The sequence below is a fragment of the Shewanella sp. 1CM18E genome (assembly GCF_023161665.1).
In the GTDB taxonomy this organism is placed as follows: domain Bacteria; phylum Pseudomonadota; class Gammaproteobacteria; order Enterobacterales; family Shewanellaceae; genus Shewanella.
On sequence record NZ_JALNTW010000019.1, the window covers coordinates 1 to 57,671 of the forward strand.

Below are 57,671 nucleotides of genomic sequence, written 5' to 3' on the forward strand. Positions count from 1 at the left end.
CATTAAACGTACTTCAGGCAAAGCCTAATTGATGATAACCACCTACTGAAGTAGGTGGTTTAGGGCTGAAAATTAAATGCATAAATAACAATTAGATAAAAATATGACAGCCTTGCTGTCATATGACTTTTTAATGCCTGTCATATCCATGACGCAGAGAAAACCATCTATTCATGCTGAACTTGCTCTCGTCAACTTCTACTGTCAACATAGCAAGGAGCAAGTATGGAACACTCAATCAATCGCCACAAAATGGATAGCCAAATGCAACAAGTAACAATCAGCAATGGATACTGGTATTACTTCAACGATCAAGATGTGCGCATCACAGCTCATGGATCGGGATATTCAGGTAAAGAAACCATTTACGTCAACGATGAAGTTATCACTGAAAAGCGCAGTTTCGGTATGCGTAGTTCACATGAATTTTGTCATTTAGGTAACGACTATGAAGTCAGGTTTAAAGTCACTAATCTACTCAAAGGCACGATTGAATGTAGCCTGTATCGCAACGGTGAACACCTAGCCACCGAAACCAAAGCCTTTCTCGACAAAGATAATAAATCCGCTCGTAAGCAAATATTTATGTGCTTTATCGCTGGATTGATTTTTGGCGGTTTTTTTGCCTTATTTATGCACCACTTTATCGGATAAGCACACACATGTTGCCACTTTTCAAGGAAGCTAGCGGAGTCAGACATGGAGATTAACCCAGTCGCAATCAGGACATTACGGCAAGAAAAAGGCTGGACGCAACAACACTTAGCAGATGCATGCGCCATTAGCCTCCGGACTGTACAGCGAGTCGAAAAAGAAGGTAGTGCATCGAATGACACACTATTGGGTTTATGTGCAGTTTTTGAAGTGGAACAAAAGCAATTACTTGTGCTCCCCAAGCCAACTCATGAACAGATGCAACAGGTGTCTTTATACCAACAACGAATATTGCTCACTGTTACCACTTTAATTGGTGGCTGTATTGGTGCATTAATTATGTATCTAGTCATAAAATAACAGCTAGCAATAAACTAAAACTGATGTACAGCGACTCGGCCGTTATGTCCTGCGGCCACTAAAGTATTACCATCAATGGCTAAGGTGAAGAAGCCTTGTGACTCACCGTTTATCAGCAGCGGCTGCCAGCTATAACCATGATCATGGGAAATATCCGTCGATAGCTTACCTGTCGCAATACAGGTTTCCTGGTAACAGGCCATTGCGGTGCGCAGTCCAGGGGTGGTTCCTGGCGGTTTATGCCATACATAACCTTTTAGATACACCATATTGGCATCATGTTTATCCCGCTGTTGATAATCGCCACCAAGTACAAACAGATCGCCTAAGGTATTAAAAGCTAAGCCATAACCACCCGCCGTTTGGGTATCGTCATAAAGTGCCACAGGTCTGCGACGCCAGTGCTCTCCTGAGTCAGCGCTACTGTAAACGGAGCTACTAAAGCCGCCAGAGGTAAACCAAGCTCTACTGCGCTTATCGACAATTAACGTATTCCCGCTAGCAGCAAAAGCCACCTCTTTATCGAGCACTTCAGGCAACTCACGTTGCGCAATACGCCGCCAAGTTTTACCGCCATCAGTGGTACGTAATATTACGTAGCTGCCGCCAACCGGATCGCCCAATAGCAAACCGTTATTTCGGTCCCAAAAAGCAATCGAATTGAAAAAGCCAAGTTCATCAGGGTTATCGAATAATAGCTCCCAGCTAAGGCCCTGATTCTTGGTGATGTAGAGCTTTGATAAACCGCCGGCTCCCGCGCCCATCACTATCGCAGTATTGGCATCAAATACTTCAATGTCGCGAAAATCCATTAGCAACTCAGACTTAACTGACACATCTTGCCAAGATTTACCGGCATCTTTAGAAATATAAACCTGATTTTTACTACCAGTAACCCAAACAACGCCATCAGATACCGCGCTGCCCCTAAATGAAGCATTAGCAGCCAACGATTGAATTTGCCAGTCCATAGCTGAAACGCTAAAGGAAAACAGGCTAATTAACAGCATGAATATCTTCATTAAAATCCTTTAAATGAACAACTGCGTTCTACCATTACTATCGACCAAAGAGCTAGGTTAAGCAAGCTAACCCAATGAGCTCTCTAGCAAATGATATATGCCTTCCTGAGTACGCGACTAAATTAGCACAAACTAAATAAAATACTATTAAACAACAACTTAATAACAAAAAGTTCTGGACTCTGCCTAAAATATAAACTAGATTAAAAGTGTGACAAAGATCACTATTTTATAAAAAGGATACCACTATGACAAAATCACTTAGCCAAGCAGCCTTGTTGACCGCCGGATTATTACTTTCGACCGCGAGTGTTGCGGCAATGGGTCCGATTGCTAAATGTAATGACTGTTCTAGCCAAGCTGCGCAGCAAACCGCAACTGAAATTGAAAACAGCAGTGTCTACGTAGTTGACTTTGTTAACCGTACTGCACAGAAGTTTGTAACTGATGAGAAAGGCGATACTTTATTAACTAAGCTTTCAATCGGTGAGTTAAACCATATTAATCAAAAATATGACTACCGCAAAACTCATCTAAGAGCGGTTCAGCCTTAATTTAGCCTATACAAAACAGTTAACGGTACTGTTTGTAAACTAGATGATTTGGCTACGGAACCGATCCCGTAGCCATGGACCTTAACAACTCTCCACAACCTTAATCAGTCTGTTAATGTCACTAATATCGTTGTAGATGTGTGGCGACACGCGGATCCCTTGACTGCGCACATCTACACTTATTTTAGCCCGCTTTAACGCTGTTAAAACCTGTTGCTGTTTGCTCCCGAAATCCAATATTGCTGTAGCGCTGCGCTTATTTTCAAGCTTAGGTGATACCACAGCATCGCCCAAACTATCATGCAGTAAATTCAACAAACTCTGATTGTGCTCACGTAGATGATGACTACCAATGTTGGCAAAGTATTCAATGCTGTGCGCAGCAATCACATACGGTGCAATCGATGGCGTACCGCCCCAAAACTTTAAGGCACTGGCATGATAGCGAAAGTCGTGAATATCAAATTCAAATGGATTTTCATGGCTAAACCAACCGACATCCTTAGGTTGGCAGGTCTCGATATGCTTTGAGTTAATCCACAAATAGGCCGCTCCGGGGCCGCCACATAACCATTTCACACTCGAGCCTATTAAAAAGTCTGCTTGCAACTGAGTTAAATCTAACGGAACGATACCTGCCGATTGCGCCACATCAATTAACGTCAATGTCCCTTGTGATTTAGCAGCACTGACAATCGCTTGTAGCGGCGCTTGCTGCCCGGTATTTGAATACACATGACTAACAAAAACCAAGTCGATATCAGCAGTCAAATAAGACTGCCAAACCGCTGCGTCAGTTATATCTAAGTCTTTAGCAATAAAGCGCAGCTCACAGCTATCTGGCAGCGCTTTTTGTAATGCAAAACCCATACTAGGGAAATCTATTTCACACATCAGCACTACAGCATTGGGGCGCTCTAAGCGCTCAAGCGACATAACCAGCTTAGTTAGCCCGCTAGAAAGGTTAACCTGCGGACAAAACTCACTCGCCTTAGCGTTAAACAAACGCCCTAAGCTGGTATTAAAAGACTCTATAACCTGCAACCACTCTTGCCAGGGCTCACTGTTTGAATTCTGCCAAGGAGAGAAAAACAGCGTCTCAAAGTGTTGTCGAGCAGTTTTTAAAGGTCGCCCAACCGAATGATTAAGCAAATAGCTATCTGTGGTTAACACAAAGTCCTGTTTAAAAGCGTTCATATTACAAAACCTCCAGACTAGCTTTTAAGGTAACTACATCAGCAAAACGCGTAGTGATATCATCGCGCTTTCTCGCCGCTCGCCTATCCCTTAATTGCTCCAGCGAATTGAGTAATACCGGCAAAGGTGGGCCACTGGCGGTGACTTTAGCAAGGTGTTGCTGCTCCAGCTTGATTGAAGGCTGCGCGATATACTTAGTCACCAGTTGATTATGATGCTGAATCGCGGTCTCACCGTGGAGTTTGCACACTTCAAGAAACAGTTTTACATTTTGCTGATACCAAGCTTGATGATTAAGATGAGTCATATTCAGCAGATCATCCATAAAGCTAGTGCGGCGCATACAGTCTCGCAATATGCTTTGATCTTCAGGCATCATATACAGAAACTTATCCACCAGCATTTGCGAATAACCAGGCTCATTCGCCGCGCATAAGCCTAGCAACATATCAATCACGTTAATCCCTGCAAAGTCGCCGGCATTGGCGCCACGATACACCTGACTTCCCACTCGATAAGGCTTGTAATATGGGCGCACACAATAGAAAAAGTCATCAGCATCGAGCTCTTGAAACAACACCTTGTTTGAATCAATCACATCACGCAAAGCCCGCTTGGCAACCAACAACAAGTCGTAGGCAATAGGATGGTCAATACCCAATGGTTGGATCTTGAGTAATGCGTCTGCAGCACGCTTATACGCCAAAATTCCCTTAGTGTTGTAATCAACAAATAGCTTTTCAGCATCCAAATTGGTAAAACGCTTATATACGCCTTGCTTAGCACGGTTATGAGTCGTCAGATGCGCCGTGGCAAACCTTGGCGTCACGCCAATAGATGCACCAATATGCATGGCTAATGTCGATGCTTCAACTAATGGCGAAGTCGTCTCTCGAGAGGGCTCGGTAATTTCATGTCGACGACAAGCCGCCATATACAAGCCCACATTACCGAGCAAATCAAAAGCATGATCAAAACCTTCATCGGTATTACCCTCAACCAATAAGCTGGCAATCAGCTCTCGACCTTCAGCTTCAAGCTGCAGCTTTAAGTCTTCACCTATGCCTTCAACATTGGCTCTATCTTCTTGCTCGGCGTACAAAACTTCTAATTGGCTATTGAGTTCAACAAAGCGGGTGCGGATCCAATGATCGAATGCTTGGGTGTTGCGCGTCATTTTCTGGTCCTTATTATTCAAGTACAACAATCACTCAAATTAGCCTAACAGTATCTTCTCGGTTTAAATCGGCAATCTAGCCCTAAAAACTTTCATTTAAGATCGAAATCCACTATAAAAAGAATTATTAATATTGATTATCACCAACCCAGAAAAAAGGCTTCATCGATGGACAATAAAGATCGCAACATACTGGCTATTCTCCAGCGCCAAGGCCGAATCGCGATTAGTGAATTAGCTACAAAACTCAATATGTCAGACACCCCTTGCCTACGCCGAGTGAGAAAACTTGAGCAATCAGGGGTGATCAGTGGTTACGCAGCGCAAATCGACCCAAAAGAAGTGGGTTTAAATGTGGTGGTATATGCCTTTGTAAGGCTAAAAGAAAACTCAGATCAGCATGCTATTTTATTTGAAGAAAGCATGGAAAACTTAGAGCAAGTCATGGAGTGTTCAGTTGTAACCGGCGCTCACGACTACCTACTTAAAATCGTTGCAAGTGACCTACTCAGCTACGAAAGCTTTGTAAAAAAGTCACTCGGCAGCTTAAATTGCATCGCTGGTATTGAGTCGACAGTTGTACTTAAACAGAACTTTTCACGCAACATTCTGCCACTACAGCCTTTATAAAACATAGAGATAAGCTTAAATATAGCCGCTTATTCCATTTAGAACTAAGGATGTAACCACACAAACTAGACGACCGGTCTAATTGTGTTAGGCTAGAAACATGAAAACAGCACCTCAACAAACTCGCCAACATATCATCGACTCAGGTTATCGCCTGATCTCGAGGAAAGGGTTTACCCATGTTGGCCTAGCGCAAATTCTAAAGTTTGCTGACGTACCCAAAGGTTCTTTTTACCACTATTTCAAATCGAAAGAGCAATTTGGCGAAGAGATCATTAACAGCTTCTTTGACAGCTATCTGAGCAGTATTGATGACTTGTTTGCTACAGGTAAAGGCAGCGGCCTAGATAGACTAATGAGCTATTGGCTGCACTGGCAAAGCACCCAAGATGGTAAGAGCGACGACCAAAAGTGTTTAGTGGTAAAACTAAGCGCAGAGGTGGCCGACTTGTCTGAAGCCATGCGTAAAGCCCTAAACACTGGCTCAACAGCAGTAATAGCACGCCTTACAGGCGCAATCGAAGCGGGTATTGCCGATGGTTCAATTCCAGCAATGCACGCTGAACATACAGCAGAGGCCCTTTATCAACTGTGGCTAGGTGCCAGTTTAAGAAACAAATTAGCTCGCGATCCACAAGTTATCGAACGCGCATTACTAATGACCAAAGCGTTATTAGCGCAACCTATTTCAGCAATGAAATAAGCGCAAAAATATAGGTTTATCTCCCCCGTCTAAGCCACTACCGTTTAGGCGGGTATTTTTTAACTATTTACTAGACGACTGGTCTACTCAATTTTAGGCTAGAGTTTGATTCAACATATTTAGATAGGAAAGATTATGCAGAGCTTTGACTTCTACAACCCAACCCACATTAGCTTTGGCGAAGGTAAAATTGCTGAACTAGATAAACTAGTACCACAAGACGCTAAAGTGTTAGTGCTATTTGGTGGTAACAGCGCCAAAAGTACTGGCACACTCGACGAAGTTAAAACTGCGCTAAAACAGCGTGAAGTTGTTGAGTTTGGTGGTATTGAAGCTAACCCAACTTACGAAACCTTAATGCAAGCCGTTGATGTGATTAAACAGCAAAACATCGACTTCTTACTTGCAGTGGGTGGCGGCTCAGTTATCGACGGCACTAAGTTTGTTGCAGCTGCAGCACTATTTGAAGGCGAGCCTTGGGACATCCTATTAAACTGGGGAGCCAATGTTACTCAAGCCATGCCATTTGGTAGCGTATTGACGCTTCCAGCTACAGGTTCAGAGATGAACAGTGGTAGCGTTATTACTCGCAAAGAGCTTAAAGCAAAACTAGCCTTTATGAGTGACCACGTATTCCCGCGTTTTTCAGTATTAGACCCAAGCAAAACCTTTACTCTGCCTGAGCGCCAAGTGGCAAACGGTGTGGTTGATGCTTTTGTGCATATCACTGAGCAATACCTTACTTTCCCAGTCAATGCTCCGGTACAAGACCGCTTTGCCGAAGGTTTATTGCAAACTTTAGTCGAGCTCGGCCCTAAAGCACTGAGCGAGCCACAAGACTATGATGTACGCGCTAACCTAATGTGGGTAGCAACAATGGCATTAAACGGTCTTATCGGTAAAGGTGTGCCTCACGACTGGGCAACGCATATGATTGGCCATGAAATCACCGCGCTTTACGATGTCGACCACGCACGCACCTTAGCTATGATATTGCCTGGATTATTAGATGTTCGCCGCCAAGGTAAGCAAGAAAAATTACTGCAATACGCCAGCCGAGTATGGGGTATTACCCAAGGTTCTGACGATGAAATCATCGACCAAGTGATTGAGAAAACTCGCCAATTCTTCGAACAAATGGGTATACAGACTCGCCTGTCAGATTACGGCTTAGACAACAGCAGCATAGACACTATTGTCGCCCAGCTTGAAGCTCACGGCATGACTGCATTAGGTGAAAAGCAAGATGTGGATCTAGCGATGAGCCGTAAGATCTTAGAACGTAACCTTTAGAGTTATAGAGCTACTAAAAAATAGACCTACCGATAAAACCTAGTATGAGACCTCAGCTGACTAACAGTTCTAAATAACTGTTAGTTGGCACACCAACAGATAAAAAAGGACGACCACATGAACGTATTAATGATACTGACTTCACACGACAAACTTGGCGACACCGGCCTGAAAACCGGGTTTTGGTTAGAAGAGTTTGCCAGTCCTTTTTACTGTTTCAAAGACCAAGGTTTTAACCTGACCTTAGCCTCACCAACAGGCGGACAACCACCACTTGATCCAAACAGTGAGCAGCCAGATTTTCAAACCGCTGCAACAGAACGCTTTAATCAAGACCCACAAGCTAAACAACAACTCGCTACAACTTTGGTGCTTGCCGATATTAACCCAGCTGATTACGACGCTATCTTTTATCCAGGTGGCCATGGTCCGTTATGGGATCTCACTAACGATGCCAACTCCATTGCATTGATAGAGGCTTTCCACCAAGCAAATAAGCCGGTTGGATTAGTGTGCCACGCTCCCGGCGCCCTTAAAAATGTCAAAGCTGCAGATGGCAGCCCTTTAGTCGCAGGCAAAAAAGTCACCGGCTTTACCAATAGCGAAGAAGCCGCGGTACAGCTTACCGATATCGTGCCATTTCTAGTTGAAGATATACTGCAGCAACATGGCGCTGATTACAGCAAAGGCGATGATTGGAGTAGCTACCTTGCGGTAGATGGCAACCTTATTACAGGTCAAAACCCAGCATCGTCAGAAGCCGTAGCTAACGAAATCATCAAGCAGCTTAAGTAAACACGCTCCCTGAAAACAGGGCGTGTCATGCGCTCTGGCTATCTTAGAATCAGCAAGGAATAAGTAATGATCACACTGCACCATCTTAATAAATCACGTTCTAAACGTATTATCTGGCTTTTAGAGGAATTAGGGCTAGAGTACCAAATCAAGGCGTATCAACGTGACAGCCAAACCTTTTTGGCGCCACCTGAGCTCAAAGCGATTCATCCGCTGGGTAAGTCGCCGGTAATTGAGTATAACCAGCAAGTCATCGCCGAATCAGGCGCAATTACTGAATACTTAATTGATACTCATGCTGCAGGCATTTTAGCGCCAGAAAAAGGCAGCCCTGAATATGTTGAGTATCTGCAGTGGCTGCACTTTGCTGAAAGCTCAGCAATCTTGCCATTATTACTAAGAATGTTTGTCGCTAAAGATGGCTGCCAAACCAACTTTTTAGAAGGTTATGCCGCTGTTGAAACAGAAAAAATCCTTAGTTACGTTAATCAATCACTTGCAGGCAAGCGTTATCTAGTTGCCGATAAACTCACAGGCGCAGATATTATGATGTCGTTTATCGTTGAGTTACTCAGTCAAAGCGGTGAAGTGCAAAAGTACCCACATATTGCCGCGTATGCACAGCAGCTGAGTCAACATGACAATATCGCCAAGGCGACACAATTGGAGCAAGAGTACGACAAGAGCTAAAGCTCGATATCGATACAATAAAAAAGCAGCTAACAAGCTGCTTTTTTTTATATAATCCCACTTTGCCGCGACAGAGTATTTACCGATGTAACTTACATTGATAGCTGTCACCTAAGTACTGCACATTCGCCTCACCTTGGTGCTCCCAAAACTCAAAGTTACGCCCTTGATATTTTGCGCCGCTGCCGCTGCGAACATTACTCGCAAGCAATTGTTGATCAGCAAAAGTAAATACGCCTGTCACCGGATCTAACTGAGTGTAAAAAGCTGCTGTGATTGACGGATGTTGGCCACAATCAAAAACCGCTGTCGTTGATGCTTCAATTAGGCCACCTGTAATTTGTAATTCAATAATCCGGCTTTGATAATTATCTAGCGTACATTGGCGTACATCGTGAGATTTCCAGCAATCATTACGGCCTTTTATCCAACCTCGTTGCATCGCTTTAGGTTGCTCTGACGCCGGAATATTCACTAAGGCCTGTTGATATACCTGAGTCATTTTTCTATCTAATGCAGCCAGTTCTGCATCGTTGCAAATTAACGCTTCAACTTGGCCTGTAGCCTTGCTGCAGTCAAAACTTGGTGACTCAACAACTGCTTGCGACTCAGCTTTAGTGGTGGTGTCAGCCTCAGTACTCGACTCTGTCGACTGACAAGCCGCGAGTAATATCAAGCAACTACCCAGAATAGTTTTTTGCATCAAATCCCCCAATAACCCCATCCGTTAAATATCGTTACTCACCACACTCTGACAAATCAACACCGACAATGGGTAGCACGCCCTTTTGAGTAACATTATTGCCGTTCGGGGTGAAATAATACAAATAGCATTGATCACGATTAAGATTATTTCCGCGCGGAAAAATAACAAAGCCTCTTCCAACAGTGGCAGTAGTTAAGCCTCGACGGGTAAACCAGCGTAAGTTGGTATTTCGGGCGCACCAAACTGTATCAGAGTTTGCCTCTGTACATTGATTAGAGGTGATATAAGTCACTGAGTCAATATCGACTAAATAAGCGAAAGTGTTGTTCCAGCGCCCATCAGGATAATGCGCTCGCACCCTAATACTTTGGCCATCCTCTAAGGTAAATCGGTTTTGCGCATTATTGAGGTTTTCAGGCCTTAGCTCTATTTGCGCCGCCACTAAATCCCGCGCCGAAGCAATACTCGCTTTCATACCTTTAAGCACAGCGGTGTCGGCGTCTGTTCTAAAATCCAAGAACTTAGGTAACGCCACCACAGCTAAAATACCCAGCACGATAATCACCACGACGAGTTCAATTAAGGTAAATCCCTTAAATTTTCCATGTTGTGTCATTGATTTATATCCCGCCTCTTTCTCACTGTTAATTTCATAATACTTATAGCTAGTTAATTGATAGCTATTTTACCACTTAAAGATAGCAAGTTTTTTTGTCTGTTACTTTTTCTCTAACTTATCAGGATAAACTCCATGATTTTTTCGACAAAAAACGCTAATCTCTGATGATTACAACTCTGTAACATAGGATGTCACAATGCGTGTAGCTTTAATACTGCTCATATTACTGAGTGCAACGTTTGCTCATGCAACCGTGTATAAGTGGGTTGATGAAAACGGCAAGGTGCACTTCTCTGACGAACCGATTAAAAATGCTGAGGTGGTCGAGTTTAAAGAGAACACTCAAAACAACATCAAGCTTCCCGAAGTCACAGTGATACCTAGCGCCCCTAGCGAGCCAGAAGAAAAAGCTATCGACTATAAGATGAGCATCGTCTCGCCGACAGAAGAGGAGTCAGTTCGTAATAATGAAGGTGATGTTACTATTATCACCAATATCACCCCACAACTTGCTTCAACCCATCAACTCGGCCTATTTATGGACGGCAAACAAATGGGCAGCAAGCAAACCATAGGTTTATTCAAACTCACCAATATTGATCGCGGCGAACATAACTTTGTGGTTAAAGCCTTTGATAAGAACGGCAAAAAACTTGCATCCACTCCATCAAGAAAGATATTTGTTCACCGGACAAGTGTAAATCAACCTAGGTTTATTAGGCCACAGCCAAGAAATAACTAATAAAACCCTATAAATAGATAAACTTAGGATTAGCTTGATTTAGTCTACATTCCGATGATGTCTAGTTGCAGCTTGCACCAACTTGGTGCACCATAGCAGTGCAAGCAACTTAACTGCCCAAACTGGTGCAAACGCATATTTCGGAGTAACTGATGGATACAAATTTATTGCTCAATCATCTTGTAACGGCTGTGCTCGTTATCAATGAAGAGCTTGAGTTACTCTATGTCAATGCTGCCACTGAGCAGCTACTCGGTGTTGGCAGTAGTCGTCTAACCGAGCAAGCTCTACCTGAGTATTACCAACTGCTTGGGGTTGAGCCACAAGTGCTCAAAGTTGCTATTCGCGACGGACAAGGCCTAAGTATCAATACCGTGCCATTAGTCACCATTGATGGCCAACAACACACGGTTGATGTCACCCTAACTCCGCTTGAGAACGAGAAAAACCTCGCCCTAATTGAACTACGCCAAGTGGATCAACAGCGCCGTATTCATCAGCAATTAACTCAAGATGCACAGCAACAAGCAGCGCAATATTTAGTGCGTAACCTTGCTCACGAGATCAAAAATCCGTTAGGTGGTTTACGTGGCGCAGCGCAGTTGTTATCTCGGGAATTAAAAGAGCCTGAGCTAAACGAATTTACCGACTTAATTATCGAGCAAGCCGACCGCTTACGCAGCCTAGTTGACCGTTTACTTGGGCCACAAAAGCCGACACAACATAGCTTGTACAATATTCACGAAGTGATCCAAAAGGTCGTAAAGCTGGTAAATGTCACTTTGCCTGCCAATATCTTGTTAACCCAAGACTACGACCCATCAATACCCGATATTGAAATGGATCCTGATCAGCTACAACAAGCTATTTTAAATATCGTGCAAAATGCCATACAGGCGCTTGAGCCGCTAGGCGGCAATATTCGCTTAAAAACCCGCACTCAACACCAGATCACTATAGGCACTAAGCGCCACAAATTAGTGTTGATGTTGTCGGTGATTGACGACGGCCCCGGCATTCAACCTGAGCTAATGGACACACTTTTCTACCCTATGGTTACTGGGCGTGAACAAGGCTCAGGCTTAGGCTTATCCATTGCGCATAACTTTGCTCGATTACATGGCGGCCGCATAGATTGCGACTCAACGGTCGGTCATACCGAATTTACCATCACCTTACCCATCAATAGTTAATAAGAGGAATACACTCAATGACTGAACAAGTTTGGATCCTCGACGACGATAGCTCGATTCGCTGGGTATTAGAAAGAGCGCTGCAAAGTGCCAAGTTTAGTAGCGCAAGTTTTGCCGCTGCCGAGTCACTCTGGGAAGCGTTAGAAATGGCGCAGCCGCAAGTGATTGTATCTGACATCCGTATGCCGGGCACAGATGGACTCACCCTGCTTGAGCGCCTACAAAATCATTATCCGCACATTCCGGTAATTATCATGACTGCACATTCAGATCTTGATAGTGCCGTTAGTGCTTACCAAGCCGGTGCATTTGAATATTTGCCCAAACCATTTGATATTGACGAAGCTATCTCTCTGGTCGATCGCGCACTGACTCATGCTAAAGAGCAATCATCGAGCGCAACGGTTAGCGAGCCTTTAATCGCCACTCCCGAAATCATTGGTGAAGCGCCAGCAATGCAAGAAGTGTTTCGCGCCATTGGTCGCCTTTCGCGCTCATCAATTAGCGTATTGATTAATGGCCAATCTGGTACCGGTAAAGAGCTGGTCGCTAGCGCACTGCACAAGCACAGCCCACGTAAGGATAAGCCCTTTATTGCCATCAATATGGCAGCAATCCCTAAAGATCTGATTGAATCTGAGCTTTTTGGCCATGAAAAAGGCGCCTTTACTGGTGCAGGCAGTGTGCGTCAAGGTCGCTTTGAGCAAGCCAATGGCGGCACGCTATTTTTAGATGAAATCGGTGATATGCCACTCGATGTGCAAACTCGCCTATTACGAGTACTGGCTGATGGTCAATTTTACCGGGTGGGCGGTCACTCGCCAGTGCAAGTTGATGTACGTATTATTGCCGCGACTCACCAAGATCTAGAGCAACTGGTGCATCAAGGCGATTTTCGTGAAGATCTGTTCCATCGTTTAAACGTTATTCGCGTGCATTTACCGCCGCTATCTCAGCGCCGTGAAGATATTCCCCAGCTTGCACGTCACTTTTTGATGATTGCTGCAAAAGAGATTGCCGTTGAACCTAAAGTGCTCACTAAAGAGACTGCAACTAAGCTCTCGCAGCTACCTTGGCCTGGTAATGTCAGACAACTCGAAAACACCTGCCGTTGGTTAACCGTGATGGCGTCGGGGCAAGAGATTTTACCGCTCGACCTGCCACCAGAGTTATTACAAGAACCTAAGGTAAACGCTAAAGCGACCGATAGAAACGACTGGCAAGACGCGCTTAAGCTATTTATCGACCAGCGACTAAGTGAAGGTGACAGTGATTTATTAACTGAAGTGCAGCCCGCTTTTGAGCGCATTTTATTAGAAACCGCCCTTAAGCATACTCACGGCCACAAACAAGAAGCCGCGAAACGTTTAGGCTGGGGACGTAATACCCTAACCCGTAAGCTCAAAGAGCTTGAGATGGATTAACCCTATCTAAAGTAAAAGATCCACCTACTGAAGTAGGTGGTTTAGGGCTGAAAACAAAAAAGGATATCCACTGGATATCCTTTTTTATTGGCCCAATTACACTGGGTCTTGGTGAATAATCACCTCTGATTCAACAAACTCTGCCCGTACTCGTTCAGAGGTTGCGACCGCAATTTTGTGGGCTTGATGCAAGCTCAAATCACCGTCTAACTCTAGGTGAAACTGAATAAACATGGTCTTGCCTGACTCACGAGTACGTAAGTCATGGATGCCTTTCACCTGCGGATCTTGCTCAGCAATCTCGGTGATTTTAGCGCGAGTTTCATCATCAAGCTCTCTATCAAGCAGTGATTGCACCGAACGATAAGCCAAACCAATAGCTTGCTGACCGATAAACAACGCAATTAATAACGCAAATAAGCCATCAGCCCACCACCAGCCATATTGTGATAACACTAAAGCCAATAGCACAGCAGCATTTAAAAATAGATCTGACTTATAGTGCAGTGAGTCGGCTTCGACCACAGTACTAGAGGTGGCTGCTAACGCTCTTTTTTGCAGCATAACTAACGCGAATGTCAGTGCAATTGCGATAACAGAGACCACTACACCTAAGGTTGCGTGCTTAACCTCAACCGGGTTAATTAAGCGCTCACCACCATGGAAAAACAGCAAAAATGCCGAGCCGAGAATAAAGGCAGATTGTGCTAATGCAGCTAATGGCTCAGCTTTACCATGACCATATCTATGATCTTGATCGGCAGGCACAATGGCGTAGCGGATAGCGATAAAATTAACGATAGATGCTAACGCATCAGCAAACGAGTCGGTTAGCGATGCCAACATACTGGCTGAGCCAGAATACATCCAAGCGCCAAGCTTGATGATAATAAGGGTTAAGGCAGTCGCAACCGCAGCGCGGCTCGCCAGCTTAACCCAGAAATCGTATTGGGAAGTGTCATTCATAAAATCTGTTTACTGATAAAGTAAGGGAAGCACAGATCTTAAGTTTATAACAACTAGAGTAAAAATCGGGTGATTTCCCTCAAGTTAATATCAATCACCACAATAGAAAAAAGCTATTGTGGTGATGGATAAAAAGCAGCTAATTATCTTTTATGATGCTTAGCAAAACGCTTTTGGAATTTTTCTTGCTGCTCAGGCGTTAGCAATTGGTACGCTTGGTTTTGCAGCTTCAACATATCAACTGCTTTTTGCTGACGTGCTTCTTGCTTAGCAGCCAATGCTTGTCTTACCGCATCTTCACTGAAGTTAGTTGTAGTGATGAACTCTAGCATTTGCGCTTTTTGCGCAGCACGCTCTTCTTTAGAAGGACGGTTTTGCTTCATTTCATCACGGTGTGCACTAAATAGCGCTTTCATTTCAGTTTTTTGCTGATCTGTAAGATCTAAACCGCGGAACATTTTACGTAAATCATGGTGACCACCATGCTTACCTTTCATTTGGTGATAACCTTGCTTACCATCACGTGAGCCGTGGTGTTCATCAGCTGCGCTAACGCCAGCAGTTAATAATGCAGTACTGGCAACAACGGCAAGCAAGCCTGCTTTAAATGTGTTCTTTTTCATCTTGGTAGCCTCAATTAAATGTGCCTAGCCCTGCTAAGCTTGATTTGACGCTTACAAGTGTAGCCAGCCCAATGTAAGGTAGGGTTTATTTAGCGTAAAGCTCTGTAAAGCAGTTTAAATAATGTCATTGCATGCTAGAGAATCGCAATCTTTACGTAGCATTACACTCCTTAACTGCAATTGACATCAAACAAGGTATACTCGCCATAGTAAAGGTAGAGTAAAAGGGTACATATGAGCCGTATATTATTGATAGATGATGACTTAGGTCTATCTGAGCTGCTTGCGCAGCTACTAGAGTTAGAAGGTTTTGAACTAACATTAGCCCATGATGGCCAATCAGGATTAGATCTGGCTCTAGAGCAATCTTTCGACCTTATTTTACTCGACGTTATGCTGCCGAAATTAAACGGTTTTGAAGTTCTGCGCGCACTACGCAGCAAAAAGCAGACGCCAGTATTAATGCTAACTGCTCGCGGTGATGAAATTGATCGCGTTGTAGGCTTAGAAATTGGTGCTGATGACTACCTACCTAAACCATTTAACGACCGTGAGCTAGTTGCGCGTATTCGCGCTATCATTCGCCGTACTCATGTGCAGTCTAATGAAGCTCCACAGCCGACCCATCAATATGGCGACATCAATTTAGATCCAGGCCGCCAAGAAGTTCACTGCCAAGATCAGTTGATTATTCTTACTGGCACTGAATTTAGCTTACTGTTTGAGCTGGTTAAAAACGCTGGCGAACTGGCGACCAAAGAAGACCTAAGCGAAAAAGTGCTAGGTAAAAAATTGATGCCGTTTGACCGCAGCCTAGACATGCATTTATCTAATTTACGCAAGAAGATGCCTGAGCGTAGCGACGGTCGTCCGCGAGTCAAAACCATACGCGGCAAAGGTTATATCTGGTTACCTTAGATGCAGCTAAGACAAAACCCCAACAACATATTCGTTAAGTTGCTACTTGGCTTTTGGCTATGTAGCTCACTTATCATTGCCCTAATTGGCTTGCTGCCACTGATGCAGCAAAACCATGATCAGTCTTCGATCCCGCCAGCACTTGAGCGTTTATTGGAAAAAAGCGCCAATCGCATCAGCCAAAATCCGCAAATACTCACTTCAGAAAAGCTCAAACATTGGAGCCGCTTTAAAGAGTTTAAAGGTCGCCCTGCGCGTATTTATCTGGTTGATGAGTATGGAAAAGTACTCAATAGCCATAAGTCTTCACGCTCCTTAAGACGCTTTATGCTATTGGCTGACGAAGCTGGCGAACCCATTAAACACCAATTTAGAGACGAGCTGATTTTTGGGCCATACAACTTTAAAGCTGGCGGTAAACCTTACAGCTTATATGGTCGTCTGCCCGAGCATCATCCTCGACCTTGGTTCTTCTTCTTTATCGACAATAAAATCCTCACGTTGAGCATTGCCATTTTACTTTCTGGCCTATTGTGCGGTTTATTTGCTTGGCATTTAGGTAAGCCGCTGCGCTCGTTAAAACGCAGCGCAGACGCGTTAGCAGATGGCGATCTAAGTAGCCGAGTCGATATGGCAACAGTAAAGCGTAACGATGAAATAGGCCAACTGGCACAAGCCTTTAATAGCATGGCCGATTCAGTAGAAGATATGGTGAAAAGCCAACAACGGCTGATTAGCGATATTTCTCACGAGCTGCGCACTCCGCTCACGCGATTGAAATTGTCATTGGCGCTCAGTCGTAAAAAAGGCCAAGAAACACCTGAAACTGAACGTATCGAATATGAAGCCGATCAGCTAGAGCAGATGATTGCAGAGTTATTGGAGCTGTCACGAGTCAAGCTAAATGCTAATGACAACAAGCCAAGCCTTGAGCTGTCTGAAACCTTAAGCCAAGTGCTCGACGATGCGGAGTTTGAAGCCCAGCAACAGCAAAAGCAGCTACATATTGATATCGACGAGTCAATTGTATTGCCCTTGTATCCACGACCTTTATGCCGTGCGGTGGAAAACTTACTGCGTAATGCTATTCGCTACGCCAGCACCCAAGTATCAATTCAAGCTGTCACCTTAAAACAAGGTGTGCAGATAGAAATTATTGATGATGGTCCCGGCATTGAAAACGAAGCAGATCTCGACGCGATCTTTAAACCTTTTTATCGGCCACAGTCGGCACGAGAGAGAGAGTCAGGCGGTTGGGGATTAGGGCTGGCAATAGCCAAAGCTGCCGTGCAAGCCCATCAGGGGCGGATAACAGCGGAAAACAACCCAACAAAAGGCTTAAAAATTACCATTATGTTACCGCTGCAATAAACCTAATTGCAGCAGAGTTAAGCTGCGTTTGCCGTGTCTTCTAGGCCGGCAAGCCAGCTTACGTAAGCAAGTTGATTAGGGATACGTTTATCTGAATGGCCCATAAGCTGTGATAATGCGTAGCTAAACTGATAGTACATGCTGGCATCGTTATAATGCTTACCGCTATCGTCACAATTTATTTGCGCGCCGCGCAGATAGTTAGCCACTAACTCGGCACGGTCAAAGCCCTCAACCATGCCAACCGCCCTAATTAAATCATTATTCCACTGAATATAAGCGCCGTAAGCTTGCTCAAAAGCAATACGGTTGTCATCGGTTACCTGTTCCAGCAACTCAGGGTTAGGCATAATCCGCGAAATAACAAAGCGGTCATATAACAAATCGTCGCGCAAGCCCCAGCAGTGGTGCATTAAAAAACGAGTGAGGTTGTCGTTATACAAGGTTTGATCAAAGTAAGCTCGCTCTAAGCGCCGCTTAAAATGGGCTGTTGCCACAGCAACAACTAGATCCGCTTCGGTAGGAAAATGATTGTAGATTGTGCCTTTGGAAATCTGACTGGCTTCGACTAAATGCGAGCGACGTAAATCAAAACTTTTATGGCCACGCAAACAACGCTCAGCAACTTCAGTTAAGTAACTCTCTCTACTCTGCCAATTACTCATGTCGACCTCTTCACAAATATAACAATCAATCGAAATTCAGTTCACATTGATAAAATAGCAGCCTAGGAAGCGAGCAGGTATTGAGTAATACTGATACCACTATGAATAAATTCGATATCTCATGCTAAAAATTGAACTATTAGAAAGCTTTATTGCGGTAGTTGAATGCGGAAACCTTTCCAAAGCCGCTGAGAAACTGTGCCGAACTCAGTCAACTATAAGCTTACAAATCAAGAAGCTAGAAGAAAGTGTTGGCCAACCTTTGCTGTTAAGAGATAACAAGGGTGTGACTTTAACTGAGTCTGGCAAGACGCTGCTGAACTACGCCTATAAGATGTTACAGCTCAGTTCGCAGGCAATTGACGAACTTAAAGATTGTCAAAACCGTGAAGTCATACGACTTGGGGTACCGACTGATTATATCAATCGTTATCTTGGTAGCTGCTTATTAGAGTTTATTCGTGAATTTACCCGCATTGAATTAGTTATCGATACCGATGTTAGCGGTAATCTGTATAAGCGTTTACATAATGGCGAATTCGACGTGATTGTTGCCACTCATTGGCAGCCACCAGCGGCTGGCCACGGTGAGCTATTATTTGAGCGTCGTTTTCACTGGGTAGCCGCTAAAAACGGTACCGCCCATAAGCGGGAAACAGTGCCTATGGCACTTTATCCAGAAAACTGTCCTATTCGCGCCCAAGTATTTGCCAATCACCAGATCTCAATGCGCCCAATGAGCGTGTTGTTATCGACACCGTCACCAACGGCTATGTGTATGGCAGTTGAGAATGACTTAGTGATAGCGCCGATTGCCGAGTTTCGTATCAGCGATAAAATGCAGATAATTGATCCAATCGAGCACAACATTCCGCCACTGCCGACATTCAATGAGTCTTTATATCTCAATCCGAATACGCAAACAGATGCGACTTACCAACTGATTAACTTGATCAAGGCCAACGTGTCCGAGCTAGGCGAAGTAAACCAAGCTCAAATGCTAAGCTAAACGCTTAAGTTTACAAATAAAAATGCCAACGTTATCGTTGGCATTTTGTTATTTGGGTAAAAACCAGCTCGCTAGAAGTAGTAAGCAAGGTTGATATTAAAACGATGATCCCAGTCATTATGGGTTTCAGCCAAGCCTAAGCTATTACCACCTAACCAAAGCACGTTCTTCGCCATGTAGTAATCGACATACACAAACACAGGTCCGTAAGCGAGCGAAACACCAGTGCTGTTTAAGATTGAATCATCAAACTCTTCAACATCTGGCTGCACCATGCTGAAATCATTGTATATAGTTAGATTACCCCATGAGGTAGCAATACTTTTTGATAGGTTAGCCGTGTAGATATTACCTTTGCTAGCCACCTCATAAAATCCGCCTAACATGCCCATACCAATTTTATCGGGATCGATTTGACCGTCATCATATTGGTCAAAATCAAAGGCGAGATACTGGGCTTGAAAGCCCCAACCATCATAGTTCATATCAAGGTGAACAGCGTAATTGAGGGTGTCGCCATTTTCACCAAAATCTGAGTTATATAGCTGTCCATACTCAACTGATGCGCCCAATACCGTTGTTAAATCGCCACTGGTTAAGGTAAAGCTTTGGCGAGCAGCAAGCGTATTGGTTTCTTCGTTATTGTAAGTCGTACCATCGACAGTACCTTTAGCGACTGTACCGGCAAAATCACGGTGATCTGTACCACCGTAAACTGCATTCTTAATAAAGGCGAACTCTGATAATGAAATTCCTTTTTGGTACTGAGCGCTAACACCTACGCCATAGTCATCTTCAAAACCCATATAGTAGTTTAGGCTGTACCACCAGTTATGAGATGCGTAACCTTTATTACCAAATGGCTTACTAATGACACCACCATTAATAGTCAGGTCATCATTCACATCCCAAAATGCATAACCATATTTTAAATGATCATAGCCATCGTAAAATCGGTATTCAGCTTTAACACCAATATCATTCCATTTATCAGAAAAGGTAACTGATAATAGGTTAAAGTCAAAATCACCCAATTTGTCCTGTGATGAGTCAGAGTAATCACTATAACTATAATTAGCTCTAACAGAACCTCCAATATTCAAATCATCAGCCAATGCAGTTTGGCTAGCTAGCGCCATTAATATTGAAGCAGACAGTGTTATATTTATTTTTTTCATGAGACATCCATTTATTTAAAATTAAATATAAATTGAGTTAATACGTACAACTAATCATATTAATACAATTTATATTCCTAGAAGTGGAGTAAGTGGTGGCAAGGTTATTGCCACCAAAGTGATTACCATTTAACTTTTGTTAAATCGCACTGAATAACTTCACCGCGTTTAGCCGGAGTACCAGGGTTTGCTGCAGACTCACATAATAAAGTTGTGCCATAGTCATTACGCTTATCATTGGCATTACTACGTGCCCAAACAGACACAATTGCACGCTCTTCTGGCTTAGCTTCACAGCTACCATCTACATCAAATGCATGAATAGTGTTTTGGTGGAAATAGATCAATGAATCTTGCTCTGCACTGCCAGACAACCACATTGTTTGCGAGTTATGTTGACCTTCATCAAACTGCACCCGGCGCACTTTATCGTCTTCTTTTACCGTTTTAACCAGTGGTGAATCTTCACGAACAGCCATGGTTTTAAATTGGTTAGTACACGCAGGAATACGCATGTTGTAGTACATTTCAGAAATCGCATGGTTGTGGAATGGGTATAAGGTATCCACTGCTTGCACTGTCATGCCGACTTCAGCACCGACTTTTTCACCGTTGATTTCATCAATACGTAACAAGCCCCAGTGACCAAAGATTTCAGCGTAGGCATAACCACCACGGATATTGTTAAAGTTCTTATCGTTACGCTTACTTTCTTCTGCATACATAGGGAACCAACCTGCGGAAGCCCATAGGTTTGGTAGCGAGTTAGCACTGATGTCATATGGGAAAACTGCTGGCATTTTCACTTCATCGCCAGTCACCATCTTGTAGAAGTTATTAGTAAAACTCTTGCCGTACTCTTTAACTTGTTTATCTGTTACTTTCTCATCGAAAAATTCAGTAAATGTGGTGCGCTTAAAGTGCTGTGCTACAGGCGAGTTTTTAGTTAGCTCTCCACCTGGGTTATAGATCCAACTAACATCTTCACGGGCGCCAAAACATTTCTTGGCTTCATCAGCGTTATTAATCACTTGGTAGATGTTTTTAACCATCAGTTTCATATCACGGCGATCCATCACACACATGTGCTGGCCACCTTCAGTAGAATCTACCATTGCAGTATCAGAGTTTAAGCAACCGCTGCTTTGATCATTGGTTAATGCTTCGGCATAGGCGCGTAAATAAGTCAGTGTTTCATCCCACAAAATATCAATATACTTTTGATCTTTTGCGCTATAAGTTGGTGATTCACCTAAACACTGAAATTGCGCACCATTAATATCATTTTTATCTAGGAAGTCTGGGATCTCTCCAGCTACCAGACCATTTGATAATAATAAGCTACTTAGTAATATTGTATATTTCATATTTAAAACCCACTTCTGTTATATTTAAAACTCATCATCGAGTTAAATAATATATATGGAATGAGTTCCAAAAATATAACCAAACCATGTTTATCGATTGATAACAACGAACCGATCACAGTTACATGAAAAACCACCTTAATTAACAATTGTAAATTTTAACTCACTTTATTTAGCAAGAATTTAAGTACTCACCCCTAAGTCACAGTTAATATATAAATGCCAGTTGCATCACACTCAGGTTGTAACAACAAAGCCGCCATCGACGATAGATATCGAATAGAAAGTACATTCCACAATTGCTTTTACTTTGAGACAAGCATCAAAAATTATATATTGAAATAAAAACACATTTTAAATAGAAAATAAAAAAGACCACCGAGGTGATCTTTTTATTTGCAGGGGTTATATAAAGTAATTGTAAAGAGATGAAGTTTACTAATTACTTTTTAATAAACGAGTCGTTTATTCTTTATGCTTGTCGTACTTAAAAGTATGACAGTTACTACATAAAGGTTTCTTCGAGCCGTGTTCGCTATGACATTCTTGGCAAGGAAGCTCTTTACCATAGTGCAAGTTATTGTGTGGATTTTGCCACTTATCTTCTTCACTACGTGCTGTTTGCTCTGCTAAATCATCAACATCATGACATTGTAGACAGGCTTGATCAGATGGGAACTGCTTAATGCCATTGTCATGACAAGCCTTACAATCTTTCCCGATCACTTCTTTATGGTGGTCACGTATTTCAACAGCCTGTGCAGACAGTGTTAGTAGGCAACCAAATGTTAGCGCTAATACCGCTTTTAATTTACTCATCACTCATTCCTCTTAATTATCTGGCAGATTTAGGCTTTCATCATGCTGCGTGCAGCAGTCATACCCATCACCATGCATTCAGGAATAGAGCAACTACCCAAACGGCTCACACCATGAATACCACCACACACTTCACCCGCTGCGTATAGACCTGGAATTGCTTGACCAGTAAAGCTGTCTTTTACTTCAGCATTAGTGTTGATCTGCACACCACCTTGGCAGTAATGCACTTTTGGCCATAAGCGAACAACAGTGAAAGGTGCTTGGATATACTTACCCTTAGCTTCTGTCATGTTCTTGCCAAACTGTGGATCATTTTGCGTCTTAACGTATTCGTTGTACTCAGCGATTTGCTGCTTAAGCGGTGCTAATGGCACGTCAAAATGCTTAGCAAGTTGTTCAATTGAGTCAAACTTCCAACCTACGTTGTACTTAAGTACTTTCTTAGTGTTTGGATGCTTCTTCGAATCTTCATAGCTAGTGATTAGAATTGGCGGTAATGCATTACCTTTAGCATCACGACAGTTCAGCTCAGCATCAGCACGGGTCTTACGGTCAGCAATTTCGTTCATGAAACGCTTACCAGTTAAACGGTCAATCGCAACTGAATGTGGGAAGTTGTAGATAGAGTAATTAGATACATAACCAAAACCGCCTTCATCAGGCGATGCCCATGGGCCAGACTGGATATGCGCTAAGTGTACAGGTACCGCGCCTAGGCGGAACATTTCGTACATACCTTCACCGGTAGCACCCGGAGCGTTAGTGCAACCAACTTCAGCAGTTAAAGTTGGGTCTTGTGCCATACGTAAATCGACGTTTTGTGCAAAACCACCGGTTGCCATAATCACGCCGCGTTTAGCGCGAATATTGCTAATTTTACCTGGCTGGTCTTCACCAAAGTGATAGTTGTCGCGCATTTTAACGCCTAGCACTTCGCCTTTGTCACCCACTAAGAAACCTTCGAACTTAGCGCGGTTATGGGTATGAACCCCAAGCTTACGACACTCGTGTAGTAACGGCTGAGTAATACCCGCACCACAGCTCACTGTAGTTTGGTAAGTACGCGCAACTGAGTGACCACCTAGTTGCTGTAGATAAGGGTGATATTCAGAACCTGCATCTAAAGTCATCTGTAATGCTTCAACTGCGTGCTCAGCAACGTGACGAAGTAGCGCCTCATCAGCAATACCACGGCCCGATGCTAGCTGATCGGCAACCATAGTTTCTACAGAGTCTTTTACACCTTCTTCTTTTTGCATTGGCGTACCAGGAGCTGCGAACAAACCACCGTTAATCGCAGAGTTACCACCAAAGTAAGACATCTTTTCGAAGATATGTACGTCTTTTGCGCCTTTGCGTGTTGCTTCAATAGCAGCCGCTAAACCCGCAAAACCTGAACCGATAATTAGGACTTCAACTTCTTTGTCCCATTTAACGCCGTCCGCCTTTTCAGATACAGCCAAAGCTGGTGCGGCCATTGCTACGCCTGCTGCAGCTCCAAATCCTTTAATGAAATTGCGGCGTCCTAGCAGATCTTTATTACTCATCTGTCATCACCCTATTAGTTTTATTAGACGCAATAATCATAAGGGTGGAATGAGTTCCAAAACGGGAGTTAAGCAGGTATTTACTCGATACAATAAAACAACATATCTGAACTCAAACCTAGGTCTAATGTTTGGCTTTTTTATTACTTTCGAGGTATTTTGGAACCCATTCCAAATACTGAGCCACAGCAAAATATCTAACCATAACCCTTTAAAATTAAGTAATAGCGGCGAGTTCACTTGCATTTTAAGCTAAGCCTACTACCTAATTAGAGGTCATCTTGCTAGCCAATTAGCCTACAGCGTCATCACGTTATATTTGTGTAAAAACAGCTACCTAAACTCAAACAAGCGCTAAGCAAACTTACAGGAAAATACCATCATATTTTTCCATATAGGACTGATACCAAAAAAGCGCTAAACTTCACTAAGCAATCATGTCTTTATACTGATTAATACTCATTAGAAAACCCGAGATATTATGGAATTAGAAGAGATCTACCGCCAAGATCTAAGCTTGTTAATCGCGCTGCAAATATTGGTTGAAGAGCGCAGTGTGACTCAAGCAGCTAAACGGCTGCATTTGAGTCAGTCTGCTACCAGTCGAATTTTGTCTCGTTTACGCGAAATGTTAGATGATCCGCTCTTTTCGAGAGTCGGCCAGCAGCTAGTGCCCACCTCTTTTGCACTGGAGTGCTACCAGCAGTTACGCCAACCAACCGGACAATTGATTGAGTTGCTCACCCCTAAAGCCTTTGTGCCACAGGAATGCCAACAGCAATTTTCTATCGCCGCGACAGACTATGCGATGCAAGCGCTAATTCCGTTTATTTTGCCGCATATTTATCAGCAAGCACCAAATATACGCCTCGAAATTGTGCCGGTGCAGCAAAAAGAATTACAGGCGCAGCTCAGTGTAAAAGGCGCAGATATGGCGATTTGTCGTGCTATTGGTCAGATCGGCAATTTACAACATACTTTTCTCGGCAAAGTCGGGGTGAGCTGTTTAGTGTCGCCCAACCACCCGTTGGCCGATCGTGATATAAGCCTAGAGGATTATCTCTATTATCCTCATGCAACGATTGCCATTAGTGACGGAGTAAAAGCCTTACTCGATGACGCCATTAGCCAATATCCACCGCGCACCGAACTATTAAGAACGCCGCACTTAGATACAGCGCTCGCGTTGCAATCGGTTAACCCATTAATAATTACGGTACCAGAAGGTATGGCTGCGATAGCCGCTGAGCGCCATCGACTCAAGGTAAAACCGCTGCCGTTTAAGCTACAAAGCTTAGATTACAACCTGTTTTGGCATTCGCGCTGCGAGCAAGACAAGGCACAAAAATGGTTACGCCAAGAGATAGCCAATGCAACCCAAGCAATACTGGCGCAAACACCACAAAATACCTAGCTGGTGAATTTTTATCACAAAAAAGCCCAGCAATTGCTGGGCTTTTGGGTTCTGACTGAACTTATAGCTGCACCAATACTCGACCAGTGACTTGACCTTTAATAATGCGCTGCGCATATTCAGGTACTTGCTCAAGAGCGATAGTCTCGCAAGCATCGTCAAAATAACTTTCAGGTAGCAAGTTAAGTACCGCTTCCCAAGCCGCTTGGCGCTTTTCAAATGGGCAAGCTACAGAGTCAACGCCCAGTAGGTTCACGCCACGTAAAATAAATGGCATCACAGTTGTTGGTAGTGCAAAACCACCCGCTAAACCACAAATTGCAGCAGCGCCACCGTAGTTCATCTGTGCTAATGCCGTAGCCAATACCTTATTACCTACCGTATCAACAACACCCGCCCAACGTTGCTTTTCAAGTGGACGCGAATCCGCTTCAAGCTCGCTACGGTCAATCACTTCGCTAGCACCTAACTTAGTTAGCAATGCACCGTTTTGCTCTACACGGCCAGAGCTTGCCACAACACGGTAACCTAACTGCGCTAGCAAGGTCACCGCAACAGAACCAACACCACCACTGGCGCCAGTCACTAAAATATCACCGTCAGCTGGTTTAATACCGGCATTTTGCAAAGCTTGTACACATAGCATCGCCGTTAGGCCTGCTGTACCAATTTGCATCGCTTTAGCTGCGTCACAATTACTTGGCATTGGCACTAACCAATCTGCTTTAACACGGGCTTTTTCAGCAAGGCCGCCCCAGTGATTTTCACCTACGCCCCAACCTGTAAGGATAACCTTGTCACCCGCTTTATAACGCTCGTCACTCGACTCAAGTACCGTACCTGCAAAGTCGATACCCGGAACCATAGGGAAATTACGAATAATTTTACCTACGCCGGTTACCGCTAAACCATCTTTGTAGTTAAGTGATGAGCAAGCAACATCAACTAATACTTCACCTTCAGGTAGATCGGTTTCAGCGATTTGGCGAACATTCGCAATAGTAAGCTTTTCTTCTTGGGTCAAAACAAGCGCGTTAAACATGACAAGTTCCTATTAAAACTGATGGATGAAGCATAGGCTATAAACAGCCATGAATGAAGTGCATATTTTGCATTGAAGTAATGCGCTATACGCATACAAAGAAAAAGTAGCCAGATTAAACCATCTTGCTCAGCAATATTAGACTAAAAAAACTCTGACTGACTAGTCGACTTTATTCCTATACAGCGCTCGCTATTTTATAGACTACACTGAGTTGTCGCATAAAAAACGTACAAGGAATATAAGTATGATTTATAACAAGCCAGGCACACCCGGCGCAAAAATTAACTTCAAGTCACAGTACCAAAATTTCATTGGTGGTGAATGGGTTAAACCTGTAAACGGCCTCTATTTTGACAACAGTTCACCGGTCGACGGCCAAGTGTTTTGCCAAGTCCCCCGCTCTGATGCAAACGACATTGAATTAGCACTCGACGCTGCCCACGCAGCCAAAGATACATGGGGCAAAACCTCTGTCACTGAACGAGCTAACATCTTACTGCGCATAGCCGACCGCATTGAACAAAACATCGAAAGCTTAGCCATTGCTGAAACTTGGGATAACGGTAAAGCGGTGCGCGAGACTCTCGCCGCAGACCTACCGCTTGTAGTCGATCACTTCCGCTATTTTGCCGGCTGTATTCGCGCCCAAGAAGGCAGCGCAGCAGACATTGACGCCAACACTGTTAGCTATCATTTCCCTGAGCCTCTGGGTGTTGTCGGTCAAATTATCCCGTGGAACTTTCCTATCTTAATGGCGGCGTGGAAAATTGCCCCCGCCCTAGCCGCAGGTAACTGTGTGGTATTAAAGCCTGCCGAGCAAACGCCTGCTTCACTGTTAGTTATGCTCGAACTCATTGAAGACTTATTACCAAAAGGCGTACTCAATGTGGTTAATGGCTTTGGCGCTGAGGCCGGACAAGCACTGGCGACCAGTAGCCGTATCGCTAAACTTGCCTTTACCGGCTCAACTGAAATTGGTCATCACATTTTAAAATGTGCCGCAGAATCGCTCATCCCATCTACTGTCGAGCTTGGTGGCAAGTCGCCTAACATTTATTTCAGTGATGTAATGGATCATGAAGATGAATATTTAGATAAAGCGGTAGAAGGCATGTTATTGGCCTTTTTCAATCAAGGTGAAGTCTGTACTTGCCCATCGCGAGTGCTGATCCACGAAGGCATTTACGACAAGTTTATTGCCAAAGTCATAGAGCGCAGTAAAACCATTAAGCAAAGTAACCCTCTCGACACCGACACCCAAGTTGGCGCGCAGGCTTCGCAAGAGCAGTTCGACAAGATCTTGAGTTATCTGCAAATTGGTAAAGATGAAGGCGCTGAAGTCTTGATTGGCGGCGACCTATGTCAGCTTGAGGGTGAACACAGTCAAGGCTATTACATTAGCCCCACCATCTTAAAAGGCACCAATGATATGCGCATCTTCCAAGAAGAAATTTTTGGACCAGTGATCTCAGTGACCACCTTTAAAGATGAAGCCGAAGCCCTAGCCATTGCCAACGACACCGAGTACGGCCTAGGCGCAGGCGTGTGGACGCGCGACATGAATACCGCCCAACGTATGGGTCGCGGAATCCAAGCAGGCCGCGTGTGGATTAACTGTTATCACGCTTACCCAGCACACGCCGCGTTTGGTGGTTATAAAAAATCAGGCATTGGCCGTGAAACCCATAAGATGATGCTCGACCACTATCAAAACACCAAAAACCTATTAATTAGCTACGACGTTAATCCACTCGGCTTCTTTTAGGTTTTGAGCAATATCTAATCAAGACAGTTTAGCGATTGCTAGCTCAGCAATAGCGGTAAAAATGCCGCTATTGCTCACTTTGCTTAGTTTCGAGATCCAAACCTGCGGATTTCCAATTTAGAAAATACAACTTAGCTGTTTTTCACTATAAGAATCTAATTCTGCGCTTTAAAATATATCCATAAAATATAAGTGGATATTGAACATGACCGTTGAAAATCGTTTTTCTGAAATCACTCGTGACCCTAACCTTTCACCTAAGCAAAAAAGCAGCGCATTAGCACTCACAGCCGAAGCATGTCTGCCATATGTAGAGGTGTCTGATGCTGTTAAACAGGCGATGCAGCAAGGGATTATTTGCGACATGTTTGAAGGTCATGCACCATTTAAACCACGCTACGTACTGCCAGACTATGCCAAGTTTTTACAAAACGGCTCAGAGTATTTAGAGCTAGCGCCAGCACAAGATCTTGATGAAGCGCTAAACGCATTAACCATTATCTACCATCACGTACCATCGGTTACTAATATCCCAGTGTATTTAGGCCAACTTGATGATGTGTTATTGCCGTTTTGCCAAGGGCTCGACGACGAAACGATTTATCGAAAGCTCAAGCTGTTTTGGATCATGCTAGATCGCACCTTGCCTGACGCCTTTATGCACGTAAACATAGGCCCAACTGACAACATAGTCTGCCGCACTATTTTACGTGTCGATGCTGAGCTAAAGCAGATAGCGCCTAACCTAACGTTTATGTACGACCCAAGCGTTACCCCTGATGAGCTACTGCAGATTGCCGCCAGCAATATTTGTGAATGCAGCAAGCCGCATATCGCCAACTACCCTATTCATGCGAATACATTCGACCAGCAAGGTTTTGGTATTGTCAGCTGTTATAACTCGTTGCCATTAGCCGGTGGTGCTAACACCTTAGTACGCCTGAATTTAAAAGAGGTGGCGCTACAAGCCAGCAGCATTGGTGACTTTTTCAGTAATGTATTGCCACATTATTGCCAGCTAACCTTTGAGTTAATCGACGCCCGCGCCTCGTTTTTGCACCAAGAATCTAACTTCTTCAATAGCTTTTTAGTCAAAGAGGGCTTAATCGAAGAGTCACGCTTTGCACCTATGTTTGGTATTTACGGTATGGCCGAAGCCGTTAATATTTTACAAGGCACACCAGACTTTAATGAAGACAGCTTAGATAAACCAAGTAACCATTATGGTCATAACACTGCCGCCAACGAACTGGGACATCAAATCTCTAAAGCATTAGATGCCATCGTTAAATCGACACCAGTTAAATTTGGTTATAACGGCCGCGCATTGTTGCACTCACAAGGTGGCATGAATACAGATAGAGACGTGACCCCAGGCGTGCGTATTCCTTACGGTACCGAGCCAAACCCAATCACTCACATTCAAGCATTGGCCGAGCATCACCAATATTACACCTCAGGCATTAGCGATATTCTGACTATCGATGAAACTGTTAAAGCTAACCCGCAAGCCATGATGCAGCTATGTAAAGGTGCACTACAGCTAGGTTTCCGCGAATTTAGTGCTAACGTCGCGTCTAACGATTTAGTTCGAGTAACCGGTTATATGGTCAAACTGTCAGATATCGCTCGCTATAAAGAGCAAGGCTCGCGCACCAACACCACCAGCTTAGGTGCCGATGCCGCGCAAAATACCAATATTTTAGCGCGTCAACCAAGAGTGGTCGCCCACGAACTAACGCCAGCGCACAGCAAGTAATTCAAGGTAATATTGATGGGCAGAGTAGCCACAGTTAACAACATCATTAACTTCTCTTGTGTCGATGGTCCGGGCAGTCGCTTAGTGATTTTTATGCAAGGCTGTAACTTTAACTGTAAAAATTGCCACAACCCTTACACCATAGATATGTGTGACAGTTGTGGTGATTGTGTGGCTAGTTGCCCAGCAAATGCATTGTCACTGACTCACAACCAACAAGGTAAGTCTAAGGTTGTGTGGCACAGTGAGCTCTGTACTCAATGCGATACCTGTTTATCCACCTGCCCTAGGCAATCTAGCCCTAAGACTCGCCAATACAGCGTGCCGGAGATGCTAGCGCTTATTCGCAACCAAGTATTTTTCATCAACGGCATAACGGTAAGTGGCGGCGAAGCAACGCTGCAATTGCCGTTTATCACTGAGTTATTTAAAGCGATTAAAACCAGCGACGATTTAGCCCATTTAAGCTGTATGATCGACAGCAACGGTTACTTGTCGACAAATGCTTGGCAGCAAGTCATGCCTTACTTAGATGGCGCCATGATTGATTTAAAATCGTGGCAGCAAGAAACACACCACTACATCACCAATCGCGATAACCACAGGGTATTTGCCAGTCTTAAGTTACTGGCAGAGCAAGATAAGCTGTATGAGATCCGCTTATTGCATATCCCTACAGTGAGTGATTTCGACACTGAAATTGATGCAGTAGCGGCTTATTTAAAACAGTTGCCAGCCAGTGTTAGGGTCAAACTTAATGCGTTTCAGCAACATGGGGTGACAGGCGAAGCCCGCCAGTGGCCGACTTGCAGTGAAGAGCAGATGCTAGAGTTAGCTGCACGGCTAACTGAACGTGGTGTGGCTAATTTGGTGTTACCAAGTGTGTATTTGTAGGCTTGTAGCTAAGCCTACTTATGTAGCTTTAAAGCTAAAGCATGAGAACCTTTAGATTAGGTTTTATTCCCTATTTAGAAACCCTTAACGTTCACGAATTTCAACAGTATAGTCTGGAGCATCTTCCCACTTAATAGACTTGACTGCCCCAGTGCATCCACTACGAGTAGTTCGATAGCTAGTGATACCAGTAACCTTTCTATTTACAAACCAGATTACTTTATGATCGTTATAACCAAAGCCTGCTCCTGAAACACAGTATTGCCACGCTTCTTTTTGACCATCAAACTGACGATCATACGGAGTTCCCATGATCTCTATAACTTTCTCTTTAGAGTCTCCTGCATCAATTAATATCGTCTTGCTATCCAAAGTTCCGCAACCGCTTATGAGTAGAAAAACGATACAAACTGAGAATAACTTTTTCATTTTTAGGTTCACTGTGTAGACACGATAATTACTCTTTGATTTTCATGAAATCTAACAAAAATAATCCAGAGAAACTAGAACACTATTAATAATTCATATTTCACATCACACAAGTAATTATAGGCTTTAGTGGTTCCAATGGCTTGCAGCCGGCGTATGTGCAGACACTTCCGTGACACGCAGCAAGTCCATCCTTGGAAGCTCGGCCATGACGTCCATGTCATGGACGGTCACGGCCGTACCTACACTAGGTTAGAAAAGCAGAAACATTTCACCTATTGTATTCTCAACAAAGAGCAAAAGACTTAGATTCGCATGAGACTCACAGAAAACACCCAGTTCCCCATCGGAGTTGCCGAAATACGTAGATAAAAATGCCGTGGGACCATCATGGATGATGGTTCAGGCTCGGAGGGACATGGATGTCCCATCTGAGCCGTTAGGCAATTTTTATTGGAGTATGAGGATCAACAACTTCGTCGGGGCGGCAGGGGAGATCCAAGAGGGGATTGCTGTTGATCCCCTCTTGGCCGAGTGTGAGCTGGAAGCTCACGACCTTTATCAAACGAAGTTTGATTGCTTAAGTTCAGACGTAGTCTGATAAACAAAGTTGTTAGACAAGGTCTAACCATCAACCCAAAACGCAAAGCAAAAAAAAGCACCCCATTTGGGATGCTTTTTTATTTTACAGCCTAAGTAAAACTTAACTTCTTAGGCTTTCAAAGTTACTCGAAAGTAACTCAATGGGTATCCGAAAATGTACGCAAGAGTCGGATTGAAAAGTAGTCCGGTCGAAGCTTCTAATAACAATGCCTCAGCTCTGTCGAATCCGGCTCAGCCAGCGGAGCTAGCTAATGTCGAACTCCCAGTCGATTGAGTCCTCGTTATATCAATGAACTCTCCGACCTAAACCGCTGAGTTCAAACTAGCAATAAAACGTGACCTATGTCAAACTTTTATTTTTTTACGTTTAAAAACTACTCAGCAACCGCTTCAGCAGAGTTAGCTCTGTCCGTTAGCGTAAAAGCCTGCAAAAGCAGAGTGATTCACTACAACGACCAATTCAGTCACTTTCAATAATTTATCGACCGTTAAATCAAGCTAGCTTTGCGCAGCAAAACCTTCATGGTAATGCACTTCACCCGCTGGCAAATCACCTTGCAATTTCAACGCTTGAAAATACTCAGCTGGCACACCGGCTAACACGAGTTCAGCCGTAGCTTTAAAACCAAAACGGCCATAATAACCTGGCTCACCAAGTACCACACAACCAGCCGCATTAAGAGCATTGAGCTCCTCAATCGCGGCCTGCATTAATGCTTTACCAATACCTTTGCCCTGCTCTGTTGGCACTACCGATATTGGGCCGAGACCATACCAATGCTCAGCCCCATCAGTAATCGTTACTGGAGAAATTGCTACATGCCCTACAATGGCATCACCGTCTTCTGCTACAAGCGATATAGATAACACCCCGGCGTTGCGCAGCGCTTTGACAATAAATTGTTCGCTATGATCGGTGTGCGGCGCGTCAAGAAATGCAGCAACCGTTACCGCATCAATAGCTTGTATGTCAGTCGCTTGTTCTTTGCGAATATGAATACTCAATTAAATCTCTCCAGCAAAGTTTTCGCCATTTTAAGCTGATATTAGCCTGCCAAATCAGCCCAATAAACCCAACCACACCTCTGAATCTGGGCCGACAACACATTCACCGTCAACTCGTAACGACATACGTAATCGGCAACGGCGGGTGACTTCTTTAAACTCGTCATCCGGTAACTGCCTAACAGAATCTACTAACGCTCGGCAATGAGCAGCGGTTTGCTCTTTTAGGGTGTAAAAAACCCATTTGCCCTTTTTTTCATGGTTCAGTAGTCCAGCGCGATACAGCATCTTTAAATTGCGCGACACGTTATATTGCGTGTCACCAATAATATCCATCGCTTCAGCTACTGCCATACATTCATCGACGTGCAAAAATAACCAAAACAAGCGCAAGCGATTAGGCTCAGACAATGCTTTTAGCGCATCAATATACTTTTCATCGATCATGCAATTACCTTTTCAACAAAACACGCCACTCAACTGAGTGGCGTGACGTCTTTATACAACATATTGGAAGATAGCACCGCCAATTATCGCTGTAATTAATACAATGCCCACAAACGCGATGACCGCTTTGCGCTTTAGTACCGCAGATACTAACGCGATTTCAGGCAAACTAGCACCTGTACCACCAATAATTAATGCTAAGGCAGCACCTAAACCCATACCTTTGGCAATTAGCACTTTAAGTAATGGAATTGCCATTTCGATACGTAGGTACAGCGGAATACCAATCAAAGAAGCAATAACAATCGAGCCAAAGCTATCACCACCAACATATTTCTCTACCATGTCTGCAGGTAAATAGGCCGCTGAGAAACCGCTGATTGCCGCGCCCAATAATACGTATGGAATAATGCGCTTAAATAGCGACCATGCACCTGCCATGGCGTTTTTCATTCTTGAAGCTGACGTCGACACGCCGCCACAGGTATTGGCTTTAGTACCGCTACAGCCTTTGGCTTTAGTGCCTTCTAGTTCATCACCACGCTTAATCTCATTTCTCCACGGAGACTTAGAGATCAAATAACCACCCAGTACCGCTGCGGTAAAGGTAATTAGGAAATAGATCACTGTGATCTTCAAACCAAAAGCTGCGTAAATCATTGCCAATACAATGAAGTTACACAAAGGCGCTGAAATAATAAAACTCATTACAGTACCCAGCGATGCGCCCATCGAGGCCATGCCCATAGTCACTGGCACTACAGCAGCGCTACAAAATGGGGTCAACATACCAAACAGTGCGCCTAACAACGAGCCCCACTTTTCGTGTCTAGTTAATGTCTGTTGCAGTCTATCTTGCGGAATATATTCGCGCATGATGCCGGTTAATAACGACACAATTGCAATAATAACCACTAAGCCTTTGGCTACATATAAGAACTCGTTTAACGCTATAACTAATTTTGCATCCACTTTCACAATCTCTATCAATGACAAGTTTGCGGATCGTACGCACACATGCGCATTTGTGCAAGTGTGATTTTAGAGGTATTTGCAGGAATAAAATATAATGATTAAAAACAAGGTATTAAATGAGCACTATGAAATAACAGAATAAGTAGCAATTAAAGAAAAAAGCGTAAGCTAGTGCCAATGGTGGCGCTAGCTTGGTGTAAACCTTCGAATCGAAAATTAGATTCAAGGTCAAAAAGAGTCTACTCGAACTCCGCACGAGTAAACTCGACTAACTGTTGATACAGCCATTTATGGGCCGGATCATTAATACTTTGTTTGTGCCATACCAAGCTATAGGCCACCTCGCCATAATCCAGTGGTAACGGTTTAATAACTAAACCTTTAGCCTGCAGGGCAGTTTCAGCCCAGCGACGCGAACAGGTAAATAATAACTCACTGTGATGACATAAGAGCGCCGCACTGCCAAAATCAGCAACTGAAATCGGCACCGCGCGGTTTAATTGTTGCTGGGCGAGCAGCATCTCGAAAAATGGTGTATTTAAGTCAGTATCGCTAATGCCAACATGGCTGTAACTAAGGTAATCATGGATGCTTAGCAGCTCTTTACTTGCTAACGAGTGCGATGGATTCATCAGGCACACCATTTCATCGTTAATAATGGTTTGCCACACTAATTCATGCTGCAAAATAGGCGGCTGGCTTCTGTCGTGGGGCAAGACGATAAAATCTAAGTTGCCTTTAATTAGCCCCTCAAATCCGACACTGTCTTTAGCCAAAATATCTAAACGAATATTCGGTGCTTGATTAAGCACATGGGCGCAAAATTTAGCGGCCAACAACTCAAAGGTACTTTCGCGCATCGCCAATGAAAAACGCCCTTCGTATTGAGCCGGGTTAAACGCCTCTTGAGTCACCAATTGATTCATGTCATTGATAATTTGATGCACGCTTGGGCCAAGTCTGCGGGCTAATGGCGTGGCCACTAGCTTGTTGCCGTGGCGATAAAACAGTTCATCATCAAGGCTTAACCTAAGTTGGCTTAAGGTTTTACTGACTGAAGACGGGCTAAGACATAAACGCTGGGCGCTATCGGTAACGCTCAAGGTGTCGAGCATGACATGTAAAGTGATCAGATGTTTCATACTGATCCGTGAAAGTTTAGCGAGATCCATAGCCCTGCCTAAAACCGTGCATTCATAAACTGGAATATAGTCCTAAAATAGGCAATAGCATAAGGTTAAGCCCCGTAATCACGAGCTAACTCACGCAACTCTTTAGCTGCAGCACTATTTTCCGCATCGCGGTTTTTACCGTATAATCTCCGCTCACCAATTTTTAGGTAGGCTAGCATGTTTCATATCGCGCTTTACGAACCGGAAATCGCCCCAAATACCGGTAATATTATCCGTTTAATCGCCAACAATGGCTGTCATCTACATCTTATTGAGCCATTAGGTTTTGATTTAGAAGATAAAAAGTTGCGTCGCGCGGGTTTAGACTATGCCGATTTAGCCAATGTGACCCACCATAAAAACTTCGATGCGTTTCTTGAAGCTATGGCAGGCAAACGCATTATGGCCTGCACTACGAAAGGTAGCCGCCCGCACTCGGAGCTAACTTTTAAGCAAGACGATGTGTTGCTATTTGGCCCTGAAAGCCGTGGTTTACCAGCTGATATTATTGACTCAGTTCCAACGGAGCAGCGCCTTCGTATTCCTATGATGTCTACCAGCCGCAGCTTAAACCTGTCGAATGCAGTAGCCATTATCAGCTACGAAGCTTGGCGTCAGCTAGATTACGCCGGTATTTAACAGCGTCTAGAACATGTTCCAGACACAACGCGAAAAGCTGTCCATTCGTGGGCTAGTTTCTGACATAAGTGTTCTCGACATAAAGCATAAGCTGTCCTTCCATGAACTAGTTTTGCCATAAGTGTTCCAGACACAAACAAGCCGCGATAATCGCGGCTTTTTGCTGGGTTCACTGACACGATTGCAGCACTAAAGGTAGTTAGCCACCAAAGCCCACGTCAGTCATATTCACTTGCTTCACCTTGCCGTGCTCTTTGGCAATTGGCGCGATTTTGGCTGCATTACCAATAATCACAAACTGCAGGTTGTTTTTCGGGAAGTAAGTGTCGATTAAACGCTTCGATTCCTCTAACGTTAAGCCGTCAACCTTAGCTTGAAACTCATTAATAAAAGCGTCGTCAAAACCATACAGGTACATGTCAGACATTAAACCTGCTAGCTGACCGCTGGTTTCGTACTTAGGCGGAAACTGCCCTTTTACATAAGCCTTAGCTGAGTCTAAGGTGACTTGATCTAACCCTTGTTCCCAAAGTCTGGCATAGGTTTTTAACGCAAGATCTATGGTTTCTTTAGTGGTAGCGGTTTGGGTAAAGGTACTGATTTTAAAGGTACCTGACGCCGAATATGTACTGAAGCCTGAACGTGCGCCATAGGTTAATCCGGCATTAACTCGTAGCTCATCGTTAAGCCATGAGGTAAAGCGGCCACCTAAAATAGTGTTAATAACGGTTAAGCCTACAAAGTCTGGATTATCGCGGCTAATGCCCATGCCACCAATCAAAAATGTAGTTTCAATGGCATCAGGCTTGTCTACTAGCAATACATCCGCTGCATCTAACTTAGGTAAGCCTTTTGATAAGTCTATAAGTGCAGCTGGCTCAGAATCTTGCCAGTCGGCGAATAAGCTTTCTAACTTAGCCTGCATCTTTGCGGGCTCGAAATCCCCGACAACACTAATAGCGGTATTTGATGGTTGGTAAAAGCTCTTATGGAAAGCACGTAGCTGGTTAACCGTTAACTCAGTTAGTGAATCACGATTACCCGATGTGGCGTTGCCATAAGGGTGATCAGCAAAAACTAGCTTGTCGTAGTAACGATTAATCACGGCGCGAGGGCTTTCTTTAGCTTGTGATAATCCTGCAATTTCTCGCTGGCGCAGCTTATCAAATTCACCAGCATCAAAGTCTGGCGTCACTAATACATCTTTAATCAGCGGCAGCATTTTATCGGCGTCTTTCGCCATAAAGTCACTACTAATACAACTGCCTTCTTTACCTGCGCCGCTGTTTAAGCTGGCCCCTAAAAAGTCGACCTCTTGCTCGATTTCCAGCTTAGTTTTACCTGCCGCGCCAAGCATAAGACCTGCCGCTGTTAGCTCGGCAACGCCAGAGGTGGTGTCGTTTACTGCACCAGCTCGTACAGTGGCATTAATAGTGATTAGCGGCACTTCACGTTGCGGCATCATATATACGGTTAAGCCATTAGAAAGCGTGACTTGCTGATAGCTAGGCACACTAAAACTCCCCGTATCGACTGTTGCTGGTGCTTGAGTTGCAGCGCAACCTGAAAGGGTTAACGCGCCTGCAACGGCAATGGCTGTGAGTAGCTGTTTAGGTTGCATAAACGTTAGCCCACCTTGGGATGAATTTAATGTTTTCATTGGTCAGCCTCCTCTTCTGCAGCCAGCACAGCGACTGTGCGATTTGAACGTTTTAAGTAAGTTTGTGCTACACGCTGAATATCTTCTGGCGTGACTTTGTTGTATTGCTCCGGCGCATTAAATAGTTTGTCGTAGCTACCAAAAAACAGCTCATAGGTGCCTATGGTATTCGCCTTACCATTAATCGTTTCCATGGTGCGATAAAAGCCCATTAACTTTATGTTCTTCACTTTTTCAAGCTCAGCAGCTGTAACACCCTCTTGAGCTACTCGTTTAATTTCACTGAGCATGGCATCTTCAAGCTCTGGCGCTGTTACGCCCGGATTAGCTACGCCCATGACATAGAACAAGTTAGGGTCAAACGACATCGGCATATAGGTATCAACCTGAATGGCTACTTGCTTGTCGACCAAGCCTTGATACATGCGCGAGCTGTTGCCTGTGGTTAAAATTGATGACAACAGATCCAGCGCATAATAGTCACTATTAGAGGTAGCAGGTACATGGTAGCCCAGCATCACATTCGGAGTGCTGACAGAAGCTTTTTGTACAAACACGCGGCGCTCACCTTTTTGCAGCGGCTCAACGGTTTTCACTTCTCTTGGCGGTGCTTGCGCTGGAATAGGCGCAAAGTATTTATTGGCTAGTTTTTTTACTTCAGCCAGCTTTACATCACCAGCAATCACCACTACTGCGTTATTCGGTGCATAGTAAGTTTTGTGGTATTGAGTTAAATCATCTAGCGTCCAAGCGGCAATATCTGATTCATGGCCAATCACCGACCAGCTATATGGATGCGCTCTAAAGGCTGCGCCTTTTAATTCTTCTTGGATCACTCGCCAGTTTGAGTTTTCAAGCCCGGTTAAGCGCTCTGATGCAACAACGCCGCGCTCGCTCTCTACCATCTGCTCATTAATATCGAGATTTTCGATGCGATCAGCTTCAAGATCAAAAATGGTTTCAAGGGCGTTGGCGGGGAACCAGTCGGTATACACGGTGAGGTTTTCTGTTGTGTATGCATTGTTAGCACCACCAGCGGCTTCCATTGTACGGTCGAACATCTTAGGGCCGTATTTTTTAGAACCGTTGAACATCATATGTTCGAAAAAATGCGAAATACCGGTGATCCCAGGCACTTCATTACGGGAGCCAACTTTCCAGAATAAGTACATATTGGCATTAGGGATAGAACTGTCTTCTAACACCATAATTTTCATGCCGTTATCCAAAGTAAAACTTTGAATATCTTCAGCTTTAGTGGCGTGAGCCATCGGCATTGCCATTAGCAAGCCAAGAGACATAAACAATGCCTTGGTATAGCGCTTCATTATTCGCTCCTTGTTTGAGCACTGCCGTCCTATCTAGTTTTTACGTTTCTAGAAAGCACGACAGCCTAGGTATAACTTCGATAAATACTGTTCTTACAATAAGATTTCGCGATGAAATCCGCGTCCATCAAAAAGCAAATCAGCGACAAAATCAAATTAACGACACAAATATTTGTAACCTAAGGTAAACAAGTAGTAACAAAGCCGTAATGGAATTTTAGTTAGCCGTTGTTTTATGCTAGTTTCAAATGCTAATTCATTGAAAGTTAGGCCGCCGTATGCCATCAGAAAAGGACTTCAAAACATTAGACTCGCTCAACTGCAATACCGAAGTGCATTTGCAGTTACTCACTCCCACGCAAACCATACGCCTGCGTAGTCGCTTAATTGGTGTCGATCCCGGCCGTGCGGTGATTTTATCCTTAGGTAATGACAAAGCCTGGCAAGGCGCCACTTCGTTTCTGCGTGAACGGCAAAGCGTGGTCATTCGAGTAGTAAAAAGCGATGAGCATGATGCCAATATCTTGGCCTTCAGAAGCACCATTCAACAAGTAGTGAGCTCAACCGGACGCTGGCTCATTATTACTTACCCGCGCGAACTACAAACTGTATCGCTAAGGCAGCATTCACGGGTACCGATTAACATTAAAGCCAGTTTAACGGCGATTGATTCGAGCGAAGTGATTGCCAGTGGATTCTTAAAAGATATCTCTATTAAAGGTGGCGCATTTGCCGCAGAAGCCAGAAGTAATTTTATTATTGATAGCCAATTCAAGTTGAATGTTGAGCTCGATGACGAAATACTGACGATTGCTGTTACCTTAAAAAATCAGCAAGAGCTCGAGCCACAATCAGGTTTAGCTCAGTACGGTTTTGTGCTCGATACCGAGGAGCAAGAAACAGAAGCGCTAGTGCAAAAAGTGGTGTTGCATCATTTAAATAGCTAACCGATATTATCTTGCATAAAAAAGCCACTCAGTAATCAATTGCAGAGTGGCTTTTTTGTACTGTATTTATTGCTGTAGAAAAACCTGCTCAATTTTCTGTAATAACTGTGGCGATTTCAGCTCAGTTTCTTGGGTCATTAACAACGAGAAGTTTTCTGCAATAATCTCTTCTGGGTGAATAATGTAGTTGGTGTTACGACCAATCTGTTTAAAGAAGCCCTTAAGCTCGGACACCTTAACAATTTGCGGATTGTTAGCATCATAGATATTGGTGCTCGCTTGTTCTGAGTCACCCACAATCACAAAATTAAACTCAAGATAATCAAAGAACTCGCCGCCTTTTTCTAGGCTATATTGCGGCTCTGCAGAGTAAAGAATAGGCACGGCCCACACTAATTTGTCTTGGTAGCTGACTCGAATGGCAAAGTCATTTACTGGTGCATCTGGATTAGTGATCTTTTGTCGCTTAAGTGGTGTTGGGAAACTAATTTCTCCCACAGGATAAAAACCAATGGCTTGATACAGTTTTTGCTTTATATCGGGATTATGGCGAGAAAAAATGTGCAGTAATTCATGGGCGACTAATCCGGGTAAGCCCGCTTCATTGGCAATCTGCTTCTGCTGCAAGATAATCGCTTGGCCACGAGTATAAGCTGCACCGCCCTCTTCTAGGCCTGTGGTCTTAATCAACTCGATAGGCTTGGGCAAATCAACCTTCAGCGCCGTTAATTGCGGTAATATTTGCTGGTAAGCTTGGTTTACCGCCGCTTTCTCAGCGTCGCTCCAATCTAAGGTTTGGGTCGCCACAAACGCCAGATATTCAGTTTTACTTGGGTCATCGGCGCGCTTCATACGAGACGCCATATCAAACGGGCTAATGCCACGAACAAAGTCGTCTTCTTGAGTTAACACTGAGGCGGCCTCGGTCTTAGTTAAAAACGAAATGGCCTCAGTTGCAGCCCAAGTTGTCCCCGATAGCAAAACACTTAAGCAAAACAACATGCCATAGATGAATGCCGATAATATTGCTTTCATACTGCTCATTCCTTTGTTCATATTTTGCCACCGACTATAGCAAGTTGTAGCCACAAGACGACAGTGCTATATGCTTTTAGCGTTTGGTAAATAGCACAACATCATTACCTAGCACTTCTAGCGCCCAACCATATTGCTGTGCAATCCACTCAAAGGTGTCTGTTGAATAGAAATTAATATGGGTTAAATCATTTTTGTAATGCCATTTGCTAAATGCTGTGACATCAGTGACTCGCTTGGTCATCACCAGCAGTATCGACCCAGGCTTTAATAAACTATCGAGACGAGTTAATAGTGCTTGGGCATCAGCCACGTGCTCAATCACCTCGGTCATGGTGATGAAGTCATATTGCTTGGCCAATTTTTCAGGCTGGTTAAAGTAGTAAAGATCGTAATTGCTGATCTCAAAACCTTGCTCAGCAGCCATTACACTTATGGTCGGCCCAGGGCCACAGCCAAAATCGAGTCCACTGGCATTTTTATCGACTCGCGCCAATACCGGATCTAACGCTCGTGATAAAAACTTGCGATAACCTAGATCATTGGCATCGTTTTGGTGCTGATCGTAAATCGCTTTTTCATCTGCAGCATTAAGCAGAAATTTATTCGGTACGCTGACCAAGGCGCAATGCTGGCAGCGCATATAGTCTCTAAATTTATCTTGGTGAAAAAGCTGCAGCTCTGGCTGCTGGCACAACGGGCATGTACTCAATGATTATTCCTGCAATAACTAAAATAGGTTTTAAATCGCGGCTCTAAGCCTAAATAAACGGTCATTATGGCTTGGGGATCTTCCGCTCTTTATTTGCCGCTTCTTGCGCTTCACGCAGATACTTTTGCTCTCGTGACTCACGTTGCTTAAATTGCTGTTGGGCTTTTTGTTTTTGCTCGCTTTCCCACTCCCCGGATTCTTGGCGTTTTAATACCTTTTTCTCTCGCTCTTGGGTTTGCATTGCTGCATCACGTGCCTTTTGTAACTGTTCTTGCTCAACTTTTTGCTTAATATCGTCAGCCTGTTCAGACAAGGAGTTAGCTCTTTTCAGCTCAGGCTCGCCTGCATTGACTAAAAAGCAGCAACTGGCCAATGTTATGGCAGCCATAATGCGGTGTATTAATCCAAATGTTGTCATAGCAGCTTCAATCCTTTTTATAAGCAACTTGTATCAGTGAATATTCTAACAAACTCATTAACAATCAGGTTGAGCTTTTATCTTGCGAGACAAAAATAACTCGAATGCCATAGCAGCTGTGTTGAGCGGAATGATCCGACGCAATAATTAACTGCTTTTTTTCACCAAATACGCGGCAGATATTGCGGAAATTATCACTCTTTTTGGCGTAAATGTTCTCTAGATTCAATTTTGTTACATCTTAATTGTACAAAGCGTCAAATAAATGTACTTTTGACGGTATATGACAAAAAATCTATTTAATCGATAATTTTATCATCAACATTCAACCTTGAATAATGTCATGCCAAAAGGGAAGAGAGTATGAGCGTTTTAATGTGGTCCAAATTATACTCACGTGTAACGGCCACTGACCCCACATTAGTTGAGCAACTCAAACTCTGGCAACAACCTTCTGATGCAACTGCATTAGCAATTATTCAAGGGCAACATTTTGTTGCTGCTAACTTGCCTGCACTCAATTATTTTGAGAGCCAAGAACAAAACTTCCTCCATGCTACGCCTTTTGATTTCTCTCCCCGCATTCAGTCGTCTGGGAAAAGCAGCGTAGAGTATGGTCAGCAAATGCTTAAGCAGGCAACTAAAGGCGAAACAGTCTCTTTTACTTGGCTACACATGAGTCAGCAAGGTAAAGAGTTACCAACCATGCTGTCTTTCTATCCTGCACAGCTCGATGAAAAGCCGGTGATTATCGCCGCATTTCAGCCGATGGACAGACGTAAACGCAGCCGGGTAACCATCAGTAATGGCTTTGAAAGTTTACCCAAAGAGCTGATGTCGATTACCCTCGAGGACAGCGCTGAGGCCGTTTATATCACAGATGAAAACAGCCTGATCTTAGCGGTGAATAAGGCTATGTGCCGAATTTGTGGCTTTAGTGCTGAACACCTACTGGGAAAAACGCCTACCGAGCTAAAACTTGAATTAGACGACTCTCGCTCGCCATCGACTTACAAAAGAAGCTGGCAAGGTGAGGTCTGGAAAGCGCGTTCTGATGGTTCAACATTCCCAGCATGGCAAAGTTGTCGCCGTATTTTTGCCGACGAGCAGGTGTTTTACGTCAACTTGTTTAGCGATATTAGCGAGAAAAAGGCGCTTGAAGCTAAACTCACTCAGCAAGCTATGTACGACAAACTGACTGGGCTACCTAATCGCTTTCATCTGATTAAAATTTTAAATACCGCCATAGCCAATATTAAGCACTCACCCGATCTGATGGGCGCGTTAATGTTTTTAGACCTGAATGGCTTTAAGAACATTAATGATAGTTTTGGCCATTCAACTGGCGACAAAGTATTGCAGTTAGTTGCAGCTCGTTTAGAGACCTGCTGTATTGAAAATGCTGAAATTGCCCGCCTTGGTGGTGATGAATTTACTTTGGTATTACCACACTGCCAGAATAGAGAAGAAATTGAAGCTTTCTCTGAACTGGTATTGTCGTTATTCGAGGCGCCATTTGAGATCAACGGCCAAAAATTCTACCTTGGTACGAGTATCGGCATTTCTCTGTTTCCACAACAAAGTGCTGAGCCGAATAAGCTATTAAGCATGGCCGATACCGCTATGTACTCAGCAAAGAATAGCCCAAGCCATATTCGCTTTTACAATACAACCATTCGTGAAGCGGCAGAGAGAAAACTACATATTTTGAATGATTTGCGCCATGCTCAAAGCCTAAGACAATTTAGTTTGGTATATCAAAGTGTGGTTGATCTTGAGTCAAATGCTACCATTGGTGTTGAAGCGCTACTGCGCTGGCAGCGCGCTAACGGTGAGATGCTAGAGGCACGCGACTTTTTGCCACTACTTGAAGAAACCGGCTCTATGATAAGTGTTGGCCAATGGGCATTTGAGCAAGCTTGTCTACAAATGGTTGAATGGCATCAAAACTATAATCCAGAGCTAAAAATTAGCGTCAATATATCGGGTTCCCAACTTGAGCACCCTGACTTTATCAGCATGGTAGAAAATACACTGGCCAGAACTCACCTACCTGCAAGCGCCTTAGTAATAGAAATAACGGAAAGTGCTTTGATACGTCGCCCGGCACTGATTAGCAAGGTATTAGGCCAGCTTAAAGCAATGGGTATTAGTATCGCGATTGATGATTTTGGCGCAGGGCTTTCTTCCTTAAGCAGAATAGCAAGTTTGCCTATTGATGTGCTGAAAATAGACTCGGGCTTTGTACAGCAAGTCGATAGTATACAAGGGCAAAACCTATGCCGCGCCATAATTCAACTCGCGCAAACTTTAGGTATAGACTTTATTGTTGAAGGCATCGAAAACCAACACCAAAGAGATACTCTTCTATCTATGGGTAGAGGTATGGGGCAAGGTTTTTATTTTGGTAAGCCAGCAAAAGCACAGCGCTTTTCAGCGCAAGTATTTAGCGAAGTCATAGATAGTGTAAGCAAGCGCCACCTCGCTTAATAAAGTAGCTACGCCAAGCACGCTGAATAGATTATTCAGTGTCGCTCCCTGCAAAAGCTCGTGCCGGCGTAGCCACGTTTATCACCTAAAGGCGATAAACGTATTAGAGCTTATTTAAGATGAAATTAGCGTGATTACAACGAGATTTCTTCTAGGAAAAACCATTCTAAATCACAAAAGCACACATCAATATTTGCACCCGAGCTTAACCACTTTATTGGCGTATTACCACTAAAAATATCAGCTTTAAAAACTAACGATATCTCGCTCTAACCTCTGCTGGCATAGAGGCTAATCGCTGCTCAACCATAGCATTTAGTGCATTAGTTAATGGCGTGACATTGTGGTTATTATCAATCGCTTTGAGCATCATGGCCGCCGCTTCTAACGTTGATAAGCTATCACTGCGACTCGCTTTACGAATGGTGTAATTAGAGGCCGAATCTAAATCAAGATGCAGCGCCGGATAAGCCTGCAGCCAAGGATTTAACTGCAACAACTTGTAGGCCTTACGCCAAGTGCCATCAAGAAACAGCAATATCACATCTTGTTCCACTTGCGTCTGATTGGCGCAGACGCTGGTGTCTGACGGATAAACTAAATATACAGGCTTATTTGCCTGCGCTAGTTGCGCACGAAGCTCAGCAAAATCATCAGCATTCTCACCAACAACGACTTGGGTGTCTTTAATAACCAACTCTAATAAACGCACACTATTTTTGGCATGCCCTACTTCACTGGGATCTTGCAAAATAATCAGCGTAGGTTTGACCTGCATAGGTTCAATGCTGGCGCACAAACACGCATTGTGCGGGTAATGGCAATTTGGGCAGTTGGGACGAGACACAAAACCTCTAAAAAATAACAAATGATGATCAGCAAAGTTTAGCTGACCAACAAAATAAATAATATGGAAACACCTCTTGGTCATAATAAAAAGCCCACATAGGTGGTTAATCTATGCAGGCTTAGGGTGAATCATTGAGAGCAGATAGCGCTTAGTAAGCGTGCTGCTCTTGATGCCAGTGATCTAACTTTGGCATTGCCATTACCACGAGCAGTAGGCTAGTCAAACCGCCCATCAATAGCGCTACTGCGTATGGTGCAGGCAAACTTGTTTGCTGCACTAATGCCGCCAACAAAGATGCGCCACTCATTTGAATGAAACCTAACATTGCAGTTGCAGTACCCGCTCTTTCACCAAAAGCTGACAGCGCCATGCTGGTTGCAGGCCCAAGTAATAAAGCAAAACCAATACAAAGCAACATCATAGGTAGCATGTAGCTATAAGCTGCCACCAGTCCTGCTTGCGGACCAAATACTTGCACTGCAACCTGTGATAACGCAGAGGCCAGCATCAATACTAGAGCAGTTATAACGGTTGGTCGGTTACCCAGCTTTTTAATCACTAGCGGTGCAGTGAAACAAGCAATGATATTAACTGCAGCGTTTAAACCAAATAAGCCGCTAAATACCAACTCTGACACACCAAGATGACCAATCAACCAAACCGGAGCGTAGGATACGTAGCTAATAATTGCTGCCATACCCGCCATACATGCAAGGGCATAGAACACAAAGTGTGGATCAGAAATAACCGGCTTATAGCGCGCCCAGCGGTATAATGGGCCATCACTTGACGTATTTTGTGGACGAGTTTCTGGTAACCGTAAAACCACTAGCGCCAAAACGAGCAAGCCATATAACGCCATAAAGATGAAATTAGATCGCCAGCCAAACTGCAGTGCCAACATACCGCCCAGAGTCGGTGCAAGTGCCGGAATAATGCAGATCATGCCGTTTAGGTAACTGTAATAACGTGCGCCCTCTTTAGGCGAGAAACAGTCTCTTACCGCACTGAACACCACAATTGAAGTCGAGCATGCCGCCAAGCCTTGCATCACACGAGCAATCTGCAACCAATGAAACTCTGCTGCAATTGCAGCAAGCGCACTGCTAATGATGTAAAAAACAATACCGCCTAAGGCAACAGGGCGACGACCATAACGGTCGGCAAGCGGGCCAATTAATAGCTGACCAGTACCCATTGCAAACAGGAAAAGCACTAACGTTGATTGAATTTCACTCGCAGACACGGAAAATTCAGCAGCCATCGCAGGCATAGAAGGAAGGTAAATATCAATGGCCAGGGGACTTAAAATCACCAGTGGCAATAAAATGGGTAACAAACTGCGGCGCATTATCTTTCTCTGTATTTGGAAAACAGCGCTATAGTAGTCAATCTATGGTATGAACAGAAATGATATTATTTCCATAATGAATTTCCACTGAGGAATATCTTTGAAACTTGATAATCTAGCCCGCATCGACCTTAACTTGTTAGTTATTTTACAGGTACTTATAGAGGAAGAGAGTGTTACTCGAGCTGCAAGCCGCTTACACGTGAGCCAATCAGCCTTAAGCAAAAGTTTAAACCGCTTACGAGAAACCTTAGGTGATCCGTTATTTTTACGAACCGCCCACGGACTAAAACCCACAGCCCATGCGGTTCAGCTTGGTAAAATGCTGCCGCAAAGCCTGCAAGGCTTATATCAACTCACCTTACCGCCCAACTTCACAGCGCATAACAGTACCCGCCAGTTTGCTTTTGCTATGGTTGAAAGCGCATATGAAACCTTAATACCTTATTTTATCGGTACTTTGCTCAACCGCGCACCTAACTTGAAGTTAGAAAGCTTTGTTTGGAACGAGCACTCTATTCAGGCATTGCAGCAAGGGCAGATCGACTTTGGGATTTCAGGGCGAGAGCTGCACCCACAAGCCGCTTTTCAAGTGGACCGCTTACCTGAAGGGATAGCTCATCAAACACTATTTACCGATCATCAAGTGTGTTTAGTACGCCAAGATCACCCAATTATCTCTACCATTGCTGCTGGGCATTGGGATCTAGATATCTACCTTGATATGTCGCACGTGCAGGTTCGCTGTGAGGGTAATGACTGGTGGGCATTAGACTATCACTTAGCTGAACTTGGCCATCACCGCCAGCTCAGCACCATAGTGCCAGATTTTTATGGCGCAGCTAGCGTATGTGCCCATAGCGACCTAATCTTTACCTTACCTTCTAGTTTTGCCAAACATGCTCAAAAACTATACCCGTTAGTGGAGCTAGTATTACCATTTGATTTTATCCCACTGGCTTATGTACTACTTTGGCATGAGCGTAACAGCGATGACCCGGGGCACAGATGGGTGAAAGAGATTATTTGTGAGAGCGTAGCTAACGCATTGGCTGCTGATAAAAGATAGGGCTGCGTACGTAAGATGAAGCTTTATTAACGTGATCTTAGCGTAAATAGTCGGCAAGATAATTATCAGGTAGCAACAAGCAACACGAATAGATACAAATGATTCAGTCTACATTCATCTTATTCGTGTAAGCTGATACCAAGATATTTGGGAGAACATATGATTTATAGCCAATTTCAACACAATCCGATGCAACACCGCTTTTCAGGCACTCGCGGCTGGTTAGCATTCGTTATCGGCTTAGCTTTTATGACGCTAGCACTGGTTGCACTGCCGTTTTTACTGCTATTTGGCGCAATAACATTTATCGCATTAAGCCTATTTGGCCGAGTATTTTTAAAGCGCCAACTTGCACGCTTTCAAAAGCAGCAAGCTAGCCAAGAGTTTCATAGTGAAGCGTTTCAAGAATCACAATTCAAAGAAACGGCATTCACTGAGAGTATGTTCAAAGAGTCTAAATCGACTGCACCTCGTCAAGGTCGCACATTTGAACACAACCCTAATGAGCCAGTGTAATTCTCATTAAATTACACCACCAGACCTACAGCATTAAACCTGTAGGTCTGACGCGTTAAGAGGCCGAGATAACAAGGCCTCGAAACGTGTCCATTTATCAGTTCGGTTGTTTGCTCTTGCTTCAACCCAAGCAGCCACAGCATCTTCACCCACGTTGTAATTAATCACATACGCTCGATTATGCAGAAAAAACTGCACCCGTTGCTTTGCCCGCGACTCTGGGAATAACGCCCCTTCAACCAACATCTGCTCTGCTGTATCTGAGTCGACACAATTATCTGTTAACTGCTGACAAACGTAGTTTTCGTAATAAGTTAGCTGCTTGACCAGTTTTAGCACATTATGAAACAGAGCTAGATCACCACTTAGTCCTGCCAACGGCATCAATACGTCCCGCTCAAATGACAGCACTTCTTCATCTGACATAATCAAACTTAATGCGTAATTGGCACTGCCTTCTGATAAGTAAGAAATCGGGCTATATAGAGGGTAGATGGCGTACTCTAGCCACTGTTTAGTATCCACTAGCTTTTGCTCTTGCAACACGTTAAATACGTGATGTCCGGGATAACCTTCGTGAGAGGCAAGTTCTAGATACCTCTCAATGCCTAACGGCTGATCTTGGTTTAACTGAATTAAGCTATGTGAGTTACCTTTGTACCAGTTATAAGCCGTCCACACTTGATCGTTTACATATTCAATCTCAAAACTCTCATGTGCAGGTAGCTGCATATGCAGATTGGTAATATTTCGTGCTTTCTCAACCGCAGCACTGAAAACAGCCGCAGCCTTATCTTTGGGGACAATAAACTGAGACTTAAACTGATTAAAACGCGCTGACAGCGCGCCCTCACCGGGCACCAACCGGTCAATTTCAGCTAATAGTTGTTGATGATGTAATTCACCTTTGCCAAAGAGGCTAGCTGTCACAGGGGTGTCATACAAAGCAGATGCTTCGCTACTAAAGCTAAGCTTATTGCCTTGTAAAATAGTGAGATAGGTCCCAATTGATGACCACTGCTGCTCAAGAAAGCGTCCGCGTATCACCAGTTCTTCTGTCGTGACTTTTTGCAAGATTTCTGTAAGCTCGCTTGCACCAGATTTATGCAGTTGCAGTAGCTCAGAGATGGGTTGCCAGTAGGTTTCTTTTTGCCACTGCTCGGGACCATAGTAAGCATCAACGTAATAGCTATCGTGCTGGCCGACTGCTAACGCTAAACGAACATAACGCTCTGCAAACTGATTTAATAGCTCTTCTTGTGCTTGCGGACTTATGACTTTAATTTTACCTTGGGCGGGTTTAGTGTGTGGCAAAAGCGCTCCTTGCTAGTCGGCTGTAAGTCAAAACAGCAAAGAGTATACATTATACAATCATTAAGGTCGATTGACCCAAGCTTGGGGGTGGCGCTTCAGGTTAGATGCTTTAATCTAGTGAATAGCACAAGCTGTACTGAAAGTTACAGCTGCTATGACATTGCGGCATATTGGATGGCAAGATAATCGCGAACTAGCATGAAAATAATTCGCGATAACCAATTACATTACTGTCAAAAAACACTGTAATTAGTGGCAAGAGTTGCCGCTAACCTTATTCTAAGTCGGCTCAGATAATAGCTCAGCCGCTTTATGCAACGATACCAGCTCGTCTTTAGAGGTTGTAACGGCCAACACCGCATCAACCTGCTGGGCGAGCGAACGCCACAAAGGTAACAGCACATCAAGCTCCGACTGATTACAGCGTTCGCGGGCCATCTTTAATAACGCTGCAGCAGAGACCACGTCAATACGCCCTAAAATACCGTCAGCAAGCGCAATGCTCAGCTCTATCATTGCCGGTACGCTATGGCCATATTTAATCACTTCGCGTAGATAAGCCTCAGCTTGCGTAAAGTCTTGCCCCAATACAGAGTCTTCGTGCAGCATACTTTGTGCGCGCGAGAACATCGCATCAAGCTGCCCCTGCTCTGCGGCTTCAGCCATCCAGTGAGCGCCCTTAACACTGTCTTGCTCACAGCCCTCACCGCGCGCCAGCATTAAAGCCAAATGATATTGAGCATGCGGGAAGCCCGCTTTAGCTGCGCGACTAATATATTTATATGCTTTGGTTAAATCTTGCTGTTGATAGTAAAGCACGCCGAGATTAGCCATGGCCTCAGATTGCTCAAGCTTGGCCGCTTGAGACAAAAACTTCTCCGCAAGCGTTAGATCTATCGCAAACTGCTCAGTACCCACAAGATAGAAATAACCAAGCAGCGCCATCGCGTTGGCGATACCTGCGTCAGCAGCCTTAGCAATAGCTAGCTCACCAGCCGCCACATCAGTCTCACCGCTATAGCCATGGATCAGTGATACGCCGTGCTCATACAAAGCATTCAAGTCTTTACCCTGCGCTTGTGCAAACCAGTAACTGGCTTGTTTAAGTGATGCGGTCGAACGATCTTCAACTGCATCTTCACCACTGCCTTGTAATGCCAGCTCTTGCTCACGTTGCATTAATGCGCGGGTCTTTAACGCCATGCCCACCAGATACTGTGACTCTGGATCACGCTCCATAACCGCACGATAGCAAAGATCGCGACCGGCTAAAGAGTTTGGCTCTTCAAAATAAAATTCAGGCTTATCTTGCTTAGTTACACCGGCAAATAAAGATTCCACCAATGCCAAAAGCTGCTTAATGGAGCGCTCACTTAATTGCTGTAATTGCTCTGGTGTCAGGTGATATTTTTCTGGATGGGCGCCGCGGTTACCGTCAGCCCTTAGCTTATGTAACGCTCGCGTTGTTTTAACGTCGATAACTCGACGCTGATTAAGCTGCTCAATGCGGTCGTATAAATTGGGGCTTTCAAAGCGTATTTGCTTAGGCTCAGCAAGCAAGCTAGTTAGCTTATGACTAAAGCTACGTACATGCAGCAATGCCTGAGTTGGTACATCTTTGACGTAACTTTTGGCCTTGCGGTAATCTTCACCTAATTCAACTGAGAACAGATTGACGAACTCGATATCGTTCAACAAGACTTTTACCTCTAATCACAACCTAAACAGTATCGCGACTTAGCCAGCCGCACTTGTCACGAAACAGGCTAACCTTGTAACGATTCACATATTCAAAATCGCTACAAGGCTGACGAAAACTAGCTTTAACGCTAGTTATTCCTCTTCAGTTTCAACGTTGCCAGGCGTTGTAGGAGTTGGACGTGACACCATATATAAACGGAACAGCGCGACGTTAACGAACAGACCAAAAAACGCGACAATTACATCGCCAATTAGCTTTAATGGAATACCACCAAGCTCAGTAATTTGCGCTAACACGCCGCCAAATAGCGACAGTGGAATATAAAGTAAGAAAATGGCCATGGTTTTAAATGCAATTGGTCCACTAAAACTAAAGCTGCGCTTAATGGCTTCCAATGGGGTCAGTCTTTCCACAACCACCATAAAGTTGACGAAAGCAAGACGTGCAAATAGATAAACCGAAGCCACTAAACCAATCACACCTAGCATAGGGTTCACGGCCATTAGAATAAAGACTGGCGCGAGTACCGCAAGGCCAGAGAACACACCTGCAAGTAGCAAGGCTGGCACAAAGTTAAAGCTGGTTTTTAAGATCATACCGTTACTTGGGCTATGACCTTGAGAGCGAATTTCTAAAAATAGCGTCAATGCGGCAATTAAAAATGAAAACACCAACAACAGCGCCATCATAGCAACCATATGGCTAGTGCCAAATTGCGGGTTTTCTAGATCAGCAGAGCTAATTTCTAAACTTAGCCATAATTGTATGCCAACTTGCACAAACAAAATTGGCACAAACAAAAATGCTAACTGACTAATATTATTCTTAAAAAAGTTAAAAGCTTGAGTCAATATGTCTGACAGTGGCATAGGGCTTTCCAAAAGATAAAATTCAATTTCATGAGTTAGCGCTAAGGATACCCAAGTTTATAAGTGAATGCACAATTGAAATCACCAATTAGTTAACCGCTGAACACAAAAAAAATGCAAACAGATTGTTAAAAACGCTAGACTAGACAATATATAAACTACTAAGGATAGCCGCGATGAAACTTACCACTGCATGTTTGCTTGCCATAAGCGCACTATTAACCGCTCCAGCTAGCGCAGGAATTTTAGATCAACTTGGTCAAGCGACCGACAGCAAAAAACAACAAACTGAACAAGGCGAGTCTTCCGATCTTGTTGGTAGTGTTATGTCGCAACTAGGTTTAAGCCAAACTCAAGCTGAAGGTGGTTTAGGTAGTCTATTATCACTTGCGCAAAGCTCTCTAGGCAGCAATGACTTTAGCTCAATCGCAAACTCTATTCCTGGTGTTGATGGACTACTAGGTGCAGTGCCAGAACTCGACGGTGACTCAGGTATGTCGGGATTGCTTTCAAAAGCTGGCGGTCTAGGGGAGTCACTACAAGGTGGCGCTATGGTTTATGATGCTTTTGAAAAACTAGGGATCTCCAAAGAGTTAGCAGCGCCTATGATTGATATCGTCAAAGGATATTTAGATACCAACGGCAGTGCTGGGACATCAGACATGCTAATGAAAGGTCTAAGCTCAATCCTATAGCTTTAAACTTTGCAGTTGACAGTTAACAATACAAGGCCATTGCGAGCTCTGCTTCGATGGTCTTATATCTAAAACTCACAAATCACCTATAAACGCTACAGTGAAAAGCTCGCTCCACCAGCTGAAATTAATGTGCTTAAAAACACTCTCAGCCGCACAACATCTTATACTGATTAATATGTAGCGGAACTCTGCTAACAAAAAATGCTCTAAATAGCATAGACATCAATCAAGCTCACCGATTTAGGAGCCCTTTATGCTGGCAAAACTAAAACAGTTTTTTGGTAACCCAGATACACCATTATCTGATGAAGAACGCGCAGAGCACTTAAATCTTGCTGCTGCGAGCTTACTGATAGAAGTTGTGATGGCAGACGAAAGCATGTCGGATAACGAGGCAAAATTACTCCCAACTTTGCTAACCACTACCCTAAATCTTGACGTTAACGACGTTGAGAATTTAATCAACGATGCCAAAAAGTCACAGCAAAAGTCCACGTCTTTGTACGAGTTTACCCAAGCAATTAACGACAACTTCAATATCGAACAAAAGCAGCAACTCATCTTGGCGATGTGGCAACTTGCGTATGCGGACGGTCACCTTTGCCAATATGAAGATCAAATCATTCGTCGTACTGCCGAGCTTTTCTACCTGCGCCACAGTGAGCTAATTCAAATGCGTAATATTGCAATGGAGCAACAAAATAAAAAGCCACCCTTTTAGTAGAGTGGCAATTTAGCTTGAGCGGCAACAAAAACCATTCTAAACACATGAATATTAAGACAAAGTACCTATACGGAACCCAGTAAATTAGACGCTCTTGTTAAGATTATCGTTAACTTAGTGGCAATTCGCACAACTATCATTTGCCGAAGCTTCTTCATGTACTACATGACAGTCACTACAAGTAATGATTCCGTCATGCTGAGTATGCATTTCGCCTTCTAATTCTTTCAATGAACCGTGACAGGTAATACATGCCTCATTTTCAAAAGCCATATCTGATGAAGGTGCGCCCTCAGCATGACAAGACTCACATCCGGCCATTTCAGTATGAGTATCAGCAACCGATACAGCTGTTGCGGCGGCAGAAAAGCTTAATAAAACGGTTAACCCTAAAACTTTAAGCATTGTTAAACCCTCATTAAATAGTTATGCAATCGTCATTTGACCTGTATAGAGAATAAAATTACGTAGCAACAACACTCCCATTAAGCTACAGCTCGCTGTAACCGCCACATATGAGAACTTGCGCTTGGCTGACGCCTTCATAAACAGGTTAAATGCAAGTGGCATACTTAAACCTACCACTACCACTCCAGCCCAGAAGATCCATCCCCAGAAACCTTCACCAATAGCAGCTAATGCAGCTACCTGACTTTGACCGCCAGTTAAAATAAGCCCCGCGAAGAAAGTGAATAACAGTACGATCTCCAACAAGATAATTGGGATCTCGATGTTGTGGATAAAATGCACTTCTTTACCATCAGGATTACCATTTAATAACACTCCACCTAATAAGGTTCCCGCAGCTCCAGAAGATAGACCTGAAATCAAGAATAATAACGGTAACACAGGGTTATTCAGCATTGGATACGTAGTCAGTGCTGATAATAGGAAGCCTGTATAAGCACCTAAAGACAGTGCGAGCATAACGAGTAAGCCTGTAATCGTAGCTTCATACTTAGCTATCGCATTAAAGGTTTTACTCACAATAGGCCAACGACCATTACACCAATTCAGCACTGGGATTTTAAACACGCATGCCAACCAAGCAAAAAGTGCAACTTGATAAACCATCAATACTGCAACACCAACAGACATCACCGATGTTGGGTTGTAAAACACCAATATTTTCCAAAAATCGAATGGCTTAGTAAGATCTATTACTAAGATACCGAGACCTGCAAATACGGCTAAAGGTGCAATCAAGCAGGCAGCTTGCACAAATCCAGATTTATATGCATCACGACCTAACTTAAAGTGCTTAAGCAATACAGCAAAACAGATAGCGCCTGCAGAGATACCCGCAAGAAATAGATAGATAGCAATAGGCCAAGGCCAAACTAAACTGTCAAAATGGAATGGACTCATAGATTTATCTCCCCACCTTTAGCTGCGATACGGAACACTTTCGGTCTAGTACCCAAGTCAGTTTTAGTTCTATAGCTTGGAGCCGACTTTAAAACTTGAACAACTTGCGACTCGGGGTCACTAATATCCCCGAAAGTTAACGCCTTCGTTGGACAAGCATCGACGCAAGCAGGCAGCAAGCCTTCTTTAAGGCGAGTTTCTTTACAGAAATCACACTTATCGGCAGCTTTAGTCACAGGGTGAATAAATCGAATTTGATAAGGACAAGCAGCGATACAGTATTGACATCCAACACACTTCCACTCATCTACACATACAATACCTGTTTTGGGATCTTTGTAAGCAGCACCTGTTGGGCATACCTTAACGCAAGGAGTATCATCGCACTGCTGGCAAGATTTGCGAGTGAAACGAAAATACTGATCAGGATACTCACCAAAAGGGCCTTCTCGTTCAATTTCAAGACGACTAACGCCTTCAGGAACCTGATTAACCTCACGACAAGCGATAGAACAAGCATCACAACCGATACATTTTGTTTCATCGTGAACCAGGGCGTATTTACAGGATTGTTCTACTTTAGATCCCGCTTGATCTTTTGCGGTCGCAATAGTAAAGCCAGAGGCTCCTACAACAGCAGCACATGCGCCTTTTAAAAATAATCTTCTAGAGTTAGACATATTTAATTCCCCAATTACTTAGCCACATGGCAATTGCTGCATAACTCACTGCGCTCTTTCTCAGAAACCCCAACTATTGGGTCTTTATTAGGGTGCAATAAATGGCAGCTAGCACAATTCACTTTATTTGAGTGAACATCATGACTCCAATCATCTTGTGCTAAAACTTCATGGTCGTGGCAAGCCAGACAGCGCTGAGTTTGCGTATTTGCATCTGCAGCAGACTTTTCACTAAATCCCACTAAGTTTGAGGCTTTTCTTGGGTGTCCCTCTTTCTCACCATGGCAATCCTGACAGCTGATATCCAAAGCGTTATTGGCGTGAACGCCTTGCATTACTCCATTGCGCTTGTGGCACATAATGCATTGTTTATTTTCATTAATTTTAAATTCTGCCGCGATCGACTGAATAGAAACGGTTGATGCTGCAACTACGAGAAGAATGCTCATTAACACTGGAGCTGAATATTTGAATAGTCTGGACATGAAGCGTCCTCACATTACTAAGTGATAAAATAAAAGAGAGCTGGAATTTGGGTGCTGATATTTAAATATCAGCACCGGTGAAACTATGCGACTAGAGAGTTTTTAATCAAATTAACATCGCAATCATTCTTAGCAAGGTGGAGGACTTTAACGCCCATCTTTGCCAATGTTGCATCGATAAAACGATTATTCTCGTCCGAGTTATGCTGAGGGTCAGTGATTACAAGTTTGACTGCTGACGATTGATTATCCACTAATACATAGTCAAGATGGCAGGCTTGTAAGTAACTATGAGCATCTTGCTCTTTATCATCTTTATCAACATCGCAAAGGCTATCTAATGTTGTACCATACAGAACATTATATTTATCCTTAGCCAAAGTATTTAACTTATTTACGAAGCTAATAGGTTGATTGGTTAACGTGTTAGCTTTTAATTTAATACTTGAATTAACGAACTCATTCCCTTTAAAAAACTTTATGCATGTCATTGTAAATGTCACTAAAACAAATGGAACAACAAGAAACAATACAAAATACATGAAAGCATAACTAAAAATTACAGATGCACTCATAACGACCTCCAAACTTACACTTCATTTATTTAAACCCATATTTAACGCACACCCAGTATTGTTACTTAGATCCTTTCAAACATTGATTCAAATCAATTATTACCATACAACCAGATTATTGTTCATTAAAACTAAAAGACTATCTAATTAATGAAATCAATAATCTAAAAATACAAAAATGGAATGTCTAAATTTCAAAATTTAATTTTATGAAAACCTTAAGTGCTTTGAGTAATTACAAAAAACAGATCAAAACATACAGCTATCGAGTAAAAAAACACACATCAGAAGCATTTTTAACCAAAAACAAACAAAATGTAGCTTTTTGACACCAAACAAATTCCTTTTGGGGCTCACCTAATACCTAAGCCACATTCATCGCAAATAAAGAGGTATGTCCAATTTACATATTCTATATTTAATATGAGAATAACTTATTAAGTGACCTACGCATCAATTTTAAAAAGCAATTGAAATAAATTAGTATAAAAAATTACAAATTGGTTAT

At 43.6% G+C, this 57,671-nt stretch carries 58 protein-coding genes; 25 read left to right on the forward strand and 33 right to left on the reverse strand.

All coding sequences use genetic code 11. The features are described 5' to 3' along the window. The first annotated feature begins 225 nt into the window (after window positions 1-225). Window positions 226-654 carry a hypothetical protein gene (locus tag MSG37_RS18530; protein ID WP_248472149.1) on the forward strand — a complete coding sequence of 143 codons (429 nt, stop codon included), beginning with the start codon at window positions 226-228 and terminating at the stop codon, window positions 652-654. Between the two features lie 45 nt (window positions 655-699). Then, entirely contained in the window at window positions 700-1,014 is a 315-nt protein-coding gene (locus MSG37_RS18535) for a helix-turn-helix transcriptional regulator (RefSeq protein WP_248472150.1), read from the forward strand. 14 nt (window positions 1,015-1,028) lie between these two features. Here the strand turns inward: MSG37_RS18535 and MSG37_RS18540 are convergent, their stop codons facing one another. Beyond that, on the reverse strand, window positions 1,029-2,036 hold the full coding sequence (locus tag MSG37_RS18540; protein ID WP_248472151.1) for an oxidoreductase: 1,008 nt from the start codon (window positions 2,034-2,036) through the stop codon (window positions 1,029-1,031). A 248-nt stretch (window positions 2,037-2,284) separates the two neighbouring features. Here MSG37_RS18540 and MSG37_RS18545 point away from each other — a divergent pair, with 248 nt between their 5' ends. Next, window positions 2,285-2,590 (forward strand): hypothetical protein, encoded by a 306-nt coding sequence (locus MSG37_RS18545; RefSeq protein WP_248472152.1) that lies wholly within the window; start codon window positions 2,285-2,287, stop codon window positions 2,588-2,590. 81 nt (window positions 2,591-2,671) lie between these two features. Here the strand turns inward: MSG37_RS18545 and MSG37_RS18550 are convergent, their stop codons facing one another. Then, a complete protein-coding gene (locus MSG37_RS18550) occupies window positions 2,672-3,787 on the reverse strand; it encodes an aminotransferase class V-fold PLP-dependent enzyme (RefSeq protein ID WP_248472153.1) in 1,116 nt (371 codons plus the stop codon). 1 nt (window position 3,788) lies between these two features. Further along, window positions 3,789-4,964, reverse strand: coding sequence for a monodechloroaminopyrrolnitrin synthase PrnB family protein (locus MSG37_RS18555; RefSeq protein ID WP_248472154.1), 1,176 nt, complete (start codon window positions 4,962-4,964; stop codon window positions 3,789-3,791). Between the two features lie 168 nt (window positions 4,965-5,132). Between MSG37_RS18555 and MSG37_RS18560 the strand changes: the two genes are divergently transcribed. The 5 genes from MSG37_RS18560 to MSG37_RS18580 all read left to right on the forward strand — a co-directional run bounded on the left by MSG37_RS18560 (window position 5,133) and on the right by MSG37_RS18580 (window position 9,075). Beyond that, window positions 5,133-5,594: an Lrp/AsnC family transcriptional regulator gene (locus MSG37_RS18560; RefSeq protein WP_248472155.1), complete on the forward strand. Its 462-nt coding sequence runs from the start codon at window positions 5,133-5,135 to the stop codon at window positions 5,592-5,594. A 100-nt stretch (window positions 5,595-5,694) separates the two neighbouring features. Then, window positions 5,695-6,297 (forward strand): TetR/AcrR family transcriptional regulator, encoded by a 603-nt coding sequence (locus MSG37_RS18565; protein ID WP_248472156.1) that lies wholly within the window; start codon window positions 5,695-5,697, stop codon window positions 6,295-6,297. 135 nt (window positions 6,298-6,432) lie between these two features. Continuing rightward, entirely contained in the window at window positions 6,433-7,590 is a 1,158-nt protein-coding gene (locus MSG37_RS18570; protein ID WP_248472157.1) for an iron-containing alcohol dehydrogenase, read from the forward strand. A gap of 117 nt (window positions 7,591-7,707) precedes the next feature. Beyond that, window positions 7,708-8,385 (forward strand): type 1 glutamine amidotransferase domain-containing protein, encoded by a 678-nt coding sequence (locus MSG37_RS18575; RefSeq protein WP_248472158.1) that lies wholly within the window; start codon window positions 7,708-7,710, stop codon window positions 8,383-8,385. Between the two features lie 66 nt (window positions 8,386-8,451). Continuing rightward, window positions 8,452-9,075: a glutathione S-transferase gene (locus tag MSG37_RS18580; protein WP_248472159.1), complete on the forward strand. Its 624-nt coding sequence runs from the start codon at window positions 8,452-8,454 to the stop codon at window positions 9,073-9,075. 79 nt (window positions 9,076-9,154) lie between these two features. On the opposite strand, the gene MSG37_RS18585 is transcribed toward MSG37_RS18580, so the two are convergent. After that, window positions 9,155-9,778: an MliC family protein gene (locus MSG37_RS18585; RefSeq protein ID WP_248472160.1), complete on the reverse strand. Its 624-nt coding sequence runs from the start codon at window positions 9,776-9,778 to the stop codon at window positions 9,155-9,157. A 34-nt stretch (window positions 9,779-9,812) separates the two neighbouring features. Beyond that, on the reverse strand, window positions 9,813-10,397 hold the full coding sequence (locus MSG37_RS21360; protein ID WP_282446724.1) for a type II secretion system protein: 585 nt from the start codon (window positions 10,395-10,397) through the stop codon (window positions 9,813-9,815). 199 nt (window positions 10,398-10,596) lie between these two features. Here MSG37_RS21360 and MSG37_RS18595 point away from each other — a divergent pair, with 199 nt between their 5' ends. The 3 genes from MSG37_RS18595 (at window position 10,597) to glnG (ending at window position 13,759) form a co-directional block, all read left to right on the forward strand. After that, window positions 10,597-11,142, forward strand: coding sequence for a DUF4124 domain-containing protein (locus MSG37_RS18595; protein WP_248472161.1), 546 nt, complete (start codon window positions 10,597-10,599; stop codon window positions 11,140-11,142). Between the two features lie 152 nt (window positions 11,143-11,294). Further along, entirely contained in the window at window positions 11,295-12,335 is a 1,041-nt protein-coding gene (gene glnL, locus MSG37_RS18600; RefSeq protein WP_248472162.1) for a nitrogen regulation protein NR(II), read from the forward strand. A gap of 17 nt (window positions 12,336-12,352) precedes the next feature. Then, window positions 12,353-13,759 carry a nitrogen regulation protein NR(I) gene (glnG, locus tag MSG37_RS18605; protein ID WP_248472163.1) on the forward strand — a complete coding sequence of 469 codons (1,407 nt, stop codon included), beginning with the start codon at window positions 12,353-12,355 and terminating at the stop codon, window positions 13,757-13,759. A 96-nt stretch (window positions 13,760-13,855) separates the two neighbouring features. Here the strand turns inward: glnG and MSG37_RS18610 are convergent, their stop codons facing one another. Continuing rightward, window positions 13,856-14,725 carry a cation diffusion facilitator family transporter gene (locus MSG37_RS18610; protein ID WP_248472164.1) on the reverse strand — a complete coding sequence of 290 codons (870 nt, stop codon included), beginning with the start codon at window positions 14,723-14,725 and terminating at the stop codon, window positions 13,856-13,858. A 143-nt stretch (window positions 14,726-14,868) separates the two neighbouring features. After that, on the reverse strand, window positions 14,869-15,348 hold the full coding sequence (locus MSG37_RS18615) for a Spy/CpxP family protein refolding chaperone (RefSeq protein WP_248472165.1): 480 nt from the start codon (window positions 15,346-15,348) through the stop codon (window positions 14,869-14,871). Between the two features lie 234 nt (window positions 15,349-15,582). Here MSG37_RS18615 and MSG37_RS18620 point away from each other — a divergent pair, with 234 nt between their 5' ends. Together MSG37_RS18620 and MSG37_RS18625 are read left to right on the forward strand one after the other, a co-directional pair. Further along, the gene (locus tag MSG37_RS18620) at window positions 15,583-16,266 is read left to right on the forward strand and encodes a response regulator (RefSeq protein WP_248472166.1); all 684 of its coding nucleotides are present in this window, start codon (window positions 15,583-15,585) and stop codon (window positions 16,264-16,266) included. After that, window positions 16,267-17,637 carry an ATP-binding protein gene (locus MSG37_RS18625; protein ID WP_248472167.1) on the forward strand — a complete coding sequence of 457 codons (1,371 nt, stop codon included), beginning with the start codon at window positions 16,267-16,269 and terminating at the stop codon, window positions 17,635-17,637. Window positions 17,638-17,654: 17 nt separating this feature from the next. Here the strand turns inward: MSG37_RS18625 and MSG37_RS18630 are convergent, their stop codons facing one another. After that, complete coding sequence (locus MSG37_RS18630; protein ID WP_248472168.1) at window positions 17,655-18,302, reverse strand: TetR/AcrR family transcriptional regulator; 648 nt, start codon at window positions 18,300-18,302, stop codon at window positions 17,655-17,657. Window positions 18,303-18,423: 121 nt separating this feature from the next. Here MSG37_RS18630 and MSG37_RS18635 point away from each other — a divergent pair, with 121 nt between their 5' ends. Continuing rightward, on the forward strand, window positions 18,424-19,311 hold the full coding sequence (locus tag MSG37_RS18635) for a LysR family transcriptional regulator (protein ID WP_248472169.1): 888 nt from the start codon (window positions 18,424-18,426) through the stop codon (window positions 19,309-19,311). Window positions 19,312-19,382: 71 nt separating this feature from the next. Here the strand turns inward: MSG37_RS18635 and MSG37_RS18640 are convergent, their stop codons facing one another. From MSG37_RS18640 to MSG37_RS18655, 4 genes are all read right to left on the reverse strand, one after another. Continuing rightward, entirely contained in the window at window positions 19,383-20,489 is a 1,107-nt protein-coding gene (locus MSG37_RS18640) for a hypothetical protein (RefSeq protein WP_248472170.1), read from the reverse strand. Between the two features lie 122 nt (window positions 20,490-20,611). Beyond that, window positions 20,612-21,856: a hypothetical protein gene (locus tag MSG37_RS18645; protein ID WP_248472171.1), complete on the reverse strand. Its 1,245-nt coding sequence runs from the start codon at window positions 21,854-21,856 to the stop codon at window positions 20,612-20,614. Window positions 21,857-22,321: 465 nt separating this feature from the next. Next, entirely contained in the window at window positions 22,322-22,675 is a 354-nt protein-coding gene (locus tag MSG37_RS18650; RefSeq protein ID WP_248472172.1) for a cytochrome c3 family protein, read from the reverse strand. Between the two features lie 29 nt (window positions 22,676-22,704). Then, the gene (locus MSG37_RS18655) at window positions 22,705-24,225 is read right to left on the reverse strand and encodes a flavocytochrome c (RefSeq protein ID WP_248472173.1); all 1,521 of its coding nucleotides are present in this window, start codon (window positions 24,223-24,225) and stop codon (window positions 22,705-22,707) included. Window positions 24,226-24,706: 481 nt separating this feature from the next. Here MSG37_RS18655 and MSG37_RS18660 point away from each other — a divergent pair, with 481 nt between their 5' ends. Beyond that, entirely contained in the window at window positions 24,707-25,639 is a 933-nt protein-coding gene (locus MSG37_RS18660; RefSeq protein WP_248472174.1) for a LysR family transcriptional regulator, read from the forward strand. Window positions 25,640-25,700: 61 nt separating this feature from the next. On the opposite strand, the gene MSG37_RS18665 is transcribed toward MSG37_RS18660, so the two are convergent. Next, window positions 25,701-26,681, reverse strand: coding sequence for an MDR family oxidoreductase (locus MSG37_RS18665; RefSeq protein WP_248472175.1), 981 nt, complete (start codon window positions 26,679-26,681; stop codon window positions 25,701-25,703). 247 nt (window positions 26,682-26,928) lie between these two features. Between MSG37_RS18665 and MSG37_RS18670 the strand changes: the two genes are divergently transcribed. The 3 genes from MSG37_RS18670 (at window position 26,929) to MSG37_RS18680 (ending at window position 31,102) form a co-directional block, all read left to right on the forward strand. After that, window positions 26,929-28,449 (forward strand): aldehyde dehydrogenase family protein, encoded by a 1,521-nt coding sequence (locus MSG37_RS18670; RefSeq protein WP_248472176.1) that lies wholly within the window; start codon window positions 26,929-26,931, stop codon window positions 28,447-28,449. 205 nt (window positions 28,450-28,654) lie between these two features. Then, complete coding sequence (locus MSG37_RS18675) at window positions 28,655-30,208, forward strand: YjjI family glycine radical enzyme (protein ID WP_248472177.1); 1,554 nt, start codon at window positions 28,655-28,657, stop codon at window positions 30,206-30,208. A 15-nt stretch (window positions 30,209-30,223) separates the two neighbouring features. Then, window positions 30,224-31,102 carry a YjjW family glycine radical enzyme activase gene (locus MSG37_RS18680; protein ID WP_248472178.1) on the forward strand — a complete coding sequence of 293 codons (879 nt, stop codon included), beginning with the start codon at window positions 30,224-30,226 and terminating at the stop codon, window positions 31,100-31,102. An 84-nt stretch (window positions 31,103-31,186) separates the two neighbouring features. Here the strand turns inward: MSG37_RS18680 and MSG37_RS18685 are convergent, their stop codons facing one another. The 5 genes from MSG37_RS18685 to MSG37_RS18705 form a co-directional block, all read right to left on the reverse strand. Further along, complete coding sequence (locus tag MSG37_RS18685) at window positions 31,187-31,531, reverse strand: hypothetical protein (RefSeq protein ID WP_248472179.1); 345 nt, start codon at window positions 31,529-31,531, stop codon at window positions 31,187-31,189. Between the two features lie 1,101 nt (window positions 31,532-32,632). Beyond that, window positions 32,633-33,139, reverse strand: coding sequence for an N-acetyltransferase (locus MSG37_RS18690; protein ID WP_248472180.1), 507 nt, complete (start codon window positions 33,137-33,139; stop codon window positions 32,633-32,635). Between the two features lie 54 nt (window positions 33,140-33,193). After that, on the reverse strand, window positions 33,194-33,586 hold the full coding sequence (locus MSG37_RS18695) for a metalloregulator ArsR/SmtB family transcription factor (RefSeq protein ID WP_248472181.1): 393 nt from the start codon (window positions 33,584-33,586) through the stop codon (window positions 33,194-33,196). 51 nt (window positions 33,587-33,637) lie between these two features. Continuing rightward, on the reverse strand, window positions 33,638-34,558 hold the full coding sequence (locus MSG37_RS18700) for a permease (RefSeq protein WP_248472182.1): 921 nt from the start codon (window positions 34,556-34,558) through the stop codon (window positions 33,638-33,640). Window positions 34,559-34,800: 242 nt separating this feature from the next. Further along, window positions 34,801-35,733, reverse strand: a complete 933-nt coding sequence (locus MSG37_RS18705; protein ID WP_248472183.1) for a LysR family transcriptional regulator — start codon at window positions 35,731-35,733, stop codon at window positions 34,801-34,803. 177 nt (window positions 35,734-35,910) lie between these two features. On the opposite strand from MSG37_RS18705, the gene trmL reads away from it, so the two are divergent. Further along, on the forward strand, window positions 35,911-36,372 hold the full coding sequence (trmL, locus tag MSG37_RS18710; protein WP_248472184.1) for a tRNA (uridine(34)/cytosine(34)/5-carboxymethylaminomethyluridine(34)-2'-O)-methyltransferase TrmL: 462 nt from the start codon (window positions 35,911-35,913) through the stop codon (window positions 36,370-36,372). Between the two features lie 199 nt (window positions 36,373-36,571). Here the strand turns inward: trmL and MSG37_RS18715 are convergent, their stop codons facing one another. Further along, window positions 36,572-38,032 carry a pitrilysin family protein gene (locus MSG37_RS18715; RefSeq protein ID WP_248472185.1) on the reverse strand — a complete coding sequence of 487 codons (1,461 nt, stop codon included), beginning with the start codon at window positions 38,030-38,032 and terminating at the stop codon, window positions 36,572-36,574. Beyond that, window positions 38,029-39,360 (reverse strand): pitrilysin family protein, encoded by a 1,332-nt coding sequence (locus MSG37_RS18720; RefSeq protein WP_248472186.1) that lies wholly within the window; start codon window positions 39,358-39,360, stop codon window positions 38,029-38,031. The genes MSG37_RS18715 and MSG37_RS18720 overlap by 4 nt, the downstream gene beginning before the upstream one ends. A 278-nt stretch (window positions 39,361-39,638) precedes the next feature. Between MSG37_RS18720 and MSG37_RS18725 the strand changes: the two genes are divergently transcribed. Continuing rightward, on the forward strand, window positions 39,639-40,307 hold the full coding sequence (locus tag MSG37_RS18725) for a flagellar brake domain-containing protein (protein WP_248472187.1): 669 nt from the start codon (window positions 39,639-39,641) through the stop codon (window positions 40,305-40,307). A 66-nt stretch (window positions 40,308-40,373) separates the two neighbouring features. Here the strand turns inward: MSG37_RS18725 and MSG37_RS18730 are convergent, their stop codons facing one another. The 3 genes from MSG37_RS18730 to MSG37_RS18740 form a co-directional block, all read right to left on the reverse strand. After that, on the reverse strand, window positions 40,374-41,342 hold the full coding sequence (locus MSG37_RS18730) for a hypothetical protein (protein WP_248472188.1): 969 nt from the start codon (window positions 41,340-41,342) through the stop codon (window positions 40,374-40,376). 76 nt (window positions 41,343-41,418) lie between these two features. Continuing rightward, entirely contained in the window at window positions 41,419-42,054 is a 636-nt protein-coding gene (locus tag MSG37_RS18735; protein WP_248472189.1) for a class I SAM-dependent methyltransferase, read from the reverse strand. A gap of 64 nt (window positions 42,055-42,118) precedes the next feature. Further along, window positions 42,119-42,472, reverse strand: coding sequence for a hypothetical protein (locus MSG37_RS18740; RefSeq protein ID WP_248472190.1), 354 nt, complete (start codon window positions 42,470-42,472; stop codon window positions 42,119-42,121). Between the two features lie 363 nt (window positions 42,473-42,835). Here MSG37_RS18740 and MSG37_RS18745 point away from each other — a divergent pair, with 363 nt between their 5' ends. Further along, window positions 42,836-44,962 carry a GGDEF domain-containing phosphodiesterase gene (locus tag MSG37_RS18745; protein WP_248472191.1) on the forward strand — a complete coding sequence of 709 codons (2,127 nt, stop codon included), beginning with the start codon at window positions 42,836-42,838 and terminating at the stop codon, window positions 44,960-44,962. Window positions 44,963-45,215: 253 nt separating this feature from the next. Here the strand turns inward: MSG37_RS18745 and MSG37_RS18750 are convergent, their stop codons facing one another. Together MSG37_RS18750 and MSG37_RS18755 are read right to left on the reverse strand one after the other, a co-directional pair. Beyond that, window positions 45,216-45,809 carry a tRNA-uridine aminocarboxypropyltransferase gene (locus tag MSG37_RS18750; RefSeq protein WP_248472227.1) on the reverse strand — a complete coding sequence of 198 codons (594 nt, stop codon included), beginning with the start codon at window positions 45,807-45,809 and terminating at the stop codon, window positions 45,216-45,218. Between the two features lie 151 nt (window positions 45,810-45,960). Then, a complete protein-coding gene (locus MSG37_RS18755) occupies window positions 45,961-47,163 on the reverse strand; it encodes a multidrug effflux MFS transporter (RefSeq protein WP_248472192.1) in 1,203 nt (400 codons plus the stop codon). Window positions 47,164-47,263: 100 nt separating this feature from the next. On the opposite strand from MSG37_RS18755, the gene MSG37_RS18760 reads away from it, so the two are divergent. Together MSG37_RS18760 and MSG37_RS18765 are read left to right on the forward strand one after the other, a co-directional pair. Further along, entirely contained in the window at window positions 47,264-48,232 is a 969-nt protein-coding gene (locus tag MSG37_RS18760) for a LysR substrate-binding domain-containing protein (protein ID WP_248472193.1), read from the forward strand. Window positions 48,233-48,391: 159 nt separating this feature from the next. Beyond that, window positions 48,392-48,748 (forward strand): hypothetical protein, encoded by a 357-nt coding sequence (locus MSG37_RS18765; protein ID WP_248472194.1) that lies wholly within the window; start codon window positions 48,392-48,394, stop codon window positions 48,746-48,748. 33 nt (window positions 48,749-48,781) lie between these two features. Here the strand turns inward: MSG37_RS18765 and MSG37_RS18770 are convergent, their stop codons facing one another. The 3 genes from MSG37_RS18770 to MSG37_RS18780 form a co-directional block, all read right to left on the reverse strand. Next, window positions 48,782-50,062 carry a hypothetical protein gene (locus MSG37_RS18770; protein ID WP_248472195.1) on the reverse strand — a complete coding sequence of 427 codons (1,281 nt, stop codon included), beginning with the start codon at window positions 50,060-50,062 and terminating at the stop codon, window positions 48,782-48,784. 279 nt (window positions 50,063-50,341) lie between these two features. After that, on the reverse strand, window positions 50,342-51,760 hold the full coding sequence (locus MSG37_RS18775) for a DUF4145 domain-containing protein (RefSeq protein ID WP_248472196.1): 1,419 nt from the start codon (window positions 51,758-51,760) through the stop codon (window positions 50,342-50,344). 135 nt (window positions 51,761-51,895) lie between these two features. Next, entirely contained in the window at window positions 51,896-52,633 is a 738-nt protein-coding gene (locus MSG37_RS18780; RefSeq protein WP_248472197.1) for a hypothetical protein, read from the reverse strand. Between the two features lie 176 nt (window positions 52,634-52,809). Here MSG37_RS18780 and MSG37_RS18785 point away from each other — a divergent pair, with 176 nt between their 5' ends. Together MSG37_RS18785 and MSG37_RS18790 are read left to right on the forward strand one after the other, a co-directional pair. Next, window positions 52,810-53,328, forward strand: coding sequence for a DUF2780 domain-containing protein (locus MSG37_RS18785; RefSeq protein WP_248472198.1), 519 nt, complete (start codon window positions 52,810-52,812; stop codon window positions 53,326-53,328). Between the two features lie 256 nt (window positions 53,329-53,584). Then, window positions 53,585-54,052 (forward strand): TerB family tellurite resistance protein, encoded by a 468-nt coding sequence (locus tag MSG37_RS18790; RefSeq protein ID WP_248472199.1) that lies wholly within the window; start codon window positions 53,585-53,587, stop codon window positions 54,050-54,052. A 117-nt stretch (window positions 54,053-54,169) separates the two neighbouring features. Here MSG37_RS18790 and MSG37_RS18795 read toward each other — a convergent pair whose 3' ends face one another. The 5 genes from MSG37_RS18795 to MSG37_RS18815 form a co-directional block, all read right to left on the reverse strand. Next, entirely contained in the window at window positions 54,170-54,460 is a 291-nt protein-coding gene (locus MSG37_RS18795; RefSeq protein WP_248472200.1) for a cytochrome c3 family protein, read from the reverse strand. A 21-nt stretch (window positions 54,461-54,481) separates the two neighbouring features. Next, window positions 54,482-55,423: a cytochrome c nitrite reductase subunit NrfD gene (gene nrfD, locus MSG37_RS18800; RefSeq protein WP_248472201.1), complete on the reverse strand. Its 942-nt coding sequence runs from the start codon at window positions 55,421-55,423 to the stop codon at window positions 54,482-54,484. Next, a complete protein-coding gene (locus MSG37_RS18805) occupies window positions 55,420-56,103 on the reverse strand; it encodes a 4Fe-4S dicluster domain-containing protein (protein ID WP_248472202.1) in 684 nt (227 codons plus the stop codon). Before MSG37_RS18805 ends, nrfD begins: the two co-directional genes overlap by 4 nt. 14 nt (window positions 56,104-56,117) lie before the next feature. Beyond that, window positions 56,118-56,588 carry a multiheme c-type cytochrome gene (locus MSG37_RS18810; RefSeq protein ID WP_248472203.1) on the reverse strand — a complete coding sequence of 157 codons (471 nt, stop codon included), beginning with the start codon at window positions 56,586-56,588 and terminating at the stop codon, window positions 56,118-56,120. Between the two features lie 83 nt (window positions 56,589-56,671). Then, window positions 56,672-57,163 (reverse strand): DUF2726 domain-containing protein, encoded by a 492-nt coding sequence (locus MSG37_RS18815; RefSeq protein WP_248472204.1) that lies wholly within the window; start codon window positions 57,161-57,163, stop codon window positions 56,672-56,674. Window positions 57,164-57,671 lie beyond the last annotated feature (508 nt).

Bases quoted from the DNA above. Each gene is read 5' to 3' on its own strand.
- MSG37_RS18530 (WP_248472149.1), top strand. From the start codon at position 226: ATGGAACACTCAATCAATCGCCACAAAATGGATAGCCAAATGCAACAA.
- MSG37_RS18535 (WP_248472150.1), top strand. From the start codon at position 700: ATGGAGATTAACCCAGTCGCAATCAGGACATTACGGCAAGAAAAAGGC.
- MSG37_RS18540 (WP_248472151.1), bottom strand. From the start codon at position 2,036: ATGAAGATATTCATGCTGTTAATTAGCCTGTTTTCCTTTAGCGTTTCA.
- MSG37_RS18545 (WP_248472152.1), top strand. From the start codon at position 2,285: ATGACAAAATCACTTAGCCAAGCAGCCTTGTTGACCGCCGGATTATTA.
- MSG37_RS18550 (WP_248472153.1), bottom strand. From the start codon at position 3,787: ATGAACGCTTTTAAACAGGACTTTGTGTTAACCACAGATAGCTATTTG.
- MSG37_RS18555 (WP_248472154.1), bottom strand. From the start codon at position 4,964: ATGACGCGCAACACCCAAGCATTCGATCATTGGATCCGCACCCGCTTT.
- MSG37_RS18560 (WP_248472155.1), top strand. From the start codon at position 5,133: ATGGACAATAAAGATCGCAACATACTGGCTATTCTCCAGCGCCAAGGC.
- MSG37_RS18565 (WP_248472156.1), top strand. From the start codon at position 5,695: ATGAAAACAGCACCTCAACAAACTCGCCAACATATCATCGACTCAGGT.
- MSG37_RS18570 (WP_248472157.1), top strand. From the start codon at position 6,433: ATGCAGAGCTTTGACTTCTACAACCCAACCCACATTAGCTTTGGCGAA.
- MSG37_RS18575 (WP_248472158.1), top strand. From the start codon at position 7,708: ATGAACGTATTAATGATACTGACTTCACACGACAAACTTGGCGACACC.
- MSG37_RS18580 (WP_248472159.1), top strand. From the start codon at position 8,452: ATGATCACACTGCACCATCTTAATAAATCACGTTCTAAACGTATTATC.
- MSG37_RS18585 (WP_248472160.1), bottom strand. From the start codon at position 9,778: ATGCAAAAAACTATTCTGGGTAGTTGCTTGATATTACTCGCGGCTTGT.
- MSG37_RS21360 (WP_282446724.1), bottom strand. From the start codon at position 10,397: ATGACACAACATGGAAAATTTAAGGGATTTACCTTAATTGAACTCGTC.
- MSG37_RS18595 (WP_248472161.1), top strand. From the start codon at position 10,597: ATGCGTGTAGCTTTAATACTGCTCATATTACTGAGTGCAACGTTTGCT.
- glnL (WP_248472162.1), top strand. From the start codon at position 11,295: ATGGATACAAATTTATTGCTCAATCATCTTGTAACGGCTGTGCTCGTT.
- glnG (WP_248472163.1), top strand. From the start codon at position 12,353: ATGACTGAACAAGTTTGGATCCTCGACGACGATAGCTCGATTCGCTGG.
- MSG37_RS18610 (WP_248472164.1), bottom strand. From the start codon at position 14,725: ATGAATGACACTTCCCAATACGATTTCTGGGTTAAGCTGGCGAGCCGC.
- MSG37_RS18615 (WP_248472165.1), bottom strand. From the start codon at position 15,348: ATGAAAAAGAACACATTTAAAGCAGGCTTGCTTGCCGTTGTTGCCAGT.
- MSG37_RS18620 (WP_248472166.1), top strand. From the start codon at position 15,583: ATGAGCCGTATATTATTGATAGATGATGACTTAGGTCTATCTGAGCTG.
- MSG37_RS18625 (WP_248472167.1), top strand. From the start codon at position 16,267: ATGCAGCTAAGACAAAACCCCAACAACATATTCGTTAAGTTGCTACTT.
- MSG37_RS18630 (WP_248472168.1), bottom strand. From the start codon at position 18,302: ATGAGTAATTGGCAGAGTAGAGAGAGTTACTTAACTGAAGTTGCTGAG.
- MSG37_RS18635 (WP_248472169.1), top strand. From the start codon at position 18,424: ATGCTAAAAATTGAACTATTAGAAAGCTTTATTGCGGTAGTTGAATGC.
- MSG37_RS18640 (WP_248472170.1), bottom strand. From the start codon at position 20,489: ATGAAAAAAATAAATATAACACTGTCTGCTTCAATATTAATGGCGCTA.
- MSG37_RS18645 (WP_248472171.1), bottom strand. From the start codon at position 21,856: ATGAAATATACAATATTACTAAGTAGCTTATTATTATCAAATGGTCTG.
- MSG37_RS18650 (WP_248472172.1), bottom strand. From the start codon at position 22,675: ATGAGTAAATTAAAAGCGGTATTAGCGCTAACATTTGGTTGCCTACTA.
- MSG37_RS18655 (WP_248472173.1), bottom strand. From the start codon at position 24,225: ATGAGTAATAAAGATCTGCTAGGACGCCGCAATTTCATTAAAGGATTT.
- MSG37_RS18660 (WP_248472174.1), top strand. From the start codon at position 24,707: ATGGAATTAGAAGAGATCTACCGCCAAGATCTAAGCTTGTTAATCGCG.
- MSG37_RS18665 (WP_248472175.1), bottom strand. From the start codon at position 26,681: ATGTTTAACGCGCTTGTTTTGACCCAAGAAGAAAAGCTTACTATTGCG.
- MSG37_RS18670 (WP_248472176.1), top strand. From the start codon at position 26,929: ATGATTTATAACAAGCCAGGCACACCCGGCGCAAAAATTAACTTCAAG.
- MSG37_RS18675 (WP_248472177.1), top strand. From the start codon at position 28,655: ATGACCGTTGAAAATCGTTTTTCTGAAATCACTCGTGACCCTAACCTT.
- MSG37_RS18680 (WP_248472178.1), top strand. From the start codon at position 30,224: ATGGGCAGAGTAGCCACAGTTAACAACATCATTAACTTCTCTTGTGTC.
- MSG37_RS18685 (WP_248472179.1), bottom strand. From the start codon at position 31,531: ATGAAAAAGTTATTCTCAGTTTGTATCGTTTTTCTACTCATAAGCGGT.
- MSG37_RS18695 (WP_248472181.1), bottom strand. From the start codon at position 33,586: ATGATCGATGAAAAGTATATTGATGCGCTAAAAGCATTGTCTGAGCCT.
- MSG37_RS18705 (WP_248472183.1), bottom strand. From the start codon at position 35,733: ATGGATCTCGCTAAACTTTCACGGATCAGTATGAAACATCTGATCACT.
- trmL (WP_248472184.1), top strand. From the start codon at position 35,911: ATGTTTCATATCGCGCTTTACGAACCGGAAATCGCCCCAAATACCGGT.
- MSG37_RS18715 (WP_248472185.1), bottom strand. From the start codon at position 38,032: ATGAAAACATTAAATTCATCCCAAGGTGGGCTAACGTTTATGCAACCT.
- MSG37_RS18720 (WP_248472186.1), bottom strand. From the start codon at position 39,360: ATGAAGCGCTATACCAAGGCATTGTTTATGTCTCTTGGCTTGCTAATG.
- MSG37_RS18725 (WP_248472187.1), top strand. From the start codon at position 39,639: ATGCCATCAGAAAAGGACTTCAAAACATTAGACTCGCTCAACTGCAAT.
- MSG37_RS18730 (WP_248472188.1), bottom strand. From the start codon at position 41,342: ATGAAAGCAATATTATCGGCATTCATCTATGGCATGTTGTTTTGCTTA.
- MSG37_RS18740 (WP_248472190.1), bottom strand. From the start codon at position 42,472: ATGACAACATTTGGATTAATACACCGCATTATGGCTGCCATAACATTG.
- MSG37_RS18745 (WP_248472191.1), top strand. From the start codon at position 42,836: ATGAGCGTTTTAATGTGGTCCAAATTATACTCACGTGTAACGGCCACT.
- MSG37_RS18755 (WP_248472192.1), bottom strand. From the start codon at position 47,163: ATGCGCCGCAGTTTGTTACCCATTTTATTGCCACTGGTGATTTTAAGT.
- MSG37_RS18765 (WP_248472194.1), top strand. From the start codon at position 48,392: ATGATTTATAGCCAATTTCAACACAATCCGATGCAACACCGCTTTTCA.
- MSG37_RS18780 (WP_248472197.1), bottom strand. From the start codon at position 52,633: ATGCCACTGTCAGACATATTGACTCAAGCTTTTAACTTTTTTAAGAAT.
- MSG37_RS18785 (WP_248472198.1), top strand. From the start codon at position 52,810: ATGAAACTTACCACTGCATGTTTGCTTGCCATAAGCGCACTATTAACC.
- MSG37_RS18790 (WP_248472199.1), top strand. From the start codon at position 53,585: ATGCTGGCAAAACTAAAACAGTTTTTTGGTAACCCAGATACACCATTA.
- MSG37_RS18795 (WP_248472200.1), bottom strand. From the start codon at position 54,460: ATGCTTAAAGTTTTAGGGTTAACCGTTTTATTAAGCTTTTCTGCCGCC.
- nrfD (WP_248472201.1), bottom strand. From the start codon at position 55,423: ATGAGTCCATTCCATTTTGACAGTTTAGTTTGGCCTTGGCCTATTGCT.
- MSG37_RS18805 (WP_248472202.1), bottom strand. From the start codon at position 56,103: ATGTCTAACTCTAGAAGATTATTTTTAAAAGGCGCATGTGCTGCTGTT.
- MSG37_RS18810 (WP_248472203.1), bottom strand. From the start codon at position 56,588: ATGTCCAGACTATTCAAATATTCAGCTCCAGTGTTAATGAGCATTCTT.
- MSG37_RS18815 (WP_248472204.1), bottom strand. From the start codon at position 57,163: ATGAGTGCATCTGTAATTTTTAGTTATGCTTTCATGTATTTTGTATTG.